Origin of the sequence: Rhodococcus baikonurensis, assembly GCF_040489275.1 — a bacterium.
Taxonomy (GTDB): domain Bacteria; phylum Actinomycetota; class Actinomycetes; order Mycobacteriales; family Mycobacteriaceae; genus Rhodococcus_F; species Rhodococcus_F baikonurensis.
This window is the reverse complement of sequence record NZ_JBEUOQ010000008.1, coordinates 1-57,671: the sequence shown is the minus strand read 5'-3', so window position 1 is coordinate 57,671 and position 57,671 is coordinate 1. Positions and strand designations below refer to the sequence as shown.

Sequence of the window (57,671 nt, the reverse complement as noted above, 5' to 3'; positions counted from 1 at the left end):
GAGACGGCCTGACCGGCGTCGCCGAGGATGCGCCACCACGGCATCGCGATGCCGGCTTCGACGGACACACGCGCGCGGACGGCGGGCGGAATGACCTCGTCGCGGTACGCCTGATCCTGCTCGAGGAACCAGTCGAGGCAGGGCACGGAGACGACGCGGGTTGCGACGCCCTGAGCTTCGAGGGTCTCGCGAGCCTCGGTGGCCAGATGCAGTTCCGAACCGGTGGCCAGCAAGATGACCTCGGGCGAACCGTTGGCTGCGTCGACGAGGACGTAAGCGCCGCGCTTTACTCCCTCGGCAGCCTTCTCCTTGGTGCCTTCGAGAACCGGGATGTCCTGGCGGGTGAGTGCCAGAGCCGTCGGGCCCGTCTTGTTCTCGAGTGCTGCCTGCCATGCGAACGAGGTCTCGTTGGCGTCACCCGGGCGGACGACGGCGAGGTTCGGGATCGCACGAAGAGCAGCGAGGTGCTCGACCGGCTGGTGAGTCGGGCCGTCTTCGCCGAGGCCGATGGAGTCGTGGGTCCAGACGTAGGTGACGGCAGTCTTCATCAGTGCGGCCAGGCGAACCGCCGGGCGCATGTAATCGGAGAAGACCATGAAGGTTCCGCCGTACGGGCGGGTCGGGCCGTGCAGCGCGATGCCGTTGAGGATCGAGCCCATCGCGTGCTCACGGATGCCGAAGTGGAGCGTGCGGCCGTAGGGCTGCGCATTCCAGTCGTTGGTGGAGATGGAGAAGGGGCCGAACGAATCTGCACCCTTGATGGTGGTGTTGTTGCTGCCTGCGAGGTCGGCGGAGCCGCCCCACAGCTCGGGCAGGATCGGTCCGAGCGCGTTGAGTGCCGAACCGGAGGCCTTGCGAGTCGCAACGCCCTTGGCGTCGGCCTCGTAGGTCGGGAGAGCGTCGGCCCAGCCGGCGGGGAATTCCCCGGCGAACAGGCGGTCGAAGAGTTCCTTGCGCTCGGTCTCACGTGCGGCCCACGCGTCGAACTCGACCTGCCATGCCTTGCGTGCGTCGGCGCCGCGGGAGACGACCTCACGGGCGTGAGCCAGCGCGTCGGCATCGACGTCGAAGGACTTGGCCGGATCGAAGCCGAGGGCTTCCTTGACCGCGGCAACCTCGTCGGCACCGAGAGCGGAGCCGTGGACGTCGCCGGTGTTCATCTTCTTCGGAGCCGGGAAACCGATGATGGTGCGGAGCAAGATTATGGACGGACGATCGACGACGGCCTTGGCCGCGGCAACCGCGTCGAGGATGCCGGAGACGTTCTCGCCACCTTCGACGTGCTGAACGTGCCAGCCGTACGCCTCGTATCGCTTTCCGACGTCTTCGCCGAGAGCGATAGTGGTGTCGTGCTCGATGGAGATCTTGTTGTCGTCGTAGAAGACGATGAGGTTGCCCAGTTCCTGGACACCGGCGAGAGACGAGGCCTCGGACGTGACGCCTTCTTCGATGTCACCGTCGGACGCGATCACGTAGATGTGATGGTCGAAGGGGGAGGAGCCGACCGGGGTCTCCGGATCGAACAGTCCGCGCTCACGACGCGCGGCCATCGCCATGCCGACTGCGGAGGCGAGACCCTGGCCCAGCGGACCGGTGGTCATCTCGACGCCGACGGTGTGGCCGACCTCGGGGTGACCGGGGGTCAGAGCGCCCCACGTGCGGAGAGCTTCGAGGTCAGCGAGCTCGAGACCGTAGCCCGACAGGTAGAGCTGGGTGTACAGCGTCAAGGACGAATGACCACAGGAAAGAACGAAGCGGTCACGGCCGACCCATTCTGCATCCGAAGGATCGTGGCGCATGACGCGCTGGAAGAGGGTGTATGCCAACGGCGCCAAGCTCATTGCAGTTCCGGGATGGCCGTTGCCGACCTTCTGAACCGCGTCGGCGGCGAGCACGCGGGCGGTATCGACAGCCTTGGTGTCCAGGTCGGTCCAGTCCGAGGGGTGGACGGGTTGCGTGAGGACGTGGATCTCGTCTGTGATCGACACTGGCAGATGTCTCCTGACATGGTGTACGTGGATTGCGAGGGTGGGGTGTCCCTCCACTGCGTAACCCAGCCTAATGGTCCTGGCTGTCCGGGTCGATTCGGTTCCTCAATGGCTGCGGTCTACCATCGTTCGTAGTAGAGAACAGTGTCAGCAGTGTGTCGTGAAGAGTTAGTGCGGTAACGCGTGGTGCAAGGAGAGAACGTGCGGACAGGGCAACAGCCGAGCGGACATGGCTTCGGCAGCCCAGGTGCCGCCCCGCGGGCGACCAATACCGATACGGTGTGGGGTCGCGCAACGGGCAAGGTTCTGGCTTATATCGCGCTCACGAAGCCGCGAGTGATCGAATTGCTGTTGGTGGCAACCATTCCGGCAATGCTGCTGGCCGATCGCGGAACAGTTGACATCGTTCTGATCCTCAGCACCCTCTTCGGTGGCTGGATGGGCGCGGCGAGTGCGAACTCGCTCAACTGCGTCGTCGACGCCGACATCGACAAGGTCATGAAGCGCACGGCGAAGCGTCCGCTGGCCCGCGAGGCGGTGCCGACACGTAACGCGCTCGTCTTCGGGCTTCTGCTCGGGCTCGCATCGTTCCTGTGGCTGTGGTGGCGAGCCAACCTCCTCGCCGGCATCCTCGTCGTGATCACGATCGCGTTCTACGTCCTCATCTACACGATGGTGCTCAAGCGTCGTACCTGGCAGAACGTCATCTGGGGTGGCGCTGCCGGATGTATGCCCGTGCTCGTCGGCTGGGCCGCTGTCACCGGGTCGCTGAGCTGGCAGCCCGTCGTGCTGTTCCTGATCATCTTCTTCTGGACGCCGCCGCACACCTGGGCGCTCGCCATGCGCTACAAAGAGGATTACAAAGCTGCCGGTGTTCCCATGCTTCCGGTGATCGCCACCGAAGAGCACGTCACCAAGCAGATCCTGTTCTACAGCTGGGCAATGGTCGTCACGACGCTTGTCCTCGTGCCCGCCTCGGGCGTCATCTACGCTGCCATCACCATCGTCGCCGGTGCGTGGTTCCTGCTCATGGCGCATCAGCTGTACCGCAGCGTTCGTGGCGGTGCTCAGGTCAAGCCGCTGCGCCTGTTCCTGCAGTCCAACAACTATCTTGCGATCGTTTTCGTCGGCCTCGCCGTCGACTCGGTTCTCGGACTCCAGACGATCAGCGACATGCTCAGCTGATTCTGCTGTGCGCCTTTATCAACCGCGGGCGGTTAATAAAGGCGCACAGCACTTCGCTAGGGGATCAGAACGATTGATCCCGTCGTTGCTCGACCTTCCAGATCCCGATGGGCCGTCGCCGCATCGGCGAGGGGATACTCGGCGCCGACGCGAATATCGAGTTTCCCGGCCGCAATGGCGTCGAAGACATCGCCGGCACGCCAGGTCAGTTCCTCGCGAGTGCGAATGTGGTGCGCGAGCGTCGGACGCGTCAGGAACAGCGATCCCGACGAATTGAGCCGCTGCGGATCGACAGGCGGAACCGGTCCACTGGCCGCACCGAACAACGCGACCGTGCCGCGGATACGCACGGAAGCCAAGCTCGAATCGAAGGTCGTCGCGCCGACACCGTCGTACGCTGCCGCTACTCCTTCGTCGCCGGTCAATTCCCGAACTCGCGCTGCGATGTCCTCTTCGTACCGCAAGACCTCCGCGGCGCCGGCGCCACGCGAGAGTTCTTCCTTCGTATCCGATGACACAGTGGTGATGACCTTCGCACCGAGGCTGACGGCCATCTGCGTCAGGATCAACCCGACGCCACCCGCGCCTGCGTGCACGAGCACGGTGTCGCCGCTCTGGATCGGATACGTCGACTTCGCGAGGTAGTGCGCTGTCATCCCCTGCAGGAGCGCCGATGCCGCGGCCGAGGCGGGGACACCGTCGGGCACTTTCACGGCGACTGCGGCGGGAACAGCCACCTTCTCGGCATAGCTGCCGGTGGCCGCAGCCCACGCGACACGGTCGCCCACAGTGAATTCGGAGACGTCGGATCCGACAGCTTCGACGACACCGCTGCCCTCGTCGCCGGGAATGTAGGGGAGCGGACGCTTGTACTGGCCCATTCGGAAGTACGTGTCGATGAAATTGATGCCGATCGCTTCGGTCTTGACGAGTAGATCGCCTGGGCCGGGTGTCGGTTCGGGTTGTTCGGTCAGAGTCAGAACCTCTGGTCCGCCGGTCTCGGTCACGTAGATGGCTCGCATGGTTTCTGTTCTACACCCGCGGCCGCCGACGCTCAGTCCATGCCTGGTGTCGCTTTCGGGCTACCGACCAGTATTGTCGAGTCATGAGCACCGATACCGAGAAGTCGGACGCCACCCCGTCCGCGCCGGAACTGCCGAAGTCCACGGTGAACGCCATCACCAAGTTCGTCGCCGAGCACGGCGGCACCGCCAGCGCGGTCATCCAGCCGGTCGGCCTCGCCGGCGTCCGTATCACCCTCGTAGGTGCCGACGGCATCCTCGGTGATCAGGTCGTCGAGGACCTCGCCACAGCCAACGCGGTCGTCGCTTCCTTCGACACCGTCACCGTTGCCGAGTGGGAGCGTGAGCTGACGAGCATCGTCACCCCGCAAGACGGCCACTTCAAGAAGATGGCCGGTTGGGTCGCCAACCAGACTCGGTTCCCGAAAGCACGCAACGAATCCTGAAACGACGTGTGGGGCGTAGGAACACCTTTCGGTGTTCCTACGCCCCACACGTGTATTGAAAAGTATCAGGCAGCTGGTACGGGCGAGCTGGTCGGCGTGAACTGGCGGGTCTTACCCGCAGCCCACACTGCAGCGGTCGCAGCGGTGCACAGACCGGCACCGGCGACGTGCATGATCACCAGGACCTCCGGCACATCGGTGAAGTACTGAACGACACCGATGAGTGACTGCGCGAGGATAAGCCCCAAGAGGACCTTCAAGCGGATCTTCACCGCCGCGGATGTCCCGACCGCATACAGGCCGAAGGTCAGACCCACGACCAGTGCGAGGTATCCGACCAGCAACTGCGAGTGCAGATGAACGAGCGTCACGATCTCGATTTCCAGGCGGGGCACCGTTCGGTCCAGTCCCTTGTCACCCGCGTGCGGGCCTGCACCCGTTACGAGGGTGCCAGCGACCAGCACGCCGGCGAGCGCAACTCCGGACAGCGCGGTCAGCCAACGCAGCGGCTTCGGCATCACGATCAGAGTTGTTGCCTCGTCGGGTTCGGCGATCTTCGCGTACATCACCGTGGCGACCCAGACCATCAGCATCGACGCCACCAGGTGGATTGCCACCGTCCACCACAGCAGGCCTGTGAGGACGGTGATACCGCCGATGACTGCCTGAACGACGGTGCCGAGCGGCATCATCCAGGCGTAGACAAGCACCTCTTTGCGGCGGCGAGCGCGAGTCACCGCGAGCACGATTGCGGCCGCGACAATCACAACCAGGAACGTGAGCAGGCGGTTGCCGAATTCGACGGCTTGATGAATCACCGCGACCTGTCCGTGGCCGACCGGGACGAAGCTACCGGGGAAGCACTGCGGCCACGTCGGGCAACCGAGTCCCGAGTCCGTCACGCGCACCACCGCGCCGGTGACAGCGATGCCGCCCTGCGTCAGGATCACGATGAACGCGATGATTTTCTGCGTTTTCAGCGAGGGGAGAGGTAGTCGATCCACCAAGCGTAAAAATCCGGCATACACACGATTCACCACGCCAACGATCGTAGTTCCCCATCAACTACACAGTGTCGTTGGGGGCAGGCGTTGAAGCAGGCGCGAAGCGAGCTGCCCCGCGTCGTCGGGACCAGCTCGCGTCAGTTCGCGCGAACGCGCACGATTCCTGAGATCGTTCCCTGGAAGTACTCGCCGGACTCGGTGATGAGTGCCGACATCTGCAGGGTGTCGTTGAGGATGGTCGACGGCAGGGGAGTCGAACCGATCTGTGACCCGTCCTTCGAGTCGATCACCACGAACGAGTAACCGTCCAGCGGAGAGGTGTTCGCAGCGCCGTCCCGTGTCACGGTGTAGATCGAGCCGTCAGCCGTCGACAGGTGCGGTACCGCAGAGCTACGAATGGTGTTGTCCCACACGACATGGCAGCCGACCGGATCGATGTCGACGCGGGTCATTCCGCCGTTGAAGGGTGCCGTGGCGGGGACTGCTGGACCGGCACCTTCAGGAGTCGTGGGGTACGGGTATCCGTAAGTCCCGGCGACGTAGACCGAATGACCGATGCCGACGGGGGAGTTCTCGCTGCCGCTCGGCGAGCCGTCCTGGCTGGCCGCGGACAACACCGGCTGCGTGCACACTTCGGCGCCCGTGTCAGCGCGATAGACGTGCAAGCTCACCGTCGGATGAGCGTTGTCGACGATGGTCAAGAAATCGCTGCCCGTCGAAGGTCCGAAGTACGTCGGCGTCGATCCGGTTCCCCAGCTGAGCTGACCCGGATTGCGGGCCGGCCCGCGGTCGTACGGCTGACGCCAGTCGATGACGACCTCGTCGCCGCTTCGCTTCAGTTGGTAGAGCGCGTGGGTTGTCGCGATCGCAGTACCCGTCGGTGAGGTGGAGATGCTGTTCTGCACCTGTTCACCCTCGGGAAGCGCAAGGCTGTGCGCGATCCGATCCGTGCCGACATACCCGACGGTGCCGTGCCCGGTGGCGAACCAGACATTGCCTTCCCAGTCCGGAGCGAGGCCGGTGACGTTGTCGTCGGAGGCAACCGCGCCACTGAGATCGACTACATCCGCAAGTTCCAGCCGCCAACTGCCGTCCGGATTCTGAGCATGGGAAATGCGAACCAGTTGACGGTTTCCGTCGACGGCGACGAGACGGTTCTCGTTGTCGAGGTAGGCGTAGACGCCGCCGAGGAGGCTGCCCTTCGCGAGCGGCAGTTGCGCGACCGACCGGCCCAACGGCGTGGCGTCGGCCTTCGGATCGATCAAATGGATGGTCGGGATCTGGCCGATCATCGTCGTGCAGAGCGAAACGACCATGCCGTCGGAACCCTGGAGGACCGTCGGGCAGGCGGCCATCATCGGGAAGGCAGTGACCTCGTGGGGGCCGGTTCCGGGACCAGGCAGCGGAGTGACGTCGGACGAGCCGGCGTCACCGTGCATGGTGGAGGTGCCGACGGGACCGAGGTACGGATTTGCAGGTGCGAGTGGACCGGACACCGAAGGGGTCGCCGTTGCGGGTCCGGCACACAACATCACTGTTGCGGCGACACAGCCGACGATCTGAGCTGTCCGTCGTGTACTCACGTGAACTTGAACCACCTTGCTGCGCAGACACCGGCCACCGCGGCCCAGATGAGAAGTACGAGAATCGAGAACCAGTCCATCGAGGTGTCGAGGGCCGCTTCGAGTGCATGCGCGAGAGCGCCGGAGGGAACTATTCGCACCAGCGTGTGAACAGCGGTCGGCAGTTCGCCACTGGCGAAGACCACACTGCCGATGCCCACCATGATGAACCACAAGACGTTGGCGAGCGCGAGAACGATCTCTGCGCGCAACGTGCCGCCGAGCAGCAGTCCGAGCGCTGCAAAGGTGACGGTACCGATGGCAATGACCACGGCGCCGAGTAGAAGTTCGACGACCGACGGACGCCACCCCAACGCCAAGCCGATGGCACCGAGCAGCAGTGACTGCAGGGCAACAACGATGATGACGGCAGCGCTCTTACCGGCGATGATTCCCCACCGTGGGAGGGGAGTGGCACCGAGTCGTTTGAGCGCGCCGTATCGGCGATCGAATCCGACGGCGATGGCCTGTCCGGTGAACGCCGTCGACATCACGGCAACCATCATGACACCAGGGAGCACGGTATCGACCCGAGAATCGCCCAAATCGCCGATCGGAAGTAGACACAGTCCGATGAGGAGGGTGATCGGGATGAACATGGTGAGTAGCAATTGCTCACCGTTGCGGAGCAGAAGTGTCAGCTCCAGTTTGGTCTGCGCCGCCAGCATCTTGGCCGCCGAACTGGGGCGGGGATCCGGCGAGAAGGTGCCTGGCTCGAAGCGGTTCTCGGCGAGCCGCCGGTCTCTGGCAACGCTGATGGGACTGCTCTGGCCGTTCGACGCTGTTTCGTTCATGACCTTGATCTCCGTCATCCCCTCAGTTCCCGGCCCGTCAATTCGAGGAAGACGTCTTCCAGACTCCGTTGATCGACGCGAATGTCGTTGATCAGCACGTCCTGATCGGCACACCACGTCGCAACTGTTGCCACGGTTGCCGGATCGATTGCACCTTCGACGACGTAGGTGCCGGGGTTGGATTCCTCGATGCGGAACCCGGCGAGTGAACCGGCCAGCGAATCGAGGCTCAAACCGGGAACCGTCGTCAGACGGAGTTGTCCTTCGGCGCCCTTGCTGGTGACCTCGGCCGGCGTTCCCGACGCGACGATCTTGCCGTGGTCGATGATGACCAGTTCGTCGGCGAGTGCTTCGGCCTCGTCCATGAGGTGCGTGGTGAGCAGGACGCTCACGCCGTCGCGTCGCAGAGCGTCGATGAGTTCCCACACGAGTAGACGCGCCTGAGCGTCGAGTCCGGCGGTGGGTTCGTCGAGAAATACCAATTCGGGACGGCCGACCAGCGCGCATGCCAGGGACAGTCGTTGCTGCTGGCCTCCGGAGAGACGACGGTACGGGGTCTTGCGCGCATCGGTGAGGCCGAGTTTGGAAAGCAGCCAGGCGGGATCGAGCGGGTCGGCCGAGTATGCGGCGACGAGGTCGAGCATTTCTCCGGCCTTGGACCCGGGGTACGCGCCGCCGCCTTGCAACATGACGCCGATTCGCGATCGGACTTCACCGGAGTCGGCGATGGGGTCGAGACCGAGCACCCGAACGGTGCCGGCGTCTGGGGTGACGAACCCTTCGCACATCTCGACGGTGGTTGTCTTACCGGCTCCGTTGGGGCCGAGCAGGGCAACGACCTGGGCCGTCTCGACAGTGAGATCGATACCGTCGACGGCTCGAACACCGTCGAAGGACTTGACGACACCCTGGATCTGTACCGCCGGCGTCGACGATCTGGAGGCTCTCGAGGTCACGGGGAATCAGCGTAAGCCCCCGCCGAGTTGTCTTCGTCTACCGGTCCGCCTTTCGTGATCTCCGCTACTGGCTTGTCGCTACGCCAGGGGAGTGAATTGCGGGTGAAGACGATGAGCGTTCCGGCGGTGAGGATGGTCGCGATGACGGCCTGCACGATCATGAACGGAAGATATTCGGCGCCGTTGGACATCAACATGACGCTGACGATCGAAGTGAAGACCACAGCTGGGATACGGAAGATCGGCGCGGTGGCCCACGCGGCCAACGGGAGAATCGCCCACAGCAGGTACCACGGCTGAACGACGGGGAACAGGAGAACGATCGCGCCGAGAGCGATGCCGAGTCCACCGACCGGATGAATGCGACCCATGTATACCGAGATCATCATCCGCGCGGTGACGAGCATGGCGACGAGAGTCGCGATGGGCCGCGTGATCGTGAGGATCGCGGTGGTGTGGTCACCGAGCCCGAGCAGTACGCCGGCCAATCCCGTGCCGACGCCCAGCAGCGTCGGGATGGACATCCAACTCCGGACTGCGGTGGCGGTGTCGAGGGTGTTGATCCAACCCATACCGAGCCCACTGGCCACGCTGATGACGAACGTGACGACGGCGGCAACGATGCCCAGAAGAATCGCGGCTCCCGCCAGGGCTTTCCAGGTTCCACCCCAACGCCGGGCCAAGGCCATGCCGACAAATCCCAGTGCAAGCAAAGACGGAATCTTGACCGTCGAGGACAACGCGATCAACCCGGATCCCGCCACGAGATAGAACAGTGCTTGCCCACGGATGGGCTCGGACCCTTCGACTGCCCGGAGGGCGATCTCGATTCCGGCGAGCATCAACCCGAGCATGAGAGCTTCGTTGTGGATGCCGGCCACCAAGTGGAAGAGCAACAGCGGGTTCGCGGCACCGAGCCAGAGTGAACTGACGGCAGAGACACCGCATCGCTTGGCCAGGCGCGGTATCGCCCACACGATGAGCGCGACGCCGGCCAATGCGAGCAGGCGGTGCAAGAAGATTCCGGCAACGATGTTGTCGCCGGTCAGCGAGCTGATCCCGCGTCCCAGCCACAGGAAGAACGGTCCGTACGGAGCTGGGGTGTCGCGCCAGATCGTCGGAACCGTGCGGGTCAGAACGTGGTCGACGCCCAGCGCCGCCTTGGGGCCGATGGCATACGGATCGAGTCCACGGGCCGCGATTTCGCTTTGTGCCAGATACGAGTAGACGTCGCGGCTGAACATCGGCGGCGCGACCGAGAGCGGCAGGATCCACAGCAGAAGTGTGCGGTCCAACTGAGAACGGGTCATACGCCGCGGCGCGCCGGAACGGCTGCGTATGTCCCCGACAGCAAATCGGCCCATCATCAGCCAGGCGAGAACGACGAGCACGGTTCCGGTCATCGTCATGGTGAGTGAGACGGTCGGCATACGTCCGGGCAGGCTGAGGACTCGAAGTCCTGCGGTCGGATTCTGAAGGACGGGTTGTGCGCCCGCGCCGAGTGCGCCGACTGCCATCAATACCGCGCCGGTTGCTCCGAATCTGCGGATCCCGCGCAGTTGTGCAGTTTCCTTCGCATTCAGGCCCGGGCGCTCGTCTTCGTCGCCGTGCAACACCGCGGCCATACTCTGCCGGGGAGCGGAACCGAAAGGCCGAACGCCGATCGTGGAAAGCGCGAGTGCCTTGGGTTTTTCCAGCAGGATCGCGCGCGCCGATCGCGCGGTCGTCGTCTTCTCGGGGGTCTGCGGCACACCAGGCAGCGTAGCGGCTCCATCCAGCCGGACAGACAAGCACAAACAACGTACGTTGTCCGGATATTCCCGAATGTAATGCAGGTTGCCCTTAGTAGACCTGCGAAAAGAATTCCGTCACACTTGTGTTGTGAAAAGAAATGCGTCAGACCCTCGAAGCAAGGAAGTTGCAGGTCAGCCCACTGTAGCGACCTCGCAGAGTGCTGTCGCAAATCCGGTGACGGTGGGCGTCGAAGGCCAGACCCGGGCCGCAGTGGTCAAGCTGCTACTCGAAGAAGGCCCCATTACCGCCTCCGAAATCGGCACACGCCTCGGTTTGAGTGCAGCAGGTGTCCGACGTCACTTGGATGCGTTGATCGAGTCCGGCGAAGCCCGAACGGCTTCGGCGTCGTCGTTGCGCCAGCGCGGACGAGGCCGTCCCGCCAAGCAGTTCCAGATCACCGCGACCGGCCGCGGGCGCCTGGGCCACACCTACGACGATCTGGCGGGAGCCGCCATGCGGCAACTCCGTGAAATCGGCGGAGATGCGGCAATCGAGGAATTCGCCAAGCGTCGGGTTCAGGCGATCGTCGGAGACGTCGAACCGGCTGATCCGACGAATGTCGACAACGTCGAAGCGACAGCGGACGCAATCGCCGAAGCTTTCAACGCGGTGGGGTTCGCAGCGTCGACCCGGCCGGTCGGCAACGGTGTGCAGATCTGCCAACATCACTGCCCGGTTTCCCATGTGGCAGAAGAGTTTCCGGAACTGTGCGAGGCAGAGCAGCAAGCATTCCGGCAGTTGCTCGGAACGCATGTCCAGCGTCTGGCAACCATCGCCAACGGTGACTGCGCCTGCACGACGCACGTGCCCCTCGTGTCCACCGGGAGTAGATGACCGGACCACAGTGTTCTACCGAGCGTTGCCACCGTGCAGCGTTCGAATAGAGATTTTTCAGCTAGTTCTTCAAAGTCAGAACTGCTCGACCGCAGCGACCAGCCCTCGCTGAAACCGAGCAGCCGTCAAGAAACAAGACTCCGGAAGGAGCTCGCATGACCGTCACATCAGACCAGGCGACTACCACTGCGGCAGCAGGCACCGAGCCGCTCACGCAGGAAGAGACCATCGCGTCCCTCGGTCATTACGGCTACGGCTGGTCCGATTCCGACGAAGCCGGAGCCAGCGCGCAGCGCGGGTTGTCCGAGGCTGTCGTGCGGGACATCTCCGCCAAGAAGAGCGAGCCCGAGTGGATGCTCGACATCCGTCTCAAGGCGCTGCGCACCTTCGACAAGAAGCCGATGCCGAACTGGGGCAGCGACCTCGAAGGCATTCACTTCGACAACATCAAGTACTTCGTCCGGTCCAGCGAGAAGCAGGCCGAGTCGTGGGAAGACCTGCCCGAGGACATCAAGAACACGTACGACAAGCTCGGCATCCCCGAGGCGGAGAAGCAGCGCCTCGTTGCCGGCGTCGCAGCTCAGTACGAGTCCGAGGTCGTCTACCACTCGATCCGTGAGGATCTCGAGGAGCAGGGCGTCATCTTCCTCGACACGGACACCGGCCTCAAGCAGCACCCGGAGCTGTTCAAGGAGTACTTCGGATCGGTCATCCCGGCCGGCGACAACAAGTTCTCCGCGCTGAACACCGCCGTGTGGTCGGGCGGCTCGTTCATCTACGTTCCGCCGGGAGTCCACGTGGACATCCCGCTGCAGGCGTACTTCCGCATCAACACCGAGAACATGGGTCAGTTCGAGCGCACCCTGATCATCGTCGACGAAGATGCCTCCGTGCACTACGTCGAGGGTTGCACCGCGCCGATCTACAAGTCCGATTCACTGCACTCGGCCGTAGTCGAGATCATCGTGAAGAAGGGCGGCCACTGCCGTTACACGACCATCCAGAACTGGTCCAACAACGTCTACAACCTGGTGACCAAGCGCACCAAGGTCGAAGACGGCGGATCCATGGAGTGGGTCGACGGCAACATCGGCTCCAAGGTCACCATGAAGTACCCGGCCGTGTGGCTGATGGGCGAGTACGCCCGCGGTGAGGTTCTCTCCGTCGCGTTCTCCGGTGAGGGCCAGCACCAGGACACCGGCGCCAAGATGCTCCACCTCGCGCCGCACACGTCCTCGACCATCATCAGCAAGTCTGTCGCCCGTGGCGGTGGACGTGCGTCGTACCGCGGTCTGGTTCAGGTCAACAAGGGTGCCCACGGCTCCAAGTCGACCGTCAAGTGTGACGCTCTGCTCGTCGACCAGATCAGCCGCAGCGACACCTACCCGTACGTCGACATCCGCGAGGACGACGTCACCATGGGTCACGAGGCCACGGTGTCCAAGGTCAGCGACGATCAGCTCTTCTACCTGATGAGCCGCGGACTGACCGAGGACGAGGCGATGGCCACCATCGTGCGTGGGTTCGTCGAGCCCATCGCGAAGGAACTCCCGATGGAGTACGCGCTCGAGCTCAACCGCCTTATCGAACTTCAGATGGAAGGGGCTGTGGGTTAGTGACCACGCCAGAGACCGGAGTCATCGGAGCTGTTGCCGGGGAGAACCCGACCGCTCCAGTAAAGGGTGCAGCCACCGGCTCGCCCATCACGAACAAGGGTGAGCAGTTCTCCTCGTTCGACGTCAATGCATTCGAGGTCCCGGGCGGACGTGACGAGATCTGGCGGTTCACCCCGCTGCGTCGTCTGCGCGGATTGCACGACGGCAGTGCCGTTGCCAACGCTCAGGTCACCGTCGAGGTGGACGGGGGAAGCGACATCACCGTCGAGACCGTCGGCCGTGACGACGAGCGTCTGGGCAAGGCTGGTGTTCCTGCGGATCGCATTGCAGCGCAGGCGTACTCGAGCTTCGAGACTGCGACGGTCATCTCGGTTGGCGCCGAGGTCGAGGTCGAGAAGCCCGTCGTGGTCACCATGACCGGCCCCGGAGTCGACAATGTCGCCTTCGGACACACCCAGATTCGTCTGGCGCAGTTCGCCAAGGCGACGTTCGTGATCGACCAGCGCGGCAGCGGAACCTTCGCGGAGAACATCGAATTCGTTCTCGGTGACAGCTCGCAGTTGACCGTGGTGGCGATTCAGGACTGGGCGGACGATGCAGTTCACGTCACGTCACACCATGCTCGCCTGAACCGCGACGCAGTGCTTCGGTACACCTCGATCAGCCTGGGCGGCGACCTGGTTCGCCTGTCCGCCACCGTCAAGTACGACGGACCGGGCGGCGACGCCGAACTGCTCGGCCTGTACTTCGCCGACGCCGGCCAGCACCTGGAACAGCGTCTGCTGGTGGATCATTCGCAGCCCAACTGCAAGTCCAACGTGGTCTACAAGGGTGCGCTTCAGGGCGATCCCGGATCCGGCAAGCCCGACGCGCACACCGTGTGGATCGGCGACGTTCTCATCCGCGCCGCAGCGGAGGGCACCGATACGTTCGAGCTCAACCGCAACCTGGTGCTGACCGACGGCGCCCGCGCCGACTCGGTTCCGAACCTCGAAATCGAGACCGGTGAGATCGTGGGAGCCGGCCACGCAAGTGCAACGGGACGTTTCGACGACGAGCAGCTGTTCTATCTGCGTGCTCGTGGTATCCCGGAGGATCAGGCTCGCCGTCTGGTCGTACGTGGGTTCTTCCACGAAATCATCAACAAGATCGCTGTTCCCGAGGTGCGCGATCGCCTCGAAGCCGCAGTCGAAGCCGAACTCGCAGCCGTCGGCTCCTGACCGCCCCGCCGGCGACACCACCCCGTCGCTACGCTCGCCCGCCTCATCTTGAAGGAATTTCATGTCTACCAGTGACAACAACACCACCTCGGTCCTCGAGGTTCGTGACCTGCACGTCGAGGTCGCCAACTCCGATGCGAACGCCGAGCCCATCCAGATCCTCAAGGGCGTCGACCTGACGGTCCGCTCCGGCGAGACCCACGCGATCATGGGCCCCAACGGCTCGGGCAAGTCGACTCTGTCGTACGCCATCGCCGGTCACCCCAAGTACCAGGTCACGTCCGGCTCCATCACACTCAACGGTGAAGACGTTCTCGCGATGAGCGTCGACGAGCGTGCACGTGCCGGGCTCTTCCTGGCTATGCAGTACCCCGTCGAGGTTCCCGGCGTATCCATGTCCAACTTCCTGCGCACCGCCGCTACGGCCGTGCGAGGCGAGGCTCCCAAGCTGCGCCACTGGGTCAAGGAAGTCAAGGAAGCCCTCAGCGAGCTCGAGATCGACCCCTCGTTCATCGAGCGTTCGGTCAACGAAGGTTTCTCCGGTGGTGAGAAGAAGCGCCACGAGATCCTGCAGTTGGGCATGCTCAAGCCGAAGATCGCGATCCTCGACGAGACCGACTCCGGCCTCGACGTCGACGCTCTGCGCACCGTCTCCGAAGGTGTCAACCGCTACAAGGAGCGCGAGAACGGCGGCGTTCTGCTGATCACGCACTACACGCGCATTCTGCGCTACATCAACCCCGACTTCGTTCACGTGTTCGTCGGTGGCCGCATCGTCGAGTCCGGCGGACCGGAACTGGCCGACGAGCTCGAGACCAACGGCTACGTTCGTTTCACCGCGGACACCGCAGCTACCCAGGGAGCGTAATCACGATGACCACCTCGGTGCGCGAGCTCGACGTCACAGCGGTTCGGGCCGACTTCCCGATCCTGGCGCGAACCGTGCGCGACGGAAAACCTTTGGTGTACTTGGATTCCGGCGCTACCTCGCAGCGTCCGGTCCAGGTTCTCGATGCCGAACGGGACTTCCTGACCACGTGTAACGCGGCAGTACACCGGGGTGCTCATCAGCTCGCAGAAGAGGCGACGGACGCGTACGAGAATGCTCGCGCCACCATCGCTTCCTTCGTGGGCGCGGATTCGGACGAGTTGGTGTTCACCAAGAACGCCACCGAGGCACTGAATCTCGTCACCTACGTTCTCGGTGACGATCGCTTCGACCGCCATGTCGGTCCTGGCGACGAAATCGTCATCACCGAACTCGAACACCACGCCAACCTCGTTCCCTGGCAGGAACTTGCGCGCCGAACCGGTGCGACGCTCAAGTGGTACGGCGTGACCGACGACGGCCGGATCGATCTCGATTCGCTGGAGTTGACGGACGCGGTGAAGGTTGTTTCGTTCACCCACCAGTCCAACGTGACCGGCGCTATCGCACCCGTCGAGGAATTGGTGCGACGAGCACGCGCCGTCGGTGCTCTGGTCGTGCTCGACGCGTGCCAGTCGGTGCCTCACATGGCCGTCGACTTCCATGAACTGGGAGTGGACTACGCGGCGTTCTCCGGTCACAAGATGCTCGGCCCTTCGGGGGTCGGAGTTCTCTACGGCCGTCGTGAACTGCTGGCAGCGATGCCTCCGTTCATCACCGGTGGCTCGATGATCGAGACGGTCACCATGGAGGTCAGCACCTACGCGCCGCCACCTCAGCGTTTCGAGGCCGGCGTACCGATGACCTCACAGGTGGTCGGACTGGGCGCTGCCGTGGATTACCTGAACACCTTCGGGATGGACGCAGTCGCCGCGCACGAGCACGTGTTGGTCGAGGATGCTCTCGAGAAGCTGTCTGCGATCGAAGGTCTGCGCATCATCGGACCACAGACGTCCGAGAACCGCGGCGGCGCGATTTCCTTTGTCGTGGACGGTATTCACGCCCACGACCTCGGGCAGATCCTCGACGACGAGGGCGTCGCGATCCGCGTCGGACACCATTGTGCGTGGCCGCTGCACCGTAAGTTCGGTGTCGCTGCGACGGCCCGTGCGTCGTTTGCGCTCTACAACACCACCTCGGAAATCGATGTTCTCGTCGCAGCGATCAAGCGTGCGCAGGAATTTTTCGGTGTCGCAGGGGAGTTGAACTGAATCATGCGCATGGAGCAGATGTATCAGGAAGTGATCCTCGATCACTACAAACATCCGCACGGCCGCGGACTCCGTGAGCCGTTCGGCGCCGAGGTGCACCACGTCAACCCGACGTGTGGCGACGAGGTGACGTTGCGCGTCCAGATCTCCGAGGACGGAACGGTCTCCGACGTCTCGTACGACGGGCAGGGTTGTTCGATCAGCCAGGCATCGACGTCGGTGCTCAACGATCTCGTCATCGGGATGCAGGTCACCGACGCACTGAAGACGGTGACGGCGTTCAACGAGATGGTGAGCAGTCGGGGCACCGTCGAAGGGGACGAGGACGTTCTCGGTGACGGCATCGCGTTCGTCGGTGTCTCGAAGTATCCGGCACGCGTGAAGTGCGCCTTGCTCGGATGGATGGCATTCAAGGATGCTGTAGTCCAGATCGTCGACGGCGGTGCTGTAACGACGGCGGACAGCAGCAGTGAATTGGTCGACACGACTGAAGGACAGGGATCATGACCGAGACACAACCAGTGCAGGACGCCGAGGTCGGCGCTCCGGTGAATCCGAATCCCGATTCCACTGCGGAATTCGGTGGCGCACAGGGCAGTGGCACTGTCCCGTCGCCTGAGCGACTCGACGAACTCGAAGAAGCGATGCGCGACGTCGTCGACCCCGAACTGGGAATCAACGTCGTCGATCTCGGCTTGGTCTACGGACTCTTCGAAGACGACGGCGTCGTCACGATCGACATGACTTTGACGTCGGCGGCGTGCCCGTTGACCGACGTGATCGAGGACCAGGCACGCGGCGCACTGGTGCGTAGCGATCTGTGTACCGACATGAAGATCAACTGGGTGTGGTTGCCGCCGTGGGGACCGGACAAGATCACCGAAGACGGACGCGAGCAACTGCGCGCACTCGGCTTCACGGTCTGACAAGCAACCTCGGCACGATCAACTGAATAGATTTCACCGGAGCGTCGGTGCCCGTTCGTCGGGTACCGGCGCTTCGGTTTGTTATATAGGGCCGTTTTAGCCATGATATTCAGGACAATAGTCCCAAATGGTTGTTTGATGAATATTTGCTGGAAGCTGACTGATCGGTAACATCGCAGCTGATTGTCACGATGTGATCTCCGGCGGGCGATTTGCCAGTTTCCGCCCGAGCTTTCCAATGTATTCGTCTCATTTCGAAGTGCCCCGATCAGTTCGAGGCGTCCAGCGGACGCATATACCTGTTTGCATCATGATCAAGTTGTAAGAGGGAGATTCGTGTGGATGGCAGTCCCGACCGAGGAATCGTTTCCGCAGCTCGTCCGGACGACGAACTCACCTTCCCTCTTTCTGCCGCGCAACTTTCCCTGCTTGTCGCACAACAGCTTCGGCCCGAGATTCCCGTCAGCATCGCTCAGTACGTCGACGTGGACGGCCCGCTCGACATCGAGCTGCTGACCGCTGCCAGTAAACAGACCGGCCGTGAGATCGGCTCCGGATACCTGCGCCTGGTCGAGGTGGACGGAGTTGCGCGTCAGTGGCTCGATCTCGACATGGACGACTCCCTCGACGTGGTCGATCTTCGAGACGAATCGGATCCGGAATCGGCGGCGCGAGAGTGGATGCGCAGAGAGCACACTGCTGCCATCGATCCGTTCACCGATCGCCTGGTCCGGCTGGCGGTCTTGGTGCTTCGCGACGACCATTCCTACTGGTACAGCCGTATTCACCATGTAGCGCTCGACGGTTTCGGCGCGATGTCGATGATGAACCGCACAGCCGAGATCTACACCGCCGCGGTGCGGGATCTGCCGGTTCCCCCAGCGGTAACTGCCCCCCTCCAATCGTTGGTGAAGGCGGAGTCCGACTATCTGGGCTCTTCCCGGTGGGAGCGTGATCGCGACTACTGGAACACCAAGATGGCCGACAAGCCGGGCGGAACTTCGCTCGCGTCCTCGACTGCTCCGTCGCAGGCGTGGTCACGCCTGCGGTCCGCGACGGTGCCTTCGGAACTGCGAAGCTCTCTCGAACGGCTCGCTGCCGCCCACGACGTGACGACGTCGTCCGTGGTGATCGGTGCTCTGGCGTCTTACCTCGCCCGAGCCACCGGGACCCGCGACGTGGTCCTCAGTCTGCCGGTGTCGGGGCGGACGACAAAAGCTGCTCGCCGGTCCGGCGGAATGATGTCGAACGTCGTTCCGATACGTGCGAGTGTCGACCCGCACTTCGCGGTCGGGGACTTGCTGCACGAGGTGAAGATCGAACTCACCGGCGCACTGCGTCATCAGAAGTATCGCCACGAGGACCTACGACGCGACCTCAACGCCGGCGATCACAGCATCGCCGACGGACGCGGCTTCCACGGGCCTTTGATCAACCTCATGCTGTTCCATTCCGGAATCACTCTCGGGGACGCGCACGGCGAACTGAACGTGATCTCGACCGGGCCGATCGAAGACCTCTCGGTCAACGTCTATCAGACTTCCGCAGCCGAAGAGATTCAGATCGACTTCGCCGCGAATCCGGACCTCTACACTGACGAGGACATCTCGCGTCACCACCGACGTTTCCTCGAATTCCTCGACTTGTTCTGCGCCGCAGAAGCGGGAACTCGATTGATGGACATCGACCCCGACGCTGCGGGGAAGTGGATCGCCGAAGTCCAACACGCCCGCAACGTCGAGTACTGGTCTGCGACATTGTCGAGCCCCGCCGAGGATCTGGGTTTGCCGGTCGTCGCGGGAACCGGTCGAACGTCCACGCCTCTCGAGATCGAGGCAGACCTCTGCCGGCGCCTCGAGACGATGGCGACGACGATGAACACGAGTCTGTTCGTGCTGTTCCAGTCCGCGATGACCGGACTGCTGCGCCGCGTCGGTTCGGCTGACGAGGTGTCGATCGGAGTTTCGGTCCGCGGGTACGGAGCCTCGAACCCGGACGACTTCGTCTCGATGTTCGCCAACCAGTTGGTGCTTCGTTCCACGGTGTCGAACACCATGACGCTCACCGACCTGGTCGGTGCTGTGGACACCGTCGCGATCGAAGCCTTCGAGCACGCCGACATCCTTCTGTCGTCGGTGACCGCCGCACTCGGTGACGGTCGCTGGATGGAGACGGGCCCGTTGTTCCGGGCGATGGTCTGCTTCGAGGAACCACTGGACGCTCACCCGAGATTTCCGGGCCTCATGGTCGGTGCGCCGATCGGATCCGACTTGGCTACAGTGCCGGAACTGTTTGTCTCCCTGGCAATTCCGACGGGCGAGCATGCCGATCTCGATCAGCCGATCTCCGGTGTTCTCGATTGGCTCGGCACGAAGGAGCAAGCCGAGGACCTCGCCGACCGTTTTCTGCGAATCCTGACCGCGATGGTCGGTGCTCCGCACTCGGTGCTCGGCGCCGTGGATCTGCTCCGCCCGGACGCACGCCAGGCGCTGGTACCGCCGGTGCTGCCGATTACCCCGGTCCGAACGCTCTCCGACATCCTTGCCGACCGCACTCGCGCGACCCCGGACGCGATCGCCGTCGTCGCGGGTGGCGAGCGCGTGTCATACCGCGAACTCGATCGACGATCGAATCAGTTGGCGCGCAAACTCGTCGATCACGGCGTGCAATCCGAGTCGTTGGTCGGAATCATGCTGCCCAAATCCGTCGACATGATCGTTGCCGCAGTCGCGGTGGTGAAGGCCGGCGGCGGATACCTCCCACTCGATCGTGCGCACCCGGCCGAGCGTTTGGCGTACGTGGTCGAGGATGCGCAACCGGTGTGCATCGTCTCCGATTCCACCTTCCCGAACGCCGATGTGGCGGTCATCGGAATCGACTCCGACGAGTACTCCGGGGAGAGTCTGGAAACCGCTGAGCGCCCGCGCGGGCACGGAGCCGACAATCTGGCGTACGTGATCTACACCTCGGGGTCGACGGGTCGACCCAAAGGCGTCTCCGTCACCCACGCCACCGTGGTGCGATTGTTCGAGAACACGCACGTCGAATTCGGATTCGACGGCAACGACGTGTGGACGATGTTCCACTCGTTCGCCTTCGACTTCTCGGTGTGGGAACTGTGGGGCGCACTGCTCCACGGTGGAACCCTGGTGCTGGTCGATCACGAAGTCTCACGCGACCCCGATGCCTTCCGAGCGCTGGTCGCCGCAGAAGGCGTCACCGTGCTCAATCAGACGCCCTCGGCCTTCTACCAGTACATCGAAGCCGACCTCCGTACCGATTCGGAGACTCGGCTCCGGTACGTGATCTTCGGTGGCGAAGCATTGGACCTGCGCCGACTCGGACGCTGGTACGACAATCACCCCGGCTACGACAATCACACGAACTCCGGGCCTGCACTCGTCAACATGTACGGCATCACCGAGACCACGGTGCACGTCACGCATCTCGAACTCGACCGACTGAGCGCGAGTTCGGTGACGGGCAGTCGGATCGGCGACGCGATCGACGGACTTCGCGTGTACTTGCTCGACGAGCACCTCTCGCCGGTCCCGGTGGGAATCGCGGGGGAGATCTACGTCGCCGGCGGCCAACTCGCCCGTGGCTATCTGGGCCGACCCGACCTCACCGCGGGCCGGTTCGTCGCCGATCCCTTCAACGCCGGCGGCCGGCGGTTGTACCGGTCCGGCGACCGAGCACGGTGGATTGCGCCCGGGCAACTCGAATACCTCGGACGCGGCGACGCGCAGGTCAAGATCCGCGGATTCCGGATCGAACTCGGTGAGATCGACTCCGTCATCCTCGGCGCACCGGGAATCGACGACGCAGTGACGGTTGTGGCACCGACGCCGGCGGGCGGCGCTCTCGTGACGTACGTGACCGCTTCTGATTCCGTCGACGCCGAGGTCCTTCGCGCCCACGCCGCCGAAGTTCTCCCGACCTACATGGTTCCCGATGCCTTCATGGTCATCGATTCGATTCCGTTGACCACCAACGGAAAACTCGACCGGCGTGCGCTGCCGTCGCCGATCCTCGCCTCCACCAAGGTCTTCCGGCCCCCGACGACGCCGACCGAGGACAAGGTCGCCGCGGTTCTGGCTGACATTCTCGGTAGCGGGCCGCTCGGACTCGACGACAATTTCTTCCATCTGGGTGGAAACTCGCTGGTCGCGACGACGGCTGTGGCTCGCTTGACCGAAGCCACCGGAGTGCGGATGCCTCTGCGAGCACTCTTCGATCACCCCACGGTCTCCGGGATCGCGGCGACGATCGAGCGTGCCGCACAAACTCCGGACGCCGACGGTATTCGGGTCGTGGCTCGGCCGGCGGTACTACCTCTCGCACCCGCCCAGCAGCGACTGTGGTTCCTCAATCGCGTCGCGCCGGAATCGGGCGCGTACAACATTCCACTGGCGGTGTCGTTGCGTGGTGGCGTCGACGCCGACGCACTCAGCGCTGCGATCGTGGACGTCGTGACACGTCACGAGTCACTACGCACCCTGTTTCCTCAGGTCGGGGACAACGCGACGCAGAAGGTGCTGGGCCTGGGCGAGGGGATCGCAGGGCTCGAGTCGATCGACGTGGAACGCGGAAGCCTCGAGAGAGTGATCTTCGAATTCTCTTCGGCGGGTTTCGATCTGGTCCGCGAACGCCCGGTGCGCTACCTGCTGATCACTGTCGCCGACGAGAAGGAAGGCGATGACGAGGAAGCTGTCCTCGTCGTGGTCCTGCACCACATGGTGGCCGACGGTTGGTCACTCGCGCCGCTGGCTGCTGATCTCACCGGCGCCTACGCCGCCCGTGTCGGCGGCAACAGCCCGCAGTGGGCGCCGCTTCCAGTGCAGTACGCCGACTACACGCTCTGGCACCGGGAGCACCTCGGGGACGCGGCATCCACCGATTCGCTTGCCCACTCACAGATCACGTTCTGGAAGCAGCAACTGGCGGGAGCGCCCGAGCAACTCCACCTGCCGACGGACCGTCCGCGCCCACTCGACCCGACCATGCGCGGGGCCGGCGTCGACATCAGGATTGGCGCTTCCACGCATCAGAAGCTCGCTGTACTTGCTGCCGATCACGACGCCACGCCTTTCATCGCCCTGCACGCGTGCTTCGCGCTGCTTCTGGCCCGCTACAGCGGCACAGACGACATCGTCATCGGAACACCGGTGGCTGGACGAGGGGACAGGTCTCTCGACCTGCTCGTCGGCATGTTCGTCAACACCCTTGCCTTGCGGACCGTCGTCGACCGTGATGTGACCTTCGGGGAGTACCTCGCGCAGGTCAGAGCTGTCGACGTGGATGCCTTCGACAATGCGGACATACCATTCGACGTCGTCGTGGACGCGCTCGAACTGGACCGCTCGCCCGCACACCACCCGGTGTTCCAGGCTGCCATCACCTCTCGGATAACCACCACTCACACAGCTGAACTGGCCGGGGTGTCGATGACGGCCCGGGCAGTCGAGACGGGGTTGACCAAGTTCGACCTCGAGCTCACGGTCACCGAGCGCCGCGAGGCCGGGGCCGCAGCTGGGATCGATGCCACGTTCACCTACTCCACCGACCTGTTCGACGGCTCGACCGTCGAAGCGTTGGCGCGAAACTTCGTGACACTCGTCGAATCGGCGGTCTCGGAACCGACTGCACCGGTGGGTGACCTTCGTGTACTCGGATCCCGGGAGAGTGCCGCGATATTGCCGCGCCGCGGTGTGGCTTCGGTGGGCGAATCGACGCTGGCGCAGATCCTCGGGGATACCGCGAGGACGTATCCCGACACGATCGCCCTCGAAGACTCCGAGCGTTCACTGTCGTACGGGGAGCTGGAGCGTCGATCGAATCGGATCGCTCGATACCTCATGGACCTGGGCGTCGGCCCCGAGACACCGGTCGCATTGGCAGTCGCCCGATCGGTCGACTCGGTGCTCGCAGTCTGGTCGGTCACCAAAGCCGGCGGCGTTTTCGTCCCGGTCGATCCCCGTTATCCCGCAGATCGAGTTGCGCACATGCTCGAGGATTCGGGTGTGCGCATTGGAATTCGGTCCGCCGAGGTCGCGGCCGGTCCGGCAACCGGCGGGAATGTCGCAGTTTGGATCGACCTCGGCGACGCGGACACGGTTGCAGAATGTGCCGCCTACTCCGACGCCGCCATCGACGACGCGGACAGAACAGGATCGATCACTGCGGCGTCGGCCGCGTACGTCATCTACACGTCCGGGTCGACCGGAGTGCCGAAGGGCACCGTCGTCACCCACGCAGGTTTGGCGAATCTTGCTCGCGAACAACAGGATCGGTACCGGATCACCGCCGCGTCGCGAACTTTGCATTTTGCATCGCCGAGCTTCGACGGTGCCGTCCTCGAGCTACTGCTGGCCGGTTCGACCGGCGCGACGATGGTGATCGCCCCTCCCGACATCTACGGCGGGGAGGCTTTGAGCGAGTTCCTCCGACGCCGCGAGGTCACTCATGCCTTCATCACTCCGGCTGCTCTGGCGACTGTCGATCCGGCGGGCGTGACGGCACTGGAATGCGTAGTCGTCGGCGGCGATGTGTGCACTCCGGAATTGGTCTCGAGCTGGGGCAACGGGCGCAGACTGCACAACGGATACGGTCCGACCGAAACCACTGTCATGGTTGCCATCAGTGACGCACTCTCACCGGGCGAGCCGATCACCATCGGTGGTCCCATCCGCGGAATCGACGCCGTGGTGCTCGACGCTCGGCTGCAACCGGTCCCGATCGGCGGCGTCGGCGAGCTGTACATCGGTGGGCCGGGCCTCGCACGGGGTTACCACCTCCGTCCAGCACTGACGTCGGATCGTTTTGTCGCGCATCCGTACTCGACGCCCGGTGCGCGGATGTACCGCACCGGTGACCTGGTCCGCTGGACGAAGGACCTGATCCTTCGCTACGTGGGCCGCAGCGACCATCAGCTCAAGATCCGCGGGTTCCGCATCGAACTCGGCGAGATCGACGCTGCTCTGATGGATTCCCCTCTCGTTCACTTCGCCACGACGATTCCCGTCGAATCCGTCGCAGGCACCACCTTGGCGTCGTACGTGTTGCTGAGCGGCGACGCTGATATCGAGTCGCTCTTCGTGGGACTCGCCGACAGCTTGCCTCGGTACATGATTCCGTCGTCGATCACCCCGATCGACGCGATTCCGTTGACCCCGGTCGGCAAACTCGATCGCAGAGCATTGCCGACGCCGGTTCCACGCGAAATCCTCGGCACGGGTCGTGAACCCGAGGCCGGGCTCGAACGAACCGTTGCCGACGTGTTCGCTTCACTGCTCGACGTACCCGAGGTCCGGGCCGGAGACAGCTTCTTCGATCTCGGGGGCAATTCACTCGTCGCGACGCAGGTGTCCGCGCGGTTGAGCGCGGCGACGGGACTCGCCGTGGACGTGCGCTCGATCTTCGAAGCACCGACAGTCGAAGAGCTCGCCGCACATCTGGCCACAAGCGCCGAAGAATCCGACGATCGACCTGCCCTGACCGCCGGCGCTCGCTCTGCCCGCCTACCGCTCTCCGCTGCGCAACAGCGACTGTGGTTCGTCAATCGCTTCGATCCGCAGTCCTCGGTCTACAACATCCCGTTCGCGATCCGGATCACCGGGGACATCCACGGCGAAGCCCTCGAGGAGGCGCTCTCGGACGTCATTGCGCGTCACGAGGTGCTTCGAACGATCTACGTCGACAGCGCGGACGGACCGAGCCAGGTCATCCGAGCAATTTCCGATGTGCAGTTCTCCGTCGAGCGCTATTTCGGCTCTGAAGGTGTCGACTCGGCGACGACGGAGTTCGCATCGCGTGGGTTCGATCTCGGTTCGGATCTGCCGATTCGGGCAATGCTCATGCGCGAGGACGCCGATGTTCACGTACTGGTCGTCGTCATCCACCACATCGCCTTCGACGGCTGGTCCCTGACTCCCTTTGCCGCAGATTTCATCGCGGCGTACTCCGCACGCCTCGTCTCGGATGCGCCGGTGTTTGCGCCGCTCGAGGTGCAGTACGCCGATTACGCAGTGTGGCAGCAAGACTCGCTCGGGCAGATCGACGACCAGGAGTCTCTGGTTGCCCGCGAGCTGACGTTCTGGACAGCTGCCATGGCGGCTGCCCCGGACGAAGTACTGCTACCCGTGGATCGCCCACGCGGATCTGTCACCACGACCGCCGTCGGATCGGTGCCGATCGTCATCGACGCGGCGACGGTGGAGCAACTCGCCGCCTTGGCGAGGCGCAGTGGTACGACGCACTTCATGGTCGTACACGCGATCCTGGCGGTTGTTCTCGCGCGTCTCGGTGCTACCGACGATGTGGTGATCGGTACCCCGGTGGCCGGCCGCGGGCGACCCGAACTGGATTCCCTGATCGGGATGTTCGTCAATTCGGTACCCCTTCGCACACCGGTCGACCACCGAGCGTCGTTCACCGACCTGCTCGAGGGCGTCCGCGACCGCGACCTCGCCGCCTTCGCCCACTCCGAGTTGCCCTTCGAGGTGTTGGTCGACGCCCTCGACCTCGACCGGTCCACCACGCGACATCCACTGTTTCAGGTCATGCTGTCGTACCACCAGAATGTGGTCTCGCCGCAGGTCACAGTTCACGGCGCACGTCTCGAAGCGCAACCACTCGAGCCGTCCGTCGCGAAGTTCGACCTCGAGTTCACTCTGCTGGCAGGCAATTCCGAGAACGCGGAGATCACCGGATCGCTCAGGTTTGCCGAGGCGCTCTTCGACATCGCCACCGCGGAAACGATCGCCGCCCGTGTGCAGTCGGTAGCCCGCGCCGTCGCCGCGGAGCCGGACACCGCGATCGACGACATCGAATTCCTCAGTGCCCTCGAGCGAGATTCACTCGTGCCCGTACGCGGTCCGGCATGGACCAGCTCGCGCACCTTGGCTGAAATATTGACGCAGACGGCCAACCGTTCAGGGGATTCGGTGGCCCTTCGATCGGGTGACACCACCGTGCTCTACCGAGATCTGTTCGCCCGTGCATCGGCGCTTGCCCGCCGTTTGACCACGGAAGGAATCGGTGCCGAAGACATTGTGGCAATAGCGATTCCGCGTTCGATCGACTCGATCATCGCGTTGTGGGGCGTTTCCTTGACCGGCGCTGCGTTTGTTCCTGTCGATCCGCGATACCCCGCCGATCGCATTCTGCACATGCTCACCGACTCCGGAGCCACTCGCGGAGTGACAACGCAAGCAGTGATCGAATCGCTGCCCCGGCCCGTTCCGTGGATGACGATGGACGACATCGAGGACGACGGTACCGGTCAAGCGATTCCCGCAGCGCCGATCCGAATCGACAACCTCGCCTACATCATCTACACCTCCGGATCGACGGGAAAACCCAAGGGGGTCAGCGTTACTCACCGTGGCCTGAGCGCATTGGCTGCCGAGCAGACGGCGCGCTACGGCATCTCGGCGCAGTCGAGGACGCTGCACTTCTCCTCACCGAGCTTCGACGCCTCCATCCTCGAACTGCTGCTCGCCGTCGGTGAAGGCGCGACGATGGTGATCGCATCTCCCGACGTCTACGGCGGCGAGGACCTCGCCAAATTGGTCACCGATCAGCAGGTGACCCACGCGTTCATCACACCGGCAGCGCTGGCCTCGGTCGATCCGACCGGGCTGGACGCCTTGCAGTCGATAGTTGTCGGCGGCGAGGCATGCCCACCCGAACTGGTCCGCAAGTGGGCACCGGGTCGCCGGTTGTTCAACGGATACGGGCCGACGGAAACCACCGTCATGGTCTGCATCAGCGATGCGCTGAGCGTGGGGGAGACCGTGACCATCGGCGGACCCGTCCGCGGCGTGTCCGCGGTGGTTCTCGACGGTTCCGCCCGGCCGGTCCCCGTCGGAGTCACCGGCGAGCTCTACATCGCCGGCCTGGGACTTGCCCGCGGCTACCTCGACCAACCCGGGTTGACGGCGACGCGATTCGTGGCAGCGCCGTTCGGCCCGGCCGGTACTCGCATGTACCGGACCGGAGACCTGGTTCGGTGGACACCGCTCGAGACGATCGAATACGTCGGACGCTCCGATCACCAGGTGAAAGTGCGCGGATTCCGCATCGAACTGGGCGAGATCGACTCTGTCCTGAGCGCATACCCCGGCGTCGAGTTCGCGGTCACCGTGGGCGTCGACGCAGCTTCCGGTGAGACGATGTTGGCGTCGTACGTGGTGCTCGGCGACGATGCGGTCGACATGGACGAGTTGCTGAGCCATGCGCGCCGCTCTCTGCCCGCCTTCATGGTGCCGTCGGCGATCACCCCGATCGAGCACGTTCCGCTGACCCCCGTCGGGAAACTCGACCGATCGGCGCTGCCGGCGCCGACACTGCGTTCGTTCGAGCGGAGTGTCGAGCCGCTGACCACCGCGACCGAACTCCAGGTTGCCGGCGTCGTGGCAGAACTGCTGGGTATCGAACAGATCGGTGCGTCGGACAGTTTCTTCGAGCTCGGTGGCAACTCACTGCTCGCCACCAGACTGTCCCAGCGACTCGGCGAATCATTGGGCAGGCAGGTGGCTGTCCGAATGCTGTTCGAGCACCCCGAAATTCGGGAACTTGCCGCAGCACTCGACACATCCGCCGGGGTGAAGGCGCTTCCGCCGATCACCGTCGCCGACCGCCCCGATCGAATTCCGCTGTCCTACGCGCAGGCCCGCATCTGGTTCCTCAACCAGATGGATCCGGGCTCACCCGCATACAACGTCCCTGCCGCGATCTCCCTCGACGGTGCACTCGACGTGCCGGCCCTCGAAGCTGCTGTCCTCGATGTGATCGAAAGACACGAAATCCTGCGCACGGTGTTCCCAGATTCCGACACCGGCCCACACCAGGTGATCCAGGATGCATTCACCTCCTTGGAATACGGAACTGCGGACACCCGTGAACCGGCAGAAATCGCCGGAGAATTCGCATCGCGCGGATTCGACATCACGACCCAAGCCCCGATCCGGGCTCTCCTGCTCGAGTCGACGCCGCAGCAACACACTCTGGTCATCGTGATCCACCACGTCGCGGCGGACGGATGGTCGATCGCGCCGTTGATGAAGGACGTGCTCACCGCCTACGTCGCGAGAAGTTCGGGACACGCTCCCGAGTTCACGCCACTCGAGGTGCATTACGCGGACTTCGCCATCTGGCAGCGGGAAGCGCTGGGCTCTGTGAACGAATCCGAGAGCGTGCTCGGGGCACAGGCGTCGTACTGGCGGGAGACGTTGCGGGGAGCACCTGAGCTGATCGACCTTCCGAGCGATCGAGCACGCCCGCTCACCCAGTCGTTGAGCGGCGGCCACACCGCGGTCTCGCTTCCGGCGCACACCCGGATCGCGGTCGAGGCGGTTGCCGGCTCGAATGCGGCGACGCCGTTCATGGTGTTGCACGCTGCCTATGCCGTGCTGCTGTCCAGGCTGAGTCGAAGCACCGACATCGTGATCGGATCTCCGGTCGCCGGGCGAGGACACCGAGCTCTCGACGACCTCGTGGGAATGTTCGTGGGCACGGTCGGACTGCGCACGACGGTCGATCCCGGGGCGACGTTCGTCGACGTTCTGCGTACTGTCCGCTCCGTCGATCTCGACGCCTTCGCCCACGCGGACATTCCGTTCGAGCAGGTCGTGGACGTGGTGGCGCCGACCCGGACCACCGACCGTCATCCGGTGTTCCAGATGATGATCTCGTTCCACGGCGCCCACCCGACGACGTGGGACCTGCCTGGACTTGCCGTTCGTGCCCACGAGATCACACCGGACATCGCCAAGTACGACCTGCAGTTCACCGTTGTCGAACAGACCGCGGAGGAAGGCGGCGGCTACGAGGCCTCCCTCACGTACGCGAAGGACCTCTTCGACACCGATACGGCGGAGTCGTTTGCGGTGATGCTGGAAACGATCATCGAGACACTGACTGCCCAGCCCTCCGCCGTCGTCGGTGACGTCGATCTTGCGGGACGTGGCCTGCGTGCGTTGCCCGGACGTCCGGCCGGCGATGCTTTGACCTTGCCGGAGTTGCTGCTTCGCGGCGCGGCCGATCCGCATGCTCCGGCAATCGTCGACGTCGCGGCTTCCGCCACGCTCACGTACGGCGAACTCGACCGACGCTCCGACGCAATGGCGTTTGCGTTGATCGCTCGCGGGATTGCGCCGGAAATGATTGTGGCACTCGCGCTTCCGAGGTCGGCCGACTATGTGATCGCGCTCTGGGCCGTAGCGAAAGCCGGCGGGGTGTTCCTTCCCGTGGATCCGGCGTACCCCGCCGAGCGGATCGAGCACATGCTCACCGACAGCGGGGCAGCACTCGGTATCACCAGAGGCGAGTATCTGACCGGTCTGCCAGACGTCACATCGTGGATCGAGCTCGACGCGGTCGAATTCACCACCGAAATCGCGGCCGTCCATTCCGAGACACTGCCGGACGCGCCACTAGAGCTCGACAATCCCGCCTACCTGATCTACACCTCAGGCTCGACCGGAAAACCCAAGGGAGTGTTGGTCACTCACGCGGGGTTGGCCGCGTTTGCCGACGAACAGCGCGACCGTTTCGGCGTCACCGCGCATTCTCGCGCTCTGAGCTTCGCCTCGACGAGCTTCGACGCGTCGGTCCTCGAACTCCTTCTGGTCTTCGGCGCCGGCGCAACGATGGTGATCGCACCTCCGACCGTTCTCGGCGGTGTCGAACTGCACGACCTACTCGACGAGCAGACGATCACCCATGCTTTCGTGACTCCGGCAGCCTTGGCGACTGTCGATCCCGCCGGGCTCGACCATCTCGAAGCCGTCGTTGTCGGGGGCGACGCCTGCTCCGCCGACCTCGTATCTCGGTGGGCGCCGGGGCGCCGTATGTTCAACGCGTACGGCCCGACCGAGGCCACCGTCGCAGTCACCATCAGCGATTCACTGGTCGCGGGGGAGCCCGTGACAATCGGCGGTCCGATCCGCGGCGTGGACGCGATGATTCTCGATTCCCGACTGCACTCGGCCCCCGGACAGGTCGTCGGTGAACTCTACGTCAGCGGCGACGGCCTCGCCCGCGGGTACCTCGGCAACCCCGCGCTCACCGCCACACGGTTCGTCGCCGACCCGCACGGACCCGAAGGCGCTCGGATGTACCGCACCGGGGATCTGGTGCGCGAAGATCGCGCAGGGGCGCTGATCTACCTCGGACGCGCGGACCAGCAAGTCAAGGTCCGCGGGTTCCGGATCGAACTCGGCGAAATCGACGCGGTGCTGGCGTCCGACGCATCCGTGCATTCCGCTGTCAGCGTGGTCGTCGGTGACGGCGTCGACGCTCGGATCGTCGCCTACGTCGTCCCCGCACACGCGGACGTCGACGTCACCGCGCTACGCCGTCACGCAGGTATGTCCCTGCCTGCGCACATGATCCCGTCCGCCTTTGTCGCGATCGATGCAGTCCCGACCACACCGGCGGGCAAATTGGATCGCAGCGCTCTGCCTGCTCCCCTCTGGGAGGCGCCGAGTGGACGCAGTCCGGAGGGCAGCGACGAGATTGCAATCTGCGCTGCTTTCGCGGAGGTACTCGATCTCGCCGACGCCGACACGTACGCCGATTCGAGTTTCTTCGAACTCGGCGGAAACTCGCTCATGGCAACGCGCTTGGTCGCTGCCATCAAGGAACGCACCAGCCTGACCGTCCCCGTCGCGTGGATATTCTCCGATCCGACTCCGGAGGCATTGGCGCGCAGACTCTTCGAACTCGAGGAAACAGTTGTGACAAGTGACGCAGATACCTCGGCGCTTGCAATAGTCCTGCCACTACGCCCGGAAGGCCGCGCCGAGCCTCTGTTCTGCATCCATCCGGCCATCGGATTAGCCTGGTGCTACGGGGCACTCGATCGCTACGTCGATTCCAGCCGGCCGCTCTACGGCCTGCAGTCGCCGGTTCTGACCGACCCCCAATTCCGGGCGGAGCTGATCGAGGATTTCGCGGCGCGGTACGTCGAGGAGATCCGCGGAGTCCAGCCCCACGGTCCGTATCATCTGCTCGGCTGGTCGATCGGCGGATTGATCGCCCATGCGGCGGCGGTGCAATTGCAAGCCGCAGGTGAAAGCGTCGCCGACCTGATTCTGCTCGACAGCTTCGTACTCGAAGACCCGATGATGGCGGGCGCGCAGCCTTCTCTCGCCGAACTGATCGGCGGGTTGGGGATCTCGGTCCCGGACGCCGACGAGCGCGATCTGACACCCGAGGACGCCGAAGAGCTCTTGCGCGATGCCATCGGCGATCACCCCTTGGTCTCGAGCGAGCGGATCGAGCGACTGTTCGAGGAGTACTCGGCCGGCGCGGAGCTGGCTCACCGCTACCGCCCGGGCAGGTTCGTGGGCGATCTGCTTTTCTTCTCGGCACAGACCGACACTTTCGACCCACTGCGAACGGCGTCGGCGTGGCGGCCGTTCGTGTCCGGGGTGATCATCGACCGTCCGGTGCCCACCTCACACGCCGAGATGTTCACCGAAGCAGGTCTGGAGGCGATCGGCCCTGTCGTGAACCTGGCGGTCGGAACAGGCCGTCATGCGGCCCCGGACGTCGACGCAGAGCTGGACGCTTTGATCGAAGTTCAGGACGTGCGCGGCTGAATCAGGCCCGTTTCTTCCTCGGCGTGGTCGACTTCGAGGAGCCGGCCTTGGAGGCGTTCGACTTCGCTTCGTCCACACTGCGTTGCAGTGCGGCAACCAGGTCGACCACCTCTGCATCGGTACCCTCCTGGTCGACTTCGGCGGCAGGGATGACCTTCTTGCCGCCGTTCTCGATCATCTCGTCGAGCAACTGCCGCAATTGGAGTTGGTAGTCGTCGGTGAACTCGGTCGGATCGAAATCGCCGGCCATGCTCTCGACGAGCGTCTGCGCCATCTTCAGTTCCTTGGCCTTCGGCTTCTCCACGTCGTCGAGCGAAGGGAACTCTGCTGCACGAACTTCGTCGGGCCAGAGCAACGTCTGGATCACGAGGACGCCGTCGCGAGCGCGCATCGCGGCCAGGCGCGTCTTCTGTCGCAGAGTGAAATGCACCAGTGCCGTTCGATCACTCTCGGTGAGCACAGTCGAGAGCAGGACGTACGCCTTCGGCGACGCCGAATCGGGTTCGAGGAAGTAACTCTTCTCGAACAAGATCGGATCGATCTGATCGTTCGGCACGAATTCCAGCACCGGAATCTCGTGCTTCTCCGCGGCCGGGAGCTTGTTGAAGTCCTCGTCGCTCAAGATGACGCGCGATCCGTCTTCCGAGTCGTACGCCTTGTCGATGTCCGCGAACTGAACCGTGTTTCCGCACTCGGAACACACACGGTTGTACTTGATGCGGCCACCGTCTTTTGCATGGACCTGGTGAAATCGGATGTCGTGGTCCTCGGTCGCCGAGTACACCTTGACCGGAACGTTGACCAGACCGAAGGCTATCGAGCCTTTCCAAATCGAGCGCATGTCTCCCATGATGGTCGCCCCCAGCCGATTGCGCGAGGCAAACGCTCACGGTTGATCCCGAACCGTTGCGTGTGGACGGGCCGGTTCGGGGCGTATCGAGCGGGTATCCGCTCCGAGAACCCGACTCGCACACCTGGGGGCACGCTCCGATGAGAATCCGAACCTACCGTCGACGCGTCACCGCGGCGCTGGCAATTTCACTGGTTCCGTTGCTGTTGGCTCCTTGGCACGCGGCCGCAGATCCAGCCCGTACTGTCCGGATCACCGTTCATTCGGAAGCGATGGACCGCGACATACCACTCGAGGTGATCTTCCCCGCCGACACCAGTGCGCCACGCCCGACGCTGTATCTGCTCAACGGCGCCGGTGGCGGCGAGGACAGCGCAACGTGGGAAGGGCGGACCGATGTCCTGGACTTCTTCGCCGACAAGAACGTCAACGTCGTGACGCCGTTGGAAGGTGCGTTCAGCTACTACACGGACTGGCAGAAGGACGATCCCGTACTCGGGCGCAACAAGTGGCAGACCTTCCTCACTCGCGAACTGCCGCCGGTGATCGATGCGCAGTTCGGGACCGACGGGGTCAACTCCATCGCGGCGATCTCGATGACCGCCACCTCCGTTCTCAACCTTGCGATTTCGGCGCCGGGCCTCTACCGCAGTGTCGGGGCGTACAGCGGGTGCGCGGAGACCTCCACCCAGCCGGGTCAGGACTACGTCCGACTGGTGGTCGGCGCGCGGGGCGGCGCTGATCCGACAAATATGTGGGGACCGTTCGACGGTCCGGGATGGCGCGAGAACGATCCCGTCGTGAACGCGGAGAAACTGAGGGGGACCGAACTGTACGTCTCCACCGGCTCCGGGCTGCCAGGCCCACACGACAACCTTCAGGCGCCCGATGTGAACGGAAATCCCGGAGCGCTTCTGAATCAGATCATCGTCGGCGGCATCATCGAATCCGCGGTCAACGGGTGCACGCACGGATTAGCAGACCGACTGAACGCTCTGGGCATCCCAGCGACCTTCGACTTCAAACCGACCGGAACCCACTCGTGGGGTTACTGGCAGGACGACCTCCACAATTCCTGGCCGATGATCGCCAGTTCGATGGGAGTGCAGTAGCCGGTGCTCATTGCTCACCGCAGAAAGGGTGCGCGCATCAACGTCTTTCGAACATGCCACGGCGACGTCCGGAACAGGGTTGCCATCACCTTCGCGGTCGCAGCCGCGTCCCGCCGATCGGAGAGGTAGGACCGCTGAGCCTCGACCGGTAGATCGAAGAACCTGTCGAAGAATGTCGCGACCTCAGCTGGGTCGAGGGTGAGAAGTGCATTCAGGCCAACGCGGCGAAGAGCAGCCACCCCCTTGGCCGAGCGGGGCCAGAGCGCCGCCTCCGGATCCCCACCGTCGGCGATTGCTTCAGCGACCGCGTCCGCCTCGGCGAGTGAGGTAGCAACGCTGTATCCGGTTCCCGGATGCATCAGACCGCCTCGCCCGCCGAAACGGAGGACATCGCCGGGGGACGAGTCCTTCGGGCCTTCGACTGCGAAACGGACTCGCTCGACCGGCGCGTCCTCGGGGACTTCGCAGCCCCGATTGTGAAGTCGGGTGCGCAGACGTGCTTCGAGTTCGCGCAACCCCAACGCCGGCCGGCCGACGAGGCAGGTCTCCTCGAGGAGGACTCGTTCGTCGTCGAGTGGGACTGCATAGAGAAACGACGGAGTGTCGGCGTCGGAGGTGCCGTTGTCTCTTCGCCAGTCCATGAACCAGGCTTCGCCGCCGCCCAGAATCGGAGCTGTCAGGGCGCGGTCGACGATCACTCCGAAGGCGGTCTGCTGCGCGGTTGTCACCGTGAGATCGGTGCCTCGAGCGTCGACGACGACGGAACCCGTCAGCTGGGTTCCGTCGGTGCAGACAACGCTGTTGGGGGACAGTGTTCTGGCAGTCAAGGCTCTGAACTGTGCGGATGTATCCGAGAGAAATAATTGCAGTGATGATGTATTCAATACGCAATATGCGCGATCAAGCGTTTTCTGCTCCTCGGCCCACACACTCGGACGTTGGATTCGGCTCGCGATCACCTCGTCCGGCAGCCACGACGGCAGTTCGTCCGCCCACGCCGAATACGTCGGAGTCCACACCCGACGAGGATGCGGATCGGCGATGACGACCGCGAGTTGCCGGGCGATACAGCGGGTCGCGAGCGCCCGCCCCGCCGGCCCTCCGCCGACGATCACCACGTCTGCGGAGGAGTTGCCTGTGCTCATGATCGGCGCACTACATCGATCCCGTCGCGAGTAGGCCGCCGTCGACGCGCACGGTTTCACCCGTGATCCATGCCGCCGCGTCGGAGACCAGGAAGCCGACCAGACCGGCGACGTCTTCGGGGGTGCCCAGTCGCTTCATCGGGTAGCCCGCCGACGCCTTGTCCTCGCCTGCAGCGACCAGGGCTGCCGCGAACTGCGTCTTGACGATCCCGGGAGCTACGGCATTGACACGAATCTTCGGTCCCAGTTGCCAGGCCAGTTCTTCCGTCAACCGGATGAGCGCAGCTTTCGACGCTCCGTACGCCGCGATGACGCCCGTCGATCGGATCCCGGCCACACTGGCCAGGTTCACGACGGCTCCACCGTGTTCTCCCATCCATGCCCGATGCGCTTGCTGGACGTAGCCCAGGGCGGCAACCACGTTCACGTCGAAGATCTTGCGTACGGCGTCGAGGTCCGCCTCCATGAGCGAACCGAAGACCGGATTGATGCCGGTGTTGTTGACCAGAATGTCGAGTGAACCGAACTCGGCGACAGCACGGTCGACGGCACCGGAGCGGGCTTCGGCATCGGCAGCGTTCCCCGCGAATGCGACGACCTTGCCGCCGCGCCCCAGAGCGGACAGTTCGGTTGCAGCGGCCTCGAGAGGCTCCGCCTTGCGGGCTGTGATCAAGACGTCAGCGCCGCGAGCGAGGAGCTCGGCGGCGACAGCTTTGCCGATTCCGCGACTTGCGCCGGTGACGATGGCGGAGCGGCCTTCGAGGTCGCGAGGACGAGTGCTGTTTTCGCTAGTCATGTCCCGAACGTTAGCGGACTCACACGCTGCTGGTCGGAACGACCGTCAGGTCACGGTAAAATCGATAGTTCTTGTGTCTGTAGTCAGGCATTGTTTACCCGTATTCGTCGTTTTTCCTGAGGAGTTTGCTTGATTACCGCCACTGACCTCGAAGTTCGTGCCGGTGTCCGCACCCTTCTCACAGCTCCCGGGCCTTCGCTGCGCATCCAGCCGGGCGACCGGATCGGTCTCGTCGGACGTAACGGAGCCGGTAAGACGACCACACTGCGCATCCTCGCCGGTGAAGGTGAGGCATACGCGGGAAGCGTCGTACGCACCGGTGAACTCGGATACCTCCCGCAGGACCCCAAGGAGGGCGACCTGAGCGTCCTCGCCAAGGACCGGGTTCTCTCCGCACGCGGCCTCGACACGATGCTCCGCGAGATGGAGAAGCAGCAGATTCTGATGGGCGAGGTGCTCGATCAGGAATCGCAGGACCGCGCGGTCAAGAAGTACGGCCAGCTCGAAGATCGATTCTCGGCCCTCGGCGGATACGAAGCCGAAAGCGAAGCCGCACGTATCACCAGCAGCCTCGGCCTCGAAGACCGTATTCTCGGGCAGCCGCTCAGCACGCTGTCCGGCGGTCAGCGGCGTCGTGTCGAACTGGCGCGAATCCTCTTTGCCGCCTCCGACGGCAGCGGTGCCCGCTCGGACACGACTCTGCTTCTCGACGAGCCCACCAACCACCTCGACGCCGACTCCATCACCTGGCTGCGTGGATTCCTCCAGAACCACGAGGGTGGACTGGTGGTCATCAGCCACGACGTCGACCTGCTCAACGACGTCGTCAACCGTGTGTGGTTCCTCGATGCCGTCCGCGGTGAGGCCGACGTCTACAACATGAACTGGAAGAAGTACCTCGACGCCCGCGCCACGGACGAGCAGCGTCGCCGCCGTGAGCGTGCGAATGCCGAGAAGAAGGCCGGCGCGCTGCGCATTCAGGCAGCGAAGATGGGCGCGAAGGCAACCAAGGCCGTCGCGGCTCAGAACATGGCCAAGCGAGCCGACAAATTGATGGCCAACCTCGATGCCGAACGTGTCTCGGACAAGGTTGCGCGTATTCGTTTCCCCGAACCCGCCGCTTGTGGCAAGACGCCGCTGATGGGCAAGAACCTCACCAAGGTGTACGGCTCGCTCGAGATCTTCACCGGTGTCGATCTTGCGATCGACCGCGGTTCTCGTGTGGTCATCCTCGGACTCAACGGTGCAGGTAAGACCACGCTTCTCCGCATTCTCGCGGGTGCGGAGAAGGCAGACGCGGGTGAGCTGATCGCCGGTCACGGACTCAAGGTCGGCTACTTCGCTCAGGAGCACGACACCCTCGACGACGACGCGTCCGTGTGGGAGAACATCCGCCACGCCGCCCCGGATACGGGGGAGCAGGAACTGCGGTCGCTGCTCGGTGCCTTCATGTTCACCGGCCCGCAACTCGAACAGCCGGCCGGAACGCTCTCGGGTGGTGAGAAGACACGTCTGGCCCTGGCCGGTCTGGTGTCGTCCGCTGCGAACGTTCTGCTTCTCGACGAGCCCACCAACAACCTGGACCCGATCTCACGCGAGCAGGTGCTCGACGCGCTCCGCAGCTACACCGGCGCCGTCGTCCTGGTCACTCACGATCCGGGTGCTGCCGAGGCACTGAACCCCGAGCGCGTCATCCTCCTGCCCGACGGCAACGAGGACCACTGGTCGCAGGAGTACCTCGAGCTGATCCAGCTCGCCTGACCCCCTGTGAGTGGTTAGGGAGTCCCCGCACTCCTCAACCACTCACAGGGGCGAAGCTCCTCAATCTCTCCGCCGCACCGATTCCTCGACCAGATCGAGAACAGCTGACAGGTTGTCGACACCGTGGCCGGAGGCGATTCTCGCGACCAGGCCGTCCATCACCAGATCCAGGTACCCGATCAGGATTTCGGTGGGAACGTCGTCACGGAGTCGGCCTGCCGATTTCTGTCGGGCGAGACGCGCACTGGTCGCTTCCGTCAGTTCTACAGAGCGCTGTGACCACTTCTCGCGGAAATCGGCGTCGTTGCGCAGTCGACGCGCTATCTCCAGTCGCGTTCCCAGCCAGTCGAATTGATCGGGCTGCGCGAGCATGTCCCGCATGACCTGGACGAGGCCCTCTTCGGCGACGACATCTGCCATCCGGCTCGCATCCTCGCTTGCGAGAGCGAGGAACAGGCCGTCCTTGTCCTTGAAGTGATGAAAGATCGCTCCTCGGGACAAGCCGGTGACTTCTTCGAGACGGCGAACTGTGGCGCCGTCGTAGCCGTATTCCGCAAAGCAGCGGCGGGCGCCGTCAAGGATCTGACTGCGCCGTGCCGCGAGATGGTCTTCACTGACCTTGGGCACGTTGTTGTCCTCGTCTCGCGCTTTCTTTGTGCTCCGAACGCACGTGGCGGACTCAGCACCTCGCTGAGTCCGCCACGTGGGTTAAAGCAGGGCTCGGTTGACTAGCCCCGGATCATGTTGCGAAGCACGTACTGCAGGATGCCACCGTTGCGGTAGTAATCCGCTTCGCCGGGGGTATCGATGCGTACGACTGCGTCGAACACGACCTTCTCGCCGTTCTCGCGCGTCGCCGTGACCTTCATGGTCTTCGGGGTGACGCCCTCGTTGAGCTTCTCGACACCTTCGATGTCGAAGGTCTCGGTGCCGTCGAGCTTGAGCGAACCTGCGGACTCGCCGACCGGGAACTGCAGCGGGACAACGCCCATGCCGATGAGGTTGGAGCGGTGGATGCGCTCGAACGACTCGGTGATGACGGCCTTGACGCCGAGCAGGCTGGTGCCCTTGGCTGCCCAGTCACGCGAGGATCCGGAGCCGTACTCCTTGCCGCCCAGGACGACCAGCGGGATGCCGGCTGCCTGGTAGTTCTGCGACGCGTCGTAGATGAATGCCTGCGGTGCGCCTTCCTGCGTGAAGTCGCGGGTGTATCCACCGGAGACGTCGTCGAGGAGCTGGTTGCGCAGACGGATGTTCGCGAACGTTCCGCGAATCATGACCTCGTGGTTACCGCGACGCGATCCGAGCGAGTTGTAATCCGCACGCTCGACGCCGTGGGAGTCGAGGTACTGCGCAGCGGGGGTACCGACCTTGATCGGACCTGCCGGGCTGATGTGGTCGGTGGTGACCGAGTCGCCGAGCAGTGCGAGGACGCGAGCGCCCTTGATGTCCTTGACCGGAGCCGGATCCATCGTCATGCCGTCGAAGTACGGTGGCTTCCGCACGTAGGTGGAGTTCACGTCCCACTCGAAGGTGTCACCCTTCGGGGTTTCGAGGTTCTGCCAGCGGCTGTCGCCCGCAAAGATGGTTGCGTACGACTTGCGGAACATGTCCTGGTCGATCGAGGACTTGATCGTCTCTTCGATTTCCTGCGTGGACGGCCAGATGTCCTTGAGGTAGACGGGGTTTCCGTCGGTGTCGTTACCGAGCGAATCGGTCTCGAAGTCGAAGTCCATGGTTCCGGCGAGGCCGTAGGCAATCACGAGCGGCGGGGAAGCCAAGTAGTTCATCTTGACGTCGGGGGAGATGCGTCCCTCGAAGTTACGGTTACCCGAGAGCACCGCGGTGACCGAGAGGTCGTTGTCGTTGATGGCCTTCGAGACTGCCTCGGGCAGCGGTCCGGTGTTACCGATGCACGTGGTGCAGCCGTAACCGCCGAGGTAGTAGCCGAGCTTCTCGAGGTACGGCCACAGGCCGGCCTTCTCGTAGTAGTCGGTGACGACCTGCGAACCGGGAGCCATGTTGGTCTTGACCCACGGCTTGGTGGCGAGGCCCTTTTCGACGGCGTTGCGTGCGAGCAGTGCAGCACCGAGCATGACCGACGGGTTGGACGTGTTGGTGCAGGAGGTGATACCTGCAACAACGACGGCGCCGTGGTCGAGAACGAACTCACCGGCGTCGGACTTGACGACGACCGGCTTGCTCGGACGGCCTTCTGCACCGTTGGCAGCGGAGAGAACGTCGACCGCTCCGTCGTCGGCAAACGACAGAACCGCGGGATCGGAAGCCGGGAAGGATTCCTCGACTGCCTCGTCGAGCTGGGTGTGCTCGGTCGGGTAGTTCTCTTCCACGTAGTTGTGGATGTCCTTGCGGAACGCAGTCTTGGACTCCGACAACAGGATTCGGTCCTGCGGGCGCTTCGGGCCGGCGATCGAGGGAACAACGGTTCCCAGATCAAGCTCGATGTACTCCGAGAAGACAGGCTCCTTGTCGGGGTTGTGCCACAAGCCCTGTTCCTTGGCGTACGCCTCGACGAGAGCGAGCTGCTCGTCGCTGCGGCCGGTGAGGCGCAGGTATTCGATGGTCTCGGCGTCGATCGGGAAGATCGCTGCGGTGGAACCGAATTCGGGGCTCATGTTGCCCAGTGTCGCGCGGTTCGCGAGCGGAACCTCGGCAACACCGTTGCCGTAGAACTCGACGAACTTGCCGACGACGCCGTGCTTGCGAAGCATCTCGGTGGCGGTGAGCACGACGTCGGTTGCGGTGACGCCGGGCTTGATCTCACCGGAGAGCTTGAAGCCGACAACGCGGGGGATCAGCATGGAGACGGGCTGGCCGAGCATTGCTGCCTCGGCCTCGATGCCGCCGACGCCCCAGCCGAGCACGCCGAGGCCGTTGACCATCGTGGTGTGCGAGTCGGTGCCGACACAGGTGTCGGGGTATGCCTGTCCGTTACGGGACATGACGGTGGGCGCCAGGTACTCGATGTTGACCTGGTGGACGATGCCCATTCCCGGGGGGACGACCTTGAAGTCGTCGAATGCGCCCTGGCCCCAACGGAGGAACTGGTAACGCTCGCCGTTGCGCTCGTATTCGAGGTCGACGTTGCGCTCGAGTGCGTCGGCCTGGCCGAAGACGTCGAGGATGACCGAGTGGTCGATGACCATGTCGGCGGGGGAGAGCGGGTTGACCTTGTTCGGGTCGCCGCCGAGGGTGGTGACGGCCTCACGCATGGTGGCGAGGTCGACGATGCAAGGAACGCCGGTGAAGTCCTGCATGATCACGCGGGCAGGCGTGAACTGGATTTCGATGCTCGGCTCGGCCGAGGGATCCCAGCTTGCGATTGCGCGGATGTGATCCGCGGTGATGTTGGCACCGTCTTCGGTGCGGAGAAGGTTCTCGGCGAGAACCTTCAAGGAATAGGGCAATTTCTCGGTGCCGGGGACGGCCGAGAGGCGGAAGATCTCGTAAGAGTTCTCACCGACCTCGAGGGTTCCCTTGGCTCCGAATGAATCGATACTGGTGCTCACGTCTGCTCCACTCGTCTATGAGGGTCGCTACCGACGGGGCTGTGTCGGCAGCTGAAGCGAGGTACTTCGGCCGGGAAGATCCTCCGTAGCTCACGCCAATCGCACAGTTCGCGTGAGAACTGTCCGAACATCGGAGCTGCAGTAGAACCCGTCCTGACCGGTGGTACCTCTTGGTCCAAGTCTAACAGTACGCTTGTCCTGTGAGAATTCAGGGCAAGTTGACCGAAACAATCTTCATGCAGACCGGGGGCCTGCGCAACGCAGGCTTGGCTGGGTGACCGCACCCACAGCTACCGCTCGGGCGGCACGCGCGGCGGTTGTGTGTGACGCCTGGTGGCAGTCGACCTGAAGTAGGGTGCATGCAGGCCCGTCGCGGGTCGGCCGCCGAAAAACGACCTCGGAAGAACTCCCCGCATCTCAGCGGTGGACGGAATCCGAACAGCACCCGGATGAGAGATGTCTGCTCCTACCAATCACGCTTTTGCGCCTGTGCACGTGAAGTCCCCGTTGCACGTCGCCGTTCCGTCGGACGTCGATCTCGACGACGTGCTCGCGGACATTTCGACGGACGGTGTCTCCGCCCCAGAATCCGATGTATCGGGGCTGACTGCGGTGGTGACCGACGCTCGTGAACGTGGTGTCGACTTGAGCGTCGTGGTCGTCGACGCGAATCCGGGCCGGCCGTCCGATCTTCGCGATCTGGCCACGACAGTCGGCAAAACCGAAGGCGGCACGGTTCTCGTTCTGAGCCCTGACTGGATGGGTAGCTACAGCGACTCGATCAGTCGCGTACAGCTCGAAACTGCACAGGACCGATCTTTCGGCGAAAGCGCGAGCGTGACCGCGGACCGCTTCTCGCACGAGATCGTGGCGCCAGGTCCGCCGTGGACGCTGTACACGGTCCTTGTCATCGCAGTGGTGGCGGTTATTGCCGGGATCACCTTTGCCGTGAAGTGGCGGCGCGGACCGGAAAATACGCAAACCAGACATACCGCGTCAACGTCAGAGACCGCGACACCGTCCGACCACCGGGCCGATTCCGTCTGACCTTGGTCCTTTTGCGAGATTTTCAGTAACTCGTCGAAAACAGGTACTCACCGCTGTTTGCAGTGAGTACCTGCCCTTTTTGGTGTCTGCATGCCATTCGACCAGCTCAAATACCGTTTGTGTTATTTGTGGCTAAAGTTTCCAAAGAACGCTTGAGTGTCGTACGGTACAACTGGCACTTTTTGGGGAAGAAGTGTCGCAGACAGGCTGATGTTGTTCGACGCGTACTTGTCGGTTGCCTTGTTCCCGAGGTGTCGACAGTGGCGTTGTGACGGCACGCCCGGGTCGACGAGCAGCTCTCGGGCTGTGGGCGACCGGTGCTTGGTCTGCGCATTCCCTCCCCGCACGGATCGGCGACCCAGCGGGCCGTGGCGTTACACGCGAGGGAGAGTTATTTGTGAGGCAAGTAACACGTGGCGGCAAGTCCCGTCGTGGTCCTTCCCGTAAGTCGATGCGCCTGGCGCAACTGGTCATCGGATTCGGCGTCGTCGGCTCCCTGATCGTCGGAACGCCGGCCATGTCCTCGGCCGTACCTCCACCGCCGCCGAATCCGAGTGACTCGGACATCGCTGCGGCCGATTCGCAGGTCTCGTCGAGCGTCGGCACCGTCAGCGCGCTCATCAATCAAGTCGCATCGGCCAACGAACAGTTGTCGGCACTCGACAACGAAGTCGCGATCAAGCGTGAAGACGTCAACAAGACGCTCGTGGATCTGCAGAACGCTCGCGGCGCCGCAGACACCGCGGCGCAGGCCGTCGGCGTCACCAAACAAGCTCTGAAGGACGCCTCGGCGCAGATCGAGGTCGCTCAGACGGACTTCGACAAGTACGCACGCTCGAGCTACGTCAAGGGCACCAACACCGCGTCCATCTCGTCATTCCTCGACGCCAAGGGCCCGGGCGACGTTCTCGACCGTGCACAGGTACTCAAACTTCTCGCCAACACGCAGAGCGCAGTGCTCGACGGTCTTCAGCGAGCACGTACCGAGCAGGCGAACAAGGACTCCGCGACCCGCCAGGCGAAGCAGCAGGCCGACGCCGCCGCCGAGGTAGCCGCCCAGCTGAAGGATCTGGCCGAGCAGGCGATTCAGATCGCACGCAACGCCCTCGACCAGCAGGTAGCCAAGAAAGCCGCGATCGAAGCCGAGCGCAACTCCGCTCAGGCCCAGCTCGACGCCGCCCGAAACGCAGTCGCCGGCTTGCAGGGCCAACGCCAGGCGTACGCGACGTGGGACGAACAGCGTCGCGCCGAGGAAGCTCACCAGAAGGCTCTCGAAGCCGCCGCCAAGGAAGCTGCCGCACAAGCGGCCGCCCGCGCAGCAGCCGACCAGGCAGCCAAGGATCGAGCTGCGGCACTGGCAGCGGCTCAGCGCCCGCACACCGCAGTCGAAGACCCGACTCCGACCGTCATCCCGGACGACGACGACACCTGGACGGACGAGGAGACCGGGACCGACGAAGAAACCGGGACCGACGAAGAAACCGGCACGGACGAAGAGACCGGCACCGAAGAGGAAACGGTCACCACACCCAAGCCCACCACTCCCAAGCCGACGACACCGAAGCCCAGCACGCCGAAGCCTTCCGTCACCGGAAGCGCTGCAATCGAATCCGTCATCGATCGTGGAATGTCTCAGCTCGGCGTGCAGTACGCCTGGGGCGGCGGCGACGAGAACGGGCCGACGCGAGGCATCCGTGACGGCGGCGTCGCAGACAGTTACGGCGACTTCAACAAGGTCGGTTTCGACTGCTCGGGGCTGATGATTTACGCCTTTGCCGGTATCGGCATCTCGCTGCCGCACTACACCGGCTATCAGTACACCGCGGGCACACAGGTTCCGTCGTCGGAGATGAAACGCGGCGACATGATCTTCTACGGTCCCAATGCCAGCCAACACGTGGCGCTCTACCTCGGTAACGGGCAGATGCTCGAGGCGCCGCAGTCCGGTTCGAGTGTCATGGTCTCCCCGGTTCGCTGGGGTGGAATGACGCCGTACGCCGTCCGACTGGTGTCCTGATCGCTGCATCGTCAGAACACTGATGCCGGCATTGACGGGAGAAGTATCAAGTTCCCGACGTGGTGTTACGGCATCGAGCGCAACTACCTGGAATAGTTGACGGGGAACACGTTACTGTCGGTACTTTTCTAGGTGAAAGCGATGGATTCTTGGTGACCTCACGTGAAGATTCGGTCGGAACGGTCGACGTAAGCAAGGCGAGCGGAAGTGCGGACGGAGCAGCACCTTCCCTGGCAGCCGACGTTCAGACCTTGGAACGAGCGATCTACGAGGTCAAGCGAGTCATCGTCGGGCAGGACCGGCTGGTCGAGCGCATTCTCGTCGGACTTCTCGCCAAGGGGCACGTCCTCCTCGAAGGCGTCCCCGGTGTCGCCAAGACGCTGGCTGTCGAGACTTTCGCGAAGGTCGTCGGCGGTTCGTTCTCCCGCGTGCAGTTCACCCCCGACCTGGTGCCCACCGACCTCATCGGCACGCGCATCTACCGTCAGGGCCGTGAAGAGTTCGACACCGAACTCGGACCCGTCGTCGCAAACTTCGTCCTGGCCGACGAGATCAACCGTGCTCCGGCCAAGGTGCAGTCCGCGCTCCTCGAGGTGATGGCGGAGCGCCACGTCTCGATCGGTGGCAAGCGCTACCACATGCCCGACCCGTTCCTGGTGATGGCGACGCAGAACCCCATCGAGAACGAGGGCGTCTACCCGCTGCCCGAAGCGCAGCGCGACCGCTTCCTGTTCAAGATCCTCGTCGACTACCCGACGGTGGAGGAAGAACGCGAAATCGTCTACCGGATGGGCGTCGCGGCCCCGGAGCCGCACCAGATCCTCGGTCCGGAGGAGTTGGTCAGGCTTCAACGCGTCGCCAGCAATGTCTTCGTCCATCACGCGCTGGTCGACTACGTGGTCCGAGTGATCGCCGCTACGCGCACGCCTCGTGAGGTCGGACTCGAGGACGTTGCAGGCTGGATCGCGTACGGTGCCTCACCCCGCGCGACGCTCGGCATCATCGCCGCGTCGCGGGCCCTCGCTCTCGTCCGTGGCCGCGACTACGTCGTGCCGCAGGACGTCATCGAGGTGATCCCGGACGTGTTGCGTCACCGTCTCGTTCTTTCCTACGACGCCATGGCCGACGAGGTGACTCCCGACGCCGTCATCGCTCGGGTGCTGCAGACCGTCGGACTGCCTCAGATCGCCGCGCGGCCGGTTCCGACCGTTCCCGGTCCGCCTCAGCAAGGCGCACCGCAAGCACCCCAATTCAATGCACAGGGCCCGGTCACTCCACAGGGCACAGCCACTCCACAGGGAACAGCCAATCCACAGGGAAACGGCGCGCCGATCGCGACCGCTGAGACGATGAGTCGCCCGCAGTGACCGATGGCCGCGACGGTGGCCAGGCGACACCCGCCGGATCCACCGGTTCTCCGCCGTCGTTCCGATCCGGCGAGCTCAGCGATCCCAAACTCACCGCCGCGCTGCGCACCCTCGAGCTGACGGTTCGTCGTCGTCTCGACGGTGTGCTGCACGGCGACCATCTCGGCCTGATTCCCGGCCCGGGTTCGGAACCGGGGGATGCTCGCGAGTATCAGCCGGGAGACGACGTACGGCAGATGGATTGGTCCGTCACCGCCCGGACGACGCACCCGCACGTGCGCCAGTCGGTCGCAGATCGTGAGCTCGAGACGTGGCTCGTCATCGACCTGTCCGCAAGTCTAGACTTCGGGACCGCCGGATGCGAGAAGCGCGACCTGGTTGTGGCCGCAGCCGCAGCCATCACGCACCTGACCAGTTCGGGCGGTAACCGCGTCGGCGCCATCATCTCGACCGGAGCTCAGACAACTCGAATTCCGGCCCGCGGTGGGCGAATTCACGCACAGGCGATGCTCCGCAAGATCGCGACGACTCCGCACGCTCCGGACGGGGTACGCGGTGATCTGGTCGGTGCGATCGAAGCACTCAGACGCCCACAGCGTCGGCGCGGACTCGCGGTGGTGATCAGTGACTTCCTCGGACCGATCGACTGGGAACGGTCGCTGCGCGCCATTTCGGGACGACACAACGTGCTCGGCGTCGAAGTGGTGGACCCGCGCGACCTCGAACTTCCGGACGTCGGCGACGTGGTGCTCCACGATCCCGAGTCCGGCCGGACCAGAGAATTCACCACGACGCCGCAACTACGCGCCGACTTCGCCAGAGTCGCCGCCGAGCACCGCGTCGAGGTCAGGCAAGCTCTTCGTCGCTGCGGCGCACCGCTCATGTCTCTGCACACCGACAGGGACTGGATCGCCGACGTCGTGAGATTCATCTCGGCACGCCGCCACAGTTATGGTGCCGGCGCCGGAACTGGGGGCGTTCGTTCGTGAGTCTTTCTCAATTCACCGCACCGTGGTGGCTGCTGTTCCTCGCTGTCATCGCCGCGTTGGTGGTCGGTTACGTCCTCGTGCAGAAGCAGCGGGCCAAGCACACACTTCGGTTCACGAACTTCGCACTGCTGGAGAAGGTGGCGCCTTCTCGGCCCGGCAGGTGGCGTCATATTCCGGCGATTCTGATGGTCGTCGCGTTGGTGTTCTTCACTGTCGCCCTTGCCGGTCCGACGGCGGACAAGAAGGTCCCGCGAAACCGTGCCACCGTCATCCTCGTGATCGACGTGTCGCTGTCGATGCAGGCCACCGACGTCGAACCGACGCGATTGGCAGCAGCGCAGGAAGCAGCAAAGTCGTTTGCCGACGGTCTGACACCCGGAATCAACCTCGGGTTGGTCGCATTTGCCGGAACAGCGTCGGTTCTGGTGTCGCCCACCACGAATCGTGACGCGACGAAGGTCGCGATCGACAACCTCAAGCTCAGTGAGCGGACGGCGACGGGCGAAGCGATCTTCACCTCCCTGCAGTCGATCGACACGCTGTCGGCTGTTCTCGGCGGTAGCGATCAGGCGCCTCCGGCGCGCATCGTGTTGCTGTCCGACGGGAAGCAGACCGTTCCCGAGAACTCGGACGATCCGCGGGGTGGATTCACTGCTGCCCGTCAGGCCAAGGACAAGGGCGTGCCGATCTCGACCATTTCCTTCGGAACGACCTACGGCCGCGTCGAGATCGAAGGTGACCGAATCCCCGTCCCGGTCGACGACGCGTCACTGAAGGAGATCGCCAACCTTTCCGGCGGAAGTTTCTTCACGGCATCGAGCCTCGAAGAACTGCGCCAGGTCTACGACACGCTCGAAGAGCAGATCGGTTTCGAGACGACACGCGGCGACGCGAGCCGACCGTGGCTGATCCTCGGCGTAGTCTTCGCGACCGCTGGTCTGACGATTGCCCTGGTACGCAGGCAGCGTTTGCCTTGATCGTGAGCAGTTCCGAATTGTCCAAATACCGCTGGTACGCGGCTCGCAGAGAATTGATAGGTTGATCGCCATGTCTACCCCTCCCACGACAGTGGTTTCCGAACGGACCGTCACCACACCGCGCTCGGTGCTCGTCACCGGCGGCAACCGCGGAATCGGCTTGGCCGTCGCTCAGCGACTCGCTGCGGACGGTCACAAGGTAGCCGTCACACATCGCGGTTCCGGCGTCCCCGAAGGGTTGTTCGGCGTCGTCTGCGACGTCACCGACACCGAGTCGATCGACCGTGCGTTCAAAGAGGTCGAGGCGCACCAGGGCCCGGTCGAGGTCATCGTCGCCAATGCCGGCGTCACCGACGACACACTGATCATGCGGATGAGCGAAGAGCAGTTCACGAGCGTCGTCGACGCGAACCTCACCGGAACGTTCCGCCTCTCCAAGCGCGCAACCCGTTCGATGCTGCGCGCGCGCTTCGGACGGTTCATCTTCCTCGGTTCGGTCGTAGGCCTGGCAGGTCAAGCCGGGCAGGTCAACTACGCCGCGTCCAAGGCCGGCATCGTCGGTATCGCACGTTCCCTGACAAGGGAACTCGGGTCGCGCTCGATCACCGCCAACGTCGTCGCTCCCGGGTTCATCGAGACCGACATGACTGCCGCCCTGGGCGACGACGTCAAGGACAAGGCCACCGAGTTCATCCCGTTGCAACGCACCGGAAAGCCGGAAGATGTTGCAGCAGTAGTCAGTTTCCTCGCCTCGGACGATTCGGCTTACGTCTCGGGTGCGGTCATCCCCGTCGACGGCGGACTCGGCATGGGGCACTGACCCGCTTTTTCGCACACGCACACCTTTCTCGTACGTCTGAAATCAGGAGGACATCTCATGGGCGGTTTGCTCGAGGGTAAGACCATTCTTGTCACCGGCATCATCACCGATTCGTCGATCGCGTTCCACGTGGCCAAGGTCGCGCAGGAGCAGGGCGCGAAGGTGCTGATCACCGGATTCGATCGTCTGCGCCTCATCGACCGCATCGCCCAGCGCCTGCCGCAGCCCGTGCCGCCGGCAATCTCGCTCAACGTCCAGAGCTCGGAGGATCTCTCAACTCTCGCCGAGCGCGTGCGCGAGCTGGCTCCCGAGGGTATCGACGGCGTGGTCCACTCGATCGGCTTCGCTCCCCGTTCCTGCCTGGGCAGCCCGTTCATGGACGCGCCGTGGGAAGACGTGGCGGTCGCACTCGAGGTGTCCGCATACTCGTACAGCGCACTGGCCAAGGCATTGCTGCCGGTGCTCAACGACAACGCGTCCATCGTCGGAATGGATTTCGATCCGGCACGCGCAATGCCCTTCTACAACTGGATGGGTGTCTCCAAGGCAACCCTCGAGGCCGTCAACCGTTACGTGGCCAAAGAGGTCGGTGTCCGCGGCATCCGCTCGAACCTGGTGTCCTCCGGCCCGATCAAGACCCTGGCCGCCAAGGCCATCGCCGGTGACAGCACCGGTCCGGGCGCGGAGTTGGACAAGCTGAACACCGCATGGGACGGTGCTGCGCCCATCGGCTGGGACGTCGACGATCGCGAGCCCGTGGCCAAGACCGTCTGCACCGTGCTCTCGGATTGGTTGCCCGGCACGACCGCGTCGATCATCTACGTCGACGGCGGCTTCCACGCGATGGTCGGCTAGTAGCACCCCTTCTACTACGCAGGTGAGTACCCGGGTGACCCCCGCCGAACGGCATCACGCAAGATTGAACTCATGACCGCAAGTATGGACATGCAGTTCGATGCTCTTCTCGTTTTGTCGTTCGGCGGTCCCGAAAAACCCGAAGACGTACGGCCGTTCCTCGAAAACGTCACTCGCGGTAGGGGAGTGCCACCCGAACGGCTCGACGCCGTCGTCGAGCACTACATGCATTTCGGTGGGGTTTCTCCCATCAACGCTCTCAACCGAGACCTGATCGAACGGGTCGAAGGTGAGCTGGCAGCAGCCGGTGTCGACCTGCCCGTGTACTTCGGCAACCGCAACTGGCACCCGATGGTCGAGGACACCGTTGCCAAGATGCGCGAGGACGGTGTCCGCAACGCCGCCGTGTTCGCCACGTCGGCCTGGGGTGGTTACTCCGGATGTCGGCAGTACCACGAGGACATCGCCCGCGCCCGTGACGCGGTCGGTGACGGCGCACCGACGCTGACAAAACTTCGGCAGTACTACGACCATCCGCTGGTCGTCGGCGCGTTCGCCGACGGTGTGCGCGCGGCCCGCGCAGAGTTGCCCGAAGCTACTCGCGATACTGCGCGCCTGGTGTTCACGGCGCATTCGGTTCCGAGTGCCGCAGACCGCAATGCAGGGCCGCCGGCAGAGGGCGGAAACCTCTACAGCCGACAGGTCGCCGAGGCTGCGAAGTTGGTGGCCGAGGCCGTCGGCGTCGACGATTTCGATCTGGTGTGGCAATCGCGATCAGGTCCGCCGCAGGTTCCGTGGCTGGACCCCGACATCTGTGATCACCTGGATACGTTGGCCGCCAAGGATGTTCGCGCCGTGATCGTATGCCCCGTCGGTTTCGTCTCCGATCACCTCGAAGTGGTGTGGGATCTGGACACCGAGGCCAAGGACAAGGCAGCCGAACTCGGTATGGATTTCGTGCGCGCCGCGACACCCGGCCGCGATCAACGTTTTGCGCAGCTGGTGCCCGCGCTCGTCCGGGAGTTGGCCGACGCCGAGCAACCACTGCGACTGGGGGTCGAGCCGCTGCTCGGCTCGACCACCAATGGTGCCTCGTGTGCGGTGAACTGCTGCGCCGCTGTTCAGCGCCCCCGCTGACGGTCAGGAGTTCGGCTGCTTGAGCTTTCCGCAGGGCCCCGGAACTGTAGACGTACTGCGCGAGGTCAGGAGCGTCTCGACGATCTGTCGATCCTCCGGGCTCAGGGACGGGTCGATGTAGTTGAGTTTGGGCGCTCCCAGTTCGCGGACTCGCCCGGCAAGGGTCGCGACGAACGAGACTCGCTCTTCGTCGTCGTCGTTGACGTCGTGGATCTGAAGCACCGACACCGGGAACTTGCGCAGCGTCACAGGCAGGAATCGGGCGCCGAGCACATGGTCGACGTTGAATCCCGCCCACTGCCCCTGATTGGCTTCCACACACTCGGCGTCGGAGTGAACTGCGCTCTCGCCGATGTACTTACGTGCGGGCAGCATCTTCTTCGGTGCAAGTTCGGACGCGCCCTGCTGCAGGACGGGAAAGTCGCCGTCCGTGTACAACCACGGTTGGTTGGCCATCGCGATCAAGCGACCGGCGTCCAGATCCGGGAGATAGCGGGACTTGAGGAGAAACGCGACGCTGTCGACCGAGATGCCCAACAGTTCGGCGGCCTTCTGTCGGCTCATCGCAAACGTCGGGGCATTCTTCGGGGCGATCTGGATCAAATTGACCATGCGAACTCCTGTAAGTGTTCAATTGTTGCGGGCTTGGTACAGCTGACATGACTATTCGCCGATTATCAACCTCTAGCTGATTTCCGACTTGTAGATGAGTCGGTTGTCACCATCCGAGTTCACGCAACCGGGGATCACCGATCCCGAAGTGGTGGCCGATTTCGTGGATCACGGTTCGGCGAACTTGCTCGATCACCTCGTCTTCGGTGCTGCAGATCGCACAGATTGCCCTGCGGTAGATCGTGATGCGGTCCGGAAGGACGCCGGCGTACGTGGTGGTTCTCTTGGTCAGAGGGATGCCCTGATACAGCCCGAGCAGTCCCGGTCGTCCGCCTTCGAGTTGAACGGTCACCGCGACGTTTGCCATCTCCGCACCCAATTTCGGCGGCAGGCTGTCGAGCGCCCGCTTGACCATGTCCTCGAACTGACTGTCGTCCACGTCGATCATCTGCCCATTGTGCGTGCGGGTGCGGGATCCGGGTGTGTCCATGTGGAAACAGTGCAGCTTACGGCTATGTTTAGGGCGTGGCCGAAGATCTCTATCACCGTTACGAATTCACATTCATCGTTCAGATGCTGACAGTCTCGCAAGAGCAGGCGATCGAAGAGAGCTTGGGCGGAAGAGTCGAGGACCGACGCGGGCTGCAGTTGCTGACACTCACCTCGGAAGGCATGCGGGCAGCGACGACGGCGATCACCGTGGTCGACCAGTTGGTGGCCGCAGGTGTGCGGCCCCAGAGGACACATCCTGATCTGGTGTCGCGCCAGGACATTGCCGACCGTGCGGGGGTGACGCGGCAGGCGGTCGGACAGTGGGTGCGAGGGGTCCGGCAGGCGGCTACTCCTTTCCCGATTCCGTACAACTCGGTTGCCGGGGGGATCTGGTTCTGGGGCGACGTCCTGGATTGGTTGCGCCGTCAGGGATACAGCCAGGACACCGGTTTGCGTTACCCGACGCTGGATGAACATATTCGCATCGACCGCCATATCGCGATCAATCACAAGACTGCGCGTTGATCGATTGAGTGGTTTGCTTGAAAATAGCTATTGAAACAAACCGACGGTAGGTATAGAGTCCCTAAATACCTCAATCAATCTATCGGTGCGTTGGTCCTGCTCTGGGGGGAGTCTGGTCTGCGCTGCAGATACCCGAGCATGCGAGCAGGAATCCATGGTTTCGACCCCCGAAGTAAGACCGATGCCCAAATCGGCCGCTCTCACGACTTCTGTGGCCCTTTCCAGCGATGTAGCAACGGCGAAGTTACGCGAAAATGCAACGGGCAGGGGCCGTCTGCGTGCGGCGACGGCGGCGCTGTTCCGGCGCTCACGCCCACGCGCGAGTTCCGCGCCACCGTTGAGCCTGCTGCTTCTCGTCACCTCCGACAACGGTCTGTCGCAGCGGGCTGGTCTTGTTCTTCGTGAGGCGGGGCACCACGTCCGCACAGCCGTCGTCGCCGACGCGGACGCGGTGCTGGCCGCGACATCTGCGGGAGATTTTGATCTCGTCATCTGCCCGTTTCTGAAAGCCTATGTACCGGAATCCGTTTGGCAGCGGTGGACAACGATCATCATTCACCCTGGCCCGCCCGGCGATCGCGGACCGTCGTCGCTGGACTGGGCGATTGCAGATGACGAACCGATCTGGGGAGTCACCGCGTTGCAGGCCGCCGAGGAACTCGACGCGGGAGCGGTGTGGGCGTGGCGGACGTTCGAACTCCAGAGCGGTGCAACCAAATCCTCGGTGTACAACGGGGCAGTCACCGACGCGGCGATGGAGTGCATTACGGAGGTCGTCGAACATTTCCGTACGCCCGACTACCAGCCGATCCCGTCCGACCGCGTCGCACGGCCGGTGGCATCGGCCCGATCGCGGCCGACCATGAAACAGTCCGAACGCGCGTTCAGTTGGGAGGAGGACGCGTCGAGCATCGTCCGCGCCGTCAACGCCGCCGACGGGTTTCCCGGTGTCGCCGTTCAGTTGGGGCTCGACCGGGTCTACGTCTACGACGCTCACCTCGACGCCCACGTCGATGCAGCGCCCGGCACCATCGTCGAGTACTTTCACCAGGCAATACGTGTTGCTACCGGTGCCGGCTCCGTGTGGATCGGACATGCGAGGCTCGTCGGCGCGGGCAATGTCAAACTTCCGTCGACCGCGGTCGTGCGTCCGGACGTGTTCGTTCCACAGGTCTGGGAGAGCCGCTATCCCGAGACCGACTATCACCGAGACGGCGGTATCGGTTATCTCTCGTTCCGTTTCTACAACGGTGCGATGAGCACGAAGCAATGCGCGCGACTGGCGGCCAGGCTGCGTTGGGCGATCGCGCAGGACACAAAGATCCTTGTCCTGACGGGCGACTACGACAGATTCAGCAACGGTATCCACCTCAACGTCATCGAGGCGGCGTCGGATCAAGCCGGAGAGGCGTGGGCCAATATCAAGGCCATCAACGAGATCGCGAAAGCGATCGTCACCTGTACGGAACAGGTTGTGGTTGCGGCCTTCACCGGCAATGCCGGGGCCGGCGGGGTCATGCTCCCGCTCGGAGCCGACGTAGTCGTGGCCAGGGACGGCGTGGTTCTCAATCCTCATTACGCCACGATGGGCTTGTTCGGTTCGGAACTGCACACGTACACGCTTCCGGCCCGTGTCGGGGAGGAACAAGCTCGCAACCTGCTGACCGCGTGCAGTCCGATCGGTATCCGTCGAGCGTTGGACATCGGGCTCGTCGACGCGATCGGCCCCCGGCGGCCGGATTTGTTCGAGGCGTGGTTGAACGAGGTCGCCACCGACCTGCTCGAAGGTGGTCGGCTGGATTCGATACTGGAGCGCAAACGTCCTCGGCTGGAACGTGATCCGGTGGAGCCCTACGAGGAGCGCGAACTCGAGGAGATGAAGATCGACATGTTCGGGGACCGCAACGGCTTCGCCGAGAAGCGCCGGAATTTCGTGCTCAAGCTCTGATCGACACGCTGTTCGCCGACGCGACGCGAGCGGTGCGAACGACGTCCCACAGTCGTCGCAGCAGGTCGTCGCGCTTCTGAGCGGTGGACACGCTCGGGGCCTGATTGGTCGAGGTCGACGCAGCGACTGTAAGAATGGCTGCGACGTTGTCGGCGGTGTCGATCACCTGCAAATGCCGCGGTGACAGTGTCGACGGCCAGCGGTATCCGGCCTGCGCCTGCAGCGCTTCGGCGACCAGGGTGCGCGCGTCACTGCCTGGGATTCCGGTGGCAACGGTCGGAAGTCCGCCGAGCACCTCTGCTGCGTCCCGAACAGCTTGGCGCAGTTCGTATTCGGCTTCACGGAGCCCGATCGTGTCGGCGCTGCCCGCGACAGTCGGGATGGAGAAGACCGTCCAGCGCAAGACGTCCGGGCCTTCCTTCGACGGTACGAGACCGACTCCAGGTTTGCCGACGGTGCCGATCTGGATCCCTTCACCCGCTGTGATCGCGGCGCGTGCGAACTCGGTTCCGGTCGGCAGGCCGCGTACGTCACCGGCAGTGGGAAGGACCAGGCGGATTTCGGCAGCCTCCGATCGAGCGATTCTCAGCAGAGTGGACACACCGGATGCCGTGACTCCCGGCCACTCGAGATCGTGTCGGACCGCGGTTTCCGCATCGGCCGCCCCGATCAGGTGCATCTGTGCCCACGCGGCAAGGGCATCGATGACATCGTCCGGCGCAGTGTCGCCGGCGAGCCATGACGCTGCCCACACGGTGAGGGTTGCGCTGGGAGAACTCATGACCGTGAAGTTTAGTTCGGCGTGGCGACATGCGCGGCCCCGGCGTTGTGACCTAGCGTGATCCGGCGTGAGCGGTGGCAACGGATACGGTGACATTTTTGCGGGTCATACCCGTAAACAGAAGCGCGTGACGCCCGAAGTGGCAGCCGAACGTGATCTGGTCGTCGAAGATGCGGCGACGGGATTCTGTGGGGCGGTAGTCGGGTTCGAGCGCACGTACGACGGCGATTTCGTGCGACTCGAGGACGGGCGCTCGCGGACGCGGTTGTTCGCGATGCGGGAGGCGGCTTTCCTGATCGACGGCTCACCGGTCACGCTGGTCCGACCGGCACCCAAACCCGCATCCACCAAGCCCGCACGGTCGGCTTCGGGTTCGACGCGAGTCGAAGGCTTGCGGGCTCGCACGGCTCTGCCCAGCCGGATCTGGGTGGAGGGAGTTCACGATGCTGCCCTCGTCGAGCGGGTGTGGGGTCACGACCTTCGTGTGGAAGGTGTGGTCGTCGAACATCTCGAAGGCCTCGACAATCTGGGGGAGAGGCTTGCCGAATTCGGTCCAGGGCCCGGCCGTCGTGTCGGTGTTCTGGTCGATCACCTGGTCACCGGCTCCAAGGAAACGCAATTGACTCAGGGCCTCGGTCCTGACGTACTGGTGACGGGTCATCCCTACATCGACGTGTGGGAGGCCGTGCGTCCCAAGTCCGTCGGAATCGCTGCCTGGCCGAAGATTCCACGCGGCGAGGATTGGAAGACGGGAATCTGTCGCGAACTGGGCTGGGGAACACCTCAGGAGGGTTGGCGGCGGGTCTACAACTCGGTGGAGAGCTTCCGCGATCTCGAAGCTCCGCTGATCGGTGCTGTCGAACAACTTGTCGATTTCGTTACCGAGCCGAACTGACGTAGCAGCGGCCTGGGTCACACTCTCTGGTTAGATGGTGTTGTGGCTGCACTTATTTGGCTGATCGGAGCACTGGTGCTCGCCGGGGCCGAAGCTTTGGTGGGAGATTTCTTCCTGCTGATGCTCGCCGGTGGGGCGCTCGCTACTGCCGGTGTCAGTGCTGTCACCGACTTCCCGGTGTGGGTCGACGCCGTCATGTTCGGGGTTTTTTCCGCCGCCCTCGTCCTGGGTGTGCGACCGATCATGTTGCGTCGCTTCGGTAGTCCGCCGCCGACCCCGACCGGAATTCAGGCACTCGAAGGTAAGCACGCTCTGGTTCTGGAAGAAGTGGGCGAGCATTCCGGGCAGGTCAAGTTGGACGGCGAGGTGTGGACTGCCAGGCCGTACGACACCACCGAGGTGTACCCGCCGGGCACCAAGGTGACGGTGATGGAAATCAACGGCGCAACAGCAGTCGTCTGGAGGGGACCTTAATGGCAGCACTCATAGTGCTCGGTGTGTTGGTGCTATTCGTGATCTTGGTGGTCGCGAAGTCGGTGGCACTGGTACCGCAGGCAGAAGCCGCGGTCATCGAACGGCTCGGCCGATATTCGAAGACGGTGTCCGGGCAGCTCACATTCTTGATCCCGTTCGCCGATCGCGTACGTGCCAAGGTGGACCTCCGCGAGCGGGTGGTCTCGTTCCCGCCTCAACCGGTGATCACCCAGGACAACCTGACCCTGTCCATCGACACGGTGGTGTACTTCCAGGTCACCAACCCGCAAGCTGCGGTGTACGAGATCAGCAACTACATCGCTGCCGTCGAGCAGTTGGCGACCACGACGCTGCGAAACGTCGTCGGCGGAATGACCCTCGAAGAGACGTTGACCTCGCGTGATTCCATCAACGGTCAGCTTCGCGGTGTCCTCGACGAGGCGACCGGTCGCTGGGGCCTGCGAGTGGCCCGCGTCGAGCTCAAGAGCATCGATCCGCCGCCCTCGATCCAGGAGTCGATGGAAAAGCAGATGAAGGCGGACCGCGAGAAGCGCGCGATGATTCTGACGGCTGAAGGTCATCGCGAATCCGCTATCAAGACTGCCGAGGGCGCCAAGCAGAGCCAGATTCTTTCTGCCGAGGGCAACAAGCAGGCCTCGATCCTGAACGCCGAGGGTGAGCGTCAGTCCCAGATCCTTCGTGCTCAAGGTGACCGCGCGGCCAAGTACTTGCAGGCTCAAGGCGAGGCCAAGGCCATCGAGAAGGTTTTTGCTGCCATCAAGTCCGGTAAGCCGACTCCGGAATTGCTTGCATACCAGTACCTTCAGACGTTGCCGCAGATGGCGCAAGGCGATGCGAACAAGGTGTGGCTCGTCCCCAGCGACTTCGGGGACGCACTGAAGGGATTTGCGAAAACCCTTGGCGCGCAGGGTCAGGACGGCGTTTTCCGTTACGAGCCGCCGGCGGCCGAAGAGAATCTTCCCAACCCTGAGGACGATTCGGCCGAGGTAGCAGAGTGGTTCGAAACGAAGTCCGACCCGGCCATTGCGGAAGCAGTCCGCGCCGCTGAAGTTGCTGCACGTACTCCCGTCGAAGATCCGGCAGCTGCGGTCAGGCATCGCCGTGAAAGTGCGCCCGAGCAGCCCGGATTCGTCGATCCGGCGCTGCCGCAGCAGGGTGAAAATCCGTGGCCCGGTCAGCTGCCGCTGCCGCCCGAGCGTGAAGATTTCCAGCAGAAATACCCGTACCAGGGGCAGCCACCCGAGGGCGGCCAGCGCCAGTAGGCACCTTTCGGAGTAAACGGACGGGCGCTCATCACCTAGGTGATGAGCGCCCCGCCCCGTCCAAAGACAACAAAAGCCCCAAAGACGAAGACACAAGTTACCA

General features: G+C 63.8%; 40 protein-coding genes (1 of these 40 running past the window's edge). 25 read left to right on the top strand and 15 right to left on the bottom strand.

Going from position 1 to position 57,671, the window contains the following annotated elements; translation table 11 throughout:
- On the bottom strand, window positions 1-1,988 hold the 5' portion of the coding sequence (tkt, locus tag ABWI03_RS19365) for a transketolase (protein ID WP_003944976.1). 115 nt of this gene lie to the left of the window's left edge; only the first 1,988 of its 2,103 coding nucleotides appear in the window; its start codon is at window positions 1,986-1,988; the stop codon falls past the left edge of the window.
- A 201-nt stretch (window positions 1,989-2,189) separates the two neighbouring features.
- Between tkt and ABWI03_RS19360 the strand changes: the two genes are divergently transcribed.
- Window positions 2,190-3,173 (top strand): heme o synthase, encoded by a 984-nt coding sequence (locus tag ABWI03_RS19360; protein WP_003944994.1) that lies wholly within the window; start codon window positions 2,190-2,192, stop codon window positions 3,171-3,173.
- A 56-nt stretch (window positions 3,174-3,229) separates the two neighbouring features.
- Here the strand turns inward: ABWI03_RS19360 and ABWI03_RS19355 are convergent, their stop codons facing one another.
- The gene (locus ABWI03_RS19355; protein WP_298773787.1) at window positions 3,230-4,195 is read right to left on the bottom strand and encodes a quinone oxidoreductase family protein; all 966 of its coding nucleotides are present in this window, start codon (window positions 4,193-4,195) and stop codon (window positions 3,230-3,232) included.
- An 83-nt stretch (window positions 4,196-4,278) separates the two neighbouring features.
- Between ABWI03_RS19355 and ABWI03_RS19350 the strand changes: the two genes are divergently transcribed.
- On the top strand, window positions 4,279-4,641 hold the full coding sequence (locus ABWI03_RS19350) for a hypothetical protein (protein ID WP_095970181.1): 363 nt from the start codon (window positions 4,279-4,281) through the stop codon (window positions 4,639-4,641).
- Window positions 4,642-4,706: 65 nt separating this feature from the next.
- Here ABWI03_RS19350 and ABWI03_RS19345 read toward each other — a convergent pair whose 3' ends face one another.
- The 5 genes from ABWI03_RS19345 to mptB form a co-directional block, all read right to left on the bottom strand.
- The gene (locus ABWI03_RS19345; RefSeq protein WP_185564770.1) at window positions 4,707-5,681 is read right to left on the bottom strand and encodes a COX15/CtaA family protein; all 975 of its coding nucleotides are present in this window, start codon (window positions 5,679-5,681) and stop codon (window positions 4,707-4,709) included.
- A gap of 101 nt (window positions 5,682-5,782) precedes the next feature.
- A complete protein-coding gene (locus ABWI03_RS19340) occupies window positions 5,783-7,177 on the bottom strand; it encodes a hypothetical protein (RefSeq protein ID WP_298773928.1) in 1,395 nt (464 codons plus the stop codon).
- Window positions 7,178-7,224: 47 nt separating this feature from the next.
- Window positions 7,225-8,061 carry an ABC transporter permease gene (locus ABWI03_RS19335; protein WP_378375607.1) on the bottom strand — a complete coding sequence of 279 codons (837 nt, stop codon included), beginning with the start codon at window positions 8,059-8,061 and terminating at the stop codon, window positions 7,225-7,227.
- Between the two features lie 14 nt (window positions 8,062-8,075).
- Complete coding sequence (locus ABWI03_RS19330) at window positions 8,076-9,017, bottom strand: ABC transporter ATP-binding protein (RefSeq protein WP_007727917.1); 942 nt, start codon at window positions 9,015-9,017, stop codon at window positions 8,076-8,078.
- Window positions 9,014-10,768: a polyprenol phosphomannose-dependent alpha 1,6 mannosyltransferase MptB gene (gene mptB / locus ABWI03_RS19325; RefSeq protein WP_200313971.1), complete on the bottom strand. Its 1,755-nt coding sequence runs from the start codon at window positions 10,766-10,768 to the stop codon at window positions 9,014-9,016. Before mptB ends, ABWI03_RS19330 begins: the two co-directional genes overlap by 4 nt.
- 130 nt (window positions 10,769-10,898) lie before the next feature.
- Here mptB and ABWI03_RS19320 point away from each other — a divergent pair, with 130 nt between their 5' ends.
- The 8 genes from ABWI03_RS19320 (at window position 10,899) to ABWI03_RS19285 (ending at window position 32,155) form a co-directional block, all read left to right on the top strand.
- Entirely contained in the window at window positions 10,899-11,645 is a 747-nt protein-coding gene (locus ABWI03_RS19320) for a helix-turn-helix transcriptional regulator (RefSeq protein ID WP_298773783.1), read from the top strand.
- A 155-nt stretch (window positions 11,646-11,800) separates the two neighbouring features.
- Window positions 11,801-13,261: a Fe-S cluster assembly protein SufB gene (gene sufB / locus ABWI03_RS19315; protein ID WP_353798876.1), complete on the top strand. Its 1,461-nt coding sequence runs from the start codon at window positions 11,801-11,803 to the stop codon at window positions 13,259-13,261.
- Complete coding sequence (sufD, locus tag ABWI03_RS19310; protein WP_124568616.1) at window positions 13,261-14,481, top strand: Fe-S cluster assembly protein SufD; 1,221 nt, start codon at window positions 13,261-13,263, stop codon at window positions 14,479-14,481. The genes sufB and sufD overlap by 1 nt, the downstream gene beginning before the upstream one ends.
- A gap of 61 nt (window positions 14,482-14,542) precedes the next feature.
- Window positions 14,543-15,349, top strand: coding sequence for a Fe-S cluster assembly ATPase SufC (sufC, locus tag ABWI03_RS19305; protein WP_095970175.1), 807 nt, complete (start codon window positions 14,543-14,545; stop codon window positions 15,347-15,349).
- Window positions 15,350-15,354: 5 nt separating this feature from the next.
- Window positions 15,355-16,620 (top strand): cysteine desulfurase, encoded by a 1,266-nt coding sequence (locus tag ABWI03_RS19300; protein WP_095970174.1) that lies wholly within the window; start codon window positions 15,355-15,357, stop codon window positions 16,618-16,620.
- 3 nt (window positions 16,621-16,623) lie between these two features.
- On the top strand, window positions 16,624-17,127 hold the full coding sequence (gene sufU / locus ABWI03_RS19295; protein ID WP_095970173.1) for a Fe-S cluster assembly sulfur transfer protein SufU: 504 nt from the start codon (window positions 16,624-16,626) through the stop codon (window positions 17,125-17,127).
- Complete coding sequence (locus tag ABWI03_RS19290) at window positions 17,124-17,546, top strand: metal-sulfur cluster assembly factor (RefSeq protein WP_003944963.1); 423 nt, start codon at window positions 17,124-17,126, stop codon at window positions 17,544-17,546. Before sufU ends, ABWI03_RS19290 begins: the two co-directional genes overlap by 4 nt.
- Before the next feature lie 338 nt (window positions 17,547-17,884).
- Window positions 17,885-32,155, top strand: coding sequence for a non-ribosomal peptide synthetase (locus ABWI03_RS19285; RefSeq protein ID WP_298773780.1), 14,271 nt, complete (start codon window positions 17,885-17,887; stop codon window positions 32,153-32,155).
- Window position 32,156: 1 nt separating this feature from the next.
- On the opposite strand, the gene ku is transcribed toward ABWI03_RS19285, so the two are convergent.
- Complete coding sequence (ku, locus tag ABWI03_RS19280) at window positions 32,157-32,996, bottom strand: non-homologous end joining protein Ku (RefSeq protein WP_172932851.1); 840 nt, start codon at window positions 32,994-32,996, stop codon at window positions 32,157-32,159.
- A 149-nt stretch (window positions 32,997-33,145) separates the two neighbouring features.
- Between ku and ABWI03_RS19275 the strand changes: the two genes are divergently transcribed.
- Window positions 33,146-34,117 carry an alpha/beta hydrolase gene (locus tag ABWI03_RS19275; protein WP_298773777.1) on the top strand — a complete coding sequence of 324 codons (972 nt, stop codon included), beginning with the start codon at window positions 33,146-33,148 and terminating at the stop codon, window positions 34,115-34,117.
- Window positions 34,118-34,131: 14 nt separating this feature from the next.
- On the opposite strand, the gene ABWI03_RS19270 is transcribed toward ABWI03_RS19275, so the two are convergent.
- Window positions 34,132-35,262, bottom strand: a complete 1,131-nt coding sequence (locus ABWI03_RS19270; protein ID WP_298773772.1) for a lycopene cyclase family protein — start codon at window positions 35,260-35,262, stop codon at window positions 34,132-34,134.
- A gap of 10 nt (window positions 35,263-35,272) precedes the next feature.
- Window positions 35,273-36,058, bottom strand: a complete 786-nt coding sequence (locus ABWI03_RS19265; protein WP_298773770.1) for an SDR family oxidoreductase — start codon at window positions 36,056-36,058, stop codon at window positions 35,273-35,275.
- A gap of 129 nt (window positions 36,059-36,187) precedes the next feature.
- Here ABWI03_RS19265 and ABWI03_RS19260 point away from each other — a divergent pair, with 129 nt between their 5' ends.
- Entirely contained in the window at window positions 36,188-37,819 is a 1,632-nt protein-coding gene (locus ABWI03_RS19260; protein WP_003944932.1) for an ABC-F family ATP-binding cassette domain-containing protein, read from the top strand.
- Window positions 37,820-37,879: 60 nt separating this feature from the next.
- Here ABWI03_RS19260 and ABWI03_RS19255 read toward each other — a convergent pair whose 3' ends face one another.
- Together ABWI03_RS19255 and acnA are read right to left on the bottom strand one after the other, a co-directional pair.
- Window positions 37,880-38,446 carry a TetR/AcrR family transcriptional regulator gene (locus ABWI03_RS19255; RefSeq protein ID WP_003944970.1) on the bottom strand — a complete coding sequence of 189 codons (567 nt, stop codon included), beginning with the start codon at window positions 38,444-38,446 and terminating at the stop codon, window positions 37,880-37,882.
- A 101-nt stretch (window positions 38,447-38,547) separates the two neighbouring features.
- Window positions 38,548-41,349 carry an aconitate hydratase AcnA gene (acnA, locus tag ABWI03_RS19250; protein WP_019748421.1) on the bottom strand — a complete coding sequence of 934 codons (2,802 nt, stop codon included), beginning with the start codon at window positions 41,347-41,349 and terminating at the stop codon, window positions 38,548-38,550.
- A 456-nt stretch (window positions 41,350-41,805) separates the two neighbouring features.
- Between acnA and ABWI03_RS19245 the strand changes: the two genes are divergently transcribed.
- From ABWI03_RS19245 to ABWI03_RS19210, 8 genes are all read left to right on the top strand, one after another.
- On the top strand, window positions 41,806-42,396 hold the full coding sequence (locus ABWI03_RS19245; RefSeq protein ID WP_235172221.1) for an Rv1476 family membrane protein: 591 nt from the start codon (window positions 41,806-41,808) through the stop codon (window positions 42,394-42,396).
- A gap of 451 nt (window positions 42,397-42,847) precedes the next feature.
- Window positions 42,848-44,413, top strand: coding sequence for an NlpC/P60 family protein (locus ABWI03_RS19240; protein ID WP_298773926.1), 1,566 nt, complete (start codon window positions 42,848-42,850; stop codon window positions 44,411-44,413).
- 152 nt (window positions 44,414-44,565) lie between these two features.
- The gene (locus ABWI03_RS19235; protein WP_435054171.1) at window positions 44,566-45,780 is read left to right on the top strand and encodes an AAA family ATPase; all 1,215 of its coding nucleotides are present in this window, start codon (window positions 44,566-44,568) and stop codon (window positions 45,778-45,780) included.
- Window positions 45,777-46,769: a DUF58 domain-containing protein gene (locus ABWI03_RS19230; protein WP_298773765.1), complete on the top strand. Its 993-nt coding sequence runs from the start codon at window positions 45,777-45,779 to the stop codon at window positions 46,767-46,769. Before ABWI03_RS19235 ends, ABWI03_RS19230 begins: the two co-directional genes overlap by 4 nt.
- A complete protein-coding gene (locus ABWI03_RS19225) occupies window positions 46,766-47,746 on the top strand; it encodes a VWA domain-containing protein (RefSeq protein WP_095970163.1) in 981 nt (326 codons plus the stop codon). The genes ABWI03_RS19230 and ABWI03_RS19225 overlap by 4 nt, the downstream gene beginning before the upstream one ends.
- 70 nt (window positions 47,747-47,816) lie before the next feature.
- Window positions 47,817-48,566 (top strand): 3-oxoacyl-ACP reductase FabG1, encoded by a 750-nt coding sequence (fabG1, locus tag ABWI03_RS19220; RefSeq protein ID WP_007727875.1) that lies wholly within the window; start codon window positions 47,817-47,819, stop codon window positions 48,564-48,566.
- Between the two features lie 57 nt (window positions 48,567-48,623).
- On the top strand, window positions 48,624-49,421 hold the full coding sequence (inhA, locus tag ABWI03_RS19215) for an NADH-dependent enoyl-ACP reductase InhA (RefSeq protein WP_095970162.1): 798 nt from the start codon (window positions 48,624-48,626) through the stop codon (window positions 49,419-49,421).
- A gap of 84 nt (window positions 49,422-49,505) precedes the next feature.
- Window positions 49,506-50,558: a ferrochelatase gene (locus ABWI03_RS19210; RefSeq protein ID WP_124568680.1), complete on the top strand. Its 1,053-nt coding sequence runs from the start codon at window positions 49,506-49,508 to the stop codon at window positions 50,556-50,558.
- 3 nt (window positions 50,559-50,561) lie between these two features.
- On the opposite strand, the gene ABWI03_RS19205 is transcribed toward ABWI03_RS19210, so the two are convergent.
- A complete protein-coding gene (locus ABWI03_RS19205; RefSeq protein ID WP_296553996.1) occupies window positions 50,562-51,170 on the bottom strand; it encodes a transcriptional regulator in 609 nt (202 codons plus the stop codon).
- Window positions 51,171-51,276: 106 nt separating this feature from the next.
- Window positions 51,277-51,618, bottom strand: coding sequence for a metallopeptidase family protein (locus ABWI03_RS19200; protein ID WP_003944783.1), 342 nt, complete (start codon window positions 51,616-51,618; stop codon window positions 51,277-51,279).
- A 77-nt stretch (window positions 51,619-51,695) separates the two neighbouring features.
- On the opposite strand from ABWI03_RS19200, the gene ABWI03_RS19195 reads away from it, so the two are divergent.
- Entirely contained in the window at window positions 51,696-52,187 is a 492-nt protein-coding gene (locus ABWI03_RS19195) for a hypothetical protein (RefSeq protein ID WP_095970159.1), read from the top strand.
- Window positions 52,188-52,368: 181 nt separating this feature from the next.
- Complete coding sequence (locus tag ABWI03_RS19190) at window positions 52,369-54,135, top strand: enoyl-CoA hydratase-related protein (protein ID WP_298773761.1); 1,767 nt, start codon at window positions 52,369-52,371, stop codon at window positions 54,133-54,135.
- Here the strand turns inward: ABWI03_RS19190 and ABWI03_RS19185 are convergent.
- Entirely contained in the window at window positions 54,125-54,916 is a 792-nt protein-coding gene (locus ABWI03_RS19185; RefSeq protein ID WP_095970157.1) for an Rv1486c family protein, read from the bottom strand. The two genes, ABWI03_RS19190 and ABWI03_RS19185, sit on opposite strands and share 11 nt — an antisense overlap.
- Window positions 54,917-54,983: 67 nt before the next feature.
- On the opposite strand from ABWI03_RS19185, the gene ABWI03_RS19180 reads away from it, so the two are divergent.
- From ABWI03_RS19180 to ABWI03_RS19170, 3 genes are read left to right on the top strand one after another with little or no spacing between them, the layout of a single operon-like run.
- The gene (locus ABWI03_RS19180) at window positions 54,984-55,811 is read left to right on the top strand and encodes a DUF3097 domain-containing protein (protein WP_298773758.1); all 828 of its coding nucleotides are present in this window, start codon (window positions 54,984-54,986) and stop codon (window positions 55,809-55,811) included.
- A 42-nt stretch (window positions 55,812-55,853) separates the two neighbouring features.
- Window positions 55,854-56,285 carry an NfeD family protein gene (locus ABWI03_RS19175; RefSeq protein ID WP_003944877.1) on the top strand — a complete coding sequence of 144 codons (432 nt, stop codon included), beginning with the start codon at window positions 55,854-55,856 and terminating at the stop codon, window positions 56,283-56,285.
- Window positions 56,285-57,568, top strand: coding sequence for an SPFH domain-containing protein (locus tag ABWI03_RS19170; RefSeq protein ID WP_030536387.1), 1,284 nt, complete (start codon window positions 56,285-56,287; stop codon window positions 57,566-57,568). Before ABWI03_RS19175 ends, ABWI03_RS19170 begins: the two co-directional genes overlap by 1 nt.
- Window positions 57,569-57,671 lie beyond the last annotated feature (103 nt).

What these genes read in the sequence shown, in the direction of transcription:
- ABWI03_RS19170 (WP_030536387.1), top strand. Translation starts at nt 56,285, where the DNA reads ATGGCAGCACTCATAGTGCTCGGTGTGTTGGTGCTATTCGTGATCTTG.
- ABWI03_RS19355 (WP_298773787.1), bottom strand. Translation starts at nt 4,195, where the DNA reads ATGCGAGCCATCTACGTGACCGAGACCGGCGGACCAGAGGTTCTGACT.
- ABWI03_RS19190 (WP_298773761.1), top strand. Translation starts at nt 52,369, where the DNA reads ATGCCCAAATCGGCCGCTCTCACGACTTCTGTGGCCCTTTCCAGCGAT.
- ABWI03_RS19290 (WP_003944963.1), top strand. Translation starts at nt 17,124, where the DNA reads ATGACCGAGACACAACCAGTGCAGGACGCCGAGGTCGGCGCTCCGGTG.
- ABWI03_RS19185 (WP_095970157.1), bottom strand. Translation starts at nt 54,916, where the DNA reads ATGAGTTCTCCCAGCGCAACCCTCACCGTGTGGGCAGCGTCATGGCTC.
- ABWI03_RS19275 (WP_298773777.1), top strand. Translation starts at nt 33,146, where the DNA reads ATGAGAATCCGAACCTACCGTCGACGCGTCACCGCGGCGCTGGCAATT.
- ABWI03_RS19335 (WP_378375607.1), bottom strand. Translation starts at nt 8,061, where the DNA reads ATGAACGAAACAGCGTCGAACGGCCAGAGCAGTCCCATCAGCGTTGCC.
- ku (WP_172932851.1), bottom strand. Translation starts at nt 32,996, where the DNA reads ATGCGCTCGATTTGGAAAGGCTCGATAGCCTTCGGTCTGGTCAACGTT.
- ABWI03_RS19340 (WP_298773928.1), bottom strand. Translation starts at nt 7,177, where the DNA reads ATGTTGTGTGCCGGACCCGCAACGGCGACCCCTTCGGTGTCCGGTCCA.
- inhA (WP_095970162.1), top strand. Translation starts at nt 48,624, where the DNA reads ATGGGCGGTTTGCTCGAGGGTAAGACCATTCTTGTCACCGGCATCATC.
- sufC (WP_095970175.1), top strand. Translation starts at nt 14,543, where the DNA reads ATGTCTACCAGTGACAACAACACCACCTCGGTCCTCGAGGTTCGTGAC.
- ABWI03_RS19350 (WP_095970181.1), top strand. Translation starts at nt 4,279, where the DNA reads ATGAGCACCGATACCGAGAAGTCGGACGCCACCCCGTCCGCGCCGGAA.
- ABWI03_RS19210 (WP_124568680.1), top strand. Translation starts at nt 49,506, where the DNA reads ATGGACATGCAGTTCGATGCTCTTCTCGTTTTGTCGTTCGGCGGTCCC.
- fabG1 (WP_007727875.1), top strand. Translation starts at nt 47,817, where the DNA reads ATGTCTACCCCTCCCACGACAGTGGTTTCCGAACGGACCGTCACCACA.
- sufU (WP_095970173.1), top strand. Translation starts at nt 16,624, where the DNA reads ATGCGCATGGAGCAGATGTATCAGGAAGTGATCCTCGATCACTACAAA.
- ABWI03_RS19270 (WP_298773772.1), bottom strand. Translation starts at nt 35,262, where the DNA reads ATGAGCACAGGCAACTCCTCCGCAGACGTGGTGATCGTCGGCGGAGGG.
- ABWI03_RS19205 (WP_296553996.1), bottom strand. Translation starts at nt 51,170, where the DNA reads ATGGTCAATTTGATCCAGATCGCCCCGAAGAATGCCCCGACGTTTGCG.
- ABWI03_RS19265 (WP_298773770.1), bottom strand. Translation starts at nt 36,058, where the DNA reads ATGACTAGCGAAAACAGCACTCGTCCTCGCGACCTCGAAGGCCGCTCC.
- ABWI03_RS19300 (WP_095970174.1), top strand. Translation starts at nt 15,355, where the DNA reads ATGACCACCTCGGTGCGCGAGCTCGACGTCACAGCGGTTCGGGCCGAC.
- ABWI03_RS19200 (WP_003944783.1), bottom strand. Translation starts at nt 51,618, where the DNA reads ATGATCGACGTGGACGACAGTCAGTTCGAGGACATGGTCAAGCGGGCG.
- ABWI03_RS19240 (WP_298773926.1), top strand. Translation starts at nt 42,848, where the DNA reads ATGCGCCTGGCGCAACTGGTCATCGGATTCGGCGTCGTCGGCTCCCTG.
- ABWI03_RS19245 (WP_235172221.1), top strand. Translation starts at nt 41,806, where the DNA reads ATGTCTGCTCCTACCAATCACGCTTTTGCGCCTGTGCACGTGAAGTCC.
- sufB (WP_353798876.1), top strand. Translation starts at nt 11,801, where the DNA reads ATGACCGTCACATCAGACCAGGCGACTACCACTGCGGCAGCAGGCACC.